The 54667-nt window shown below is 71.0% G+C and carries 57 protein-coding genes (2 of these 57 running past the window's edge); 32 read left to right on the top strand and 25 right to left on the bottom strand.

Annotated elements, in window-relative coordinates:
* The 8 genes in view from EP26_RS11805 to cysG are tightly spaced (at most 55 nt apart) and all read left to right on the top strand, a layout consistent with a single transcriptional unit that may run on beyond the window.
* Positions 1–889 carry the 3' portion of a CmpA/NrtA family ABC transporter substrate-binding protein gene (locus EP26_RS11805; RefSeq protein WP_043338733.1) on the top strand. The gene continues 377 nt to the left of window position 1, outside the view, so only the last 889 of its 1266 coding nucleotides appear in the window; its start codon lies off the left edge, out of view; it ends in the stop codon at positions 887–889.
* A 3-nt stretch (positions 890–892) separates the two neighbouring features.
* Positions 893–1762, top strand: a complete 870-nt coding sequence (ntrB, locus tag EP26_RS11800) for a nitrate ABC transporter permease (RefSeq protein WP_043338732.1) — start codon at positions 893–895, stop codon at positions 1760–1762.
* 14 nt (positions 1763–1776) lie between these two features.
* Entirely contained in the window at positions 1777–2571 is a 795-nt protein-coding gene (locus EP26_RS11795) for an ABC transporter ATP-binding protein (protein ID WP_043338731.1), read from the top strand.
* Between the two features lie 11 nt (positions 2572–2582).
* Positions 2583–3782 (top strand): NAD(P)/FAD-dependent oxidoreductase, encoded by a 1200-nt coding sequence (locus EP26_RS11790; RefSeq protein WP_052389077.1) that lies wholly within the window; start codon positions 2583–2585, stop codon positions 3780–3782.
* On the top strand, positions 3782–5506 hold the full coding sequence (locus EP26_RS11785) for a NirA family protein (protein WP_043338730.1): 1725 nt from the start codon (positions 3782–3784) through the stop codon (positions 5504–5506). The genes EP26_RS11790 and EP26_RS11785 overlap by 1 nt, the downstream gene beginning before the upstream one ends.
* Positions 5503–7008 carry a sulfite reductase subunit alpha gene (locus EP26_RS11780; protein WP_043338729.1) on the top strand — a complete coding sequence of 502 codons (1506 nt, stop codon included), beginning with the start codon at positions 5503–5505 and terminating at the stop codon, positions 7006–7008. The genes EP26_RS11785 and EP26_RS11780 overlap by 4 nt, the downstream gene beginning before the upstream one ends.
* Before the next feature lie 55 nt (positions 7009–7063).
* A complete protein-coding gene (locus tag EP26_RS11775) occupies positions 7064–9727 on the top strand; it encodes a nitrate reductase (RefSeq protein ID WP_043338728.1) in 2664 nt (887 codons plus the stop codon).
* Positions 9727–11037 (top strand): siroheme synthase CysG, encoded by a 1311-nt coding sequence (gene cysG / locus EP26_RS11770; protein ID WP_043338727.1) that lies wholly within the window; start codon positions 9727–9729, stop codon positions 11035–11037. The genes EP26_RS11775 and cysG overlap by 1 nt, the downstream gene beginning before the upstream one ends.
* A gap of 69 nt (positions 11038–11106) precedes the next feature.
* Here the strand turns inward: cysG and EP26_RS11765 are convergent, their stop codons facing one another.
* Positions 11107–11787, bottom strand: coding sequence for a YopT-type cysteine protease domain-containing protein (locus EP26_RS11765; RefSeq protein ID WP_084112473.1), 681 nt, complete (start codon positions 11785–11787; stop codon positions 11107–11109).
* Positions 11788–11929: 142 nt separating this feature from the next.
* Positions 11930–12679, bottom strand: a complete 750-nt coding sequence (gene cnbZ, locus EP26_RS11760) for a 2-amino-5-chloromuconate deaminase CnbZ (protein WP_043338725.1) — start codon at positions 12677–12679, stop codon at positions 11930–11932.
* A 61-nt stretch (positions 12680–12740) separates the two neighbouring features.
* On the opposite strand from cnbZ, the gene atzD reads away from it, so the two are divergent.
* The gene (atzD, locus tag EP26_RS11755; RefSeq protein WP_043338724.1) at positions 12741–13832 is read left to right on the top strand and encodes a cyanuric acid amidohydrolase; all 1092 of its coding nucleotides are present in this window, start codon (positions 12741–12743) and stop codon (positions 13830–13832) included.
* A 66-nt stretch (positions 13833–13898) separates the two neighbouring features.
* Here atzD and EP26_RS38110 read toward each other — a convergent pair whose 3' ends face one another.
* The 5 genes from EP26_RS38110 to EP26_RS11730 form a co-directional block, all read right to left on the bottom strand.
* On the bottom strand, positions 13899–14921 hold the full coding sequence (locus EP26_RS38110; protein WP_211259424.1) for a hypothetical protein: 1023 nt from the start codon (positions 14919–14921) through the stop codon (positions 13899–13901).
* Positions 14922–14950: 29 nt separating this feature from the next.
* The gene (locus EP26_RS36765) at positions 14951–15367 is read right to left on the bottom strand and encodes a hypothetical protein (RefSeq protein ID WP_043338723.1); all 417 of its coding nucleotides are present in this window, start codon (positions 15365–15367) and stop codon (positions 14951–14953) included.
* Between the two features lie 108 nt (positions 15368–15475).
* Complete coding sequence (gene ypfJ / locus EP26_RS11740; protein WP_043338722.1) at positions 15476–16348, bottom strand: KPN_02809 family neutral zinc metallopeptidase; 873 nt, start codon at positions 16346–16348, stop codon at positions 15476–15478.
* 63 nt (positions 16349–16411) lie between these two features.
* The gene (locus tag EP26_RS11735; protein WP_043338720.1) at positions 16412–17635 is read right to left on the bottom strand and encodes a CaiB/BaiF CoA transferase family protein; all 1224 of its coding nucleotides are present in this window, start codon (positions 17633–17635) and stop codon (positions 16412–16414) included.
* Complete coding sequence (locus tag EP26_RS11730; protein WP_043338719.1) at positions 17632–18600, bottom strand: tripartite tricarboxylate transporter substrate-binding protein; 969 nt, start codon at positions 18598–18600, stop codon at positions 17632–17634. Before EP26_RS11730 ends, EP26_RS11735 begins: the two co-directional genes overlap by 4 nt.
* 106 nt (positions 18601–18706) lie before the next feature.
* Between EP26_RS11730 and EP26_RS11725 the strand changes: the two genes are divergently transcribed.
* The 3 genes from EP26_RS11725 to EP26_RS11715 are packed head-to-tail and all read left to right on the top strand — an operon-like array spanning position 18707 to position 23390.
* Positions 18707–20347: a hydantoinase B/oxoprolinase family protein gene (locus EP26_RS11725; protein ID WP_043338718.1), complete on the top strand. Its 1641-nt coding sequence runs from the start codon at positions 18707–18709 to the stop codon at positions 20345–20347.
* A 2-nt stretch (positions 20348–20349) separates the two neighbouring features.
* Complete coding sequence (locus EP26_RS11720) at positions 20350–22434, top strand: hydantoinase/oxoprolinase family protein (RefSeq protein ID WP_043338717.1); 2085 nt, start codon at positions 20350–20352, stop codon at positions 22432–22434.
* Positions 22434–23390 carry a Bug family tripartite tricarboxylate transporter substrate binding protein gene (locus EP26_RS11715; RefSeq protein ID WP_043338716.1) on the top strand — a complete coding sequence of 319 codons (957 nt, stop codon included), beginning with the start codon at positions 22434–22436 and terminating at the stop codon, positions 23388–23390. The genes EP26_RS11720 and EP26_RS11715 overlap by 1 nt, the downstream gene beginning before the upstream one ends.
* A gap of 23 nt (positions 23391–23413) precedes the next feature.
* On the opposite strand, the gene dksA is transcribed toward EP26_RS11715, so the two are convergent.
* Complete coding sequence (gene dksA / locus EP26_RS11710) at positions 23414–23827, bottom strand: RNA polymerase-binding protein DksA (RefSeq protein ID WP_211259425.1); 414 nt, start codon at positions 23825–23827, stop codon at positions 23414–23416.
* Between the two features lie 137 nt (positions 23828–23964).
* Positions 23965–24387, bottom strand: coding sequence for a flagellar assembly protein FliX (locus EP26_RS11705; RefSeq protein ID WP_043338714.1), 423 nt, complete (start codon positions 24385–24387; stop codon positions 23965–23967).
* Positions 24388–24516: 129 nt separating this feature from the next.
* Here EP26_RS11705 and EP26_RS11700 point away from each other — a divergent pair, with 129 nt between their 5' ends.
* The 3 genes from EP26_RS11700 to EP26_RS11690 are packed head-to-tail and all read left to right on the top strand — an operon-like array spanning position 24517 to position 26326.
* Positions 24517–25644: a flagellar basal body P-ring protein FlgI gene (locus tag EP26_RS11700; protein ID WP_052389075.1), complete on the top strand. Its 1128-nt coding sequence runs from the start codon at positions 24517–24519 to the stop codon at positions 25642–25644.
* Entirely contained in the window at positions 25644–25928 is a 285-nt protein-coding gene (locus tag EP26_RS11695; protein ID WP_052389074.1) for a rod-binding protein, read from the top strand. The genes EP26_RS11700 and EP26_RS11695 overlap by 1 nt, the downstream gene beginning before the upstream one ends.
* Positions 25925–26326: a hypothetical protein gene (locus EP26_RS11690; RefSeq protein ID WP_043338712.1), complete on the top strand. Its 402-nt coding sequence runs from the start codon at positions 25925–25927 to the stop codon at positions 26324–26326. The genes EP26_RS11695 and EP26_RS11690 overlap by 4 nt, the downstream gene beginning before the upstream one ends.
* Positions 26327–26442: 116 nt before the next feature.
* Here the strand turns inward: EP26_RS11690 and EP26_RS11685 are convergent, their stop codons facing one another.
* The 5 genes from EP26_RS11685 to EP26_RS11665 all read right to left on the bottom strand — a co-directional run bounded on the left by EP26_RS11685 (position 26443) and on the right by EP26_RS11665 (position 29499).
* Positions 26443–26874 (bottom strand): phasin family protein, encoded by a 432-nt coding sequence (locus tag EP26_RS11685; RefSeq protein ID WP_043338711.1) that lies wholly within the window; start codon positions 26872–26874, stop codon positions 26443–26445.
* Between the two features lie 59 nt (positions 26875–26933).
* Complete coding sequence (locus tag EP26_RS11680) at positions 26934–27599, bottom strand: TetR family transcriptional regulator (RefSeq protein ID WP_245624373.1); 666 nt, start codon at positions 27597–27599, stop codon at positions 26934–26936.
* A complete protein-coding gene (proC, locus tag EP26_RS11675; RefSeq protein WP_043338710.1) occupies positions 27592–28407 on the bottom strand; it encodes a pyrroline-5-carboxylate reductase in 816 nt (271 codons plus the stop codon). The genes EP26_RS11680 and proC overlap by 8 nt, the downstream gene beginning before the upstream one ends.
* Before the next feature lie 35 nt (positions 28408–28442).
* The gene (locus EP26_RS11670; protein ID WP_043338709.1) at positions 28443–28946 is read right to left on the bottom strand and encodes a type III secretion system chaperone family protein; all 504 of its coding nucleotides are present in this window, start codon (positions 28944–28946) and stop codon (positions 28443–28445) included.
* Positions 28947–29100: 154 nt separating this feature from the next.
* Complete coding sequence (locus EP26_RS11665; RefSeq protein WP_052389072.1) at positions 29101–29499, bottom strand: accessory factor UbiK family protein; 399 nt, start codon at positions 29497–29499, stop codon at positions 29101–29103.
* A gap of 95 nt (positions 29500–29594) precedes the next feature.
* Here EP26_RS11665 and rfaD point away from each other — a divergent pair, with 95 nt between their 5' ends.
* From rfaD to EP26_RS11640, 5 genes are read left to right on the top strand one after another with little or no spacing between them, the layout of a single operon-like run.
* The gene (gene rfaD, locus EP26_RS11660) at positions 29595–30575 is read left to right on the top strand and encodes an ADP-glyceromanno-heptose 6-epimerase (protein ID WP_043338707.1); all 981 of its coding nucleotides are present in this window, start codon (positions 29595–29597) and stop codon (positions 30573–30575) included.
* Positions 30575–31381 carry a prolipoprotein diacylglyceryl transferase gene (lgt, locus tag EP26_RS11655; protein ID WP_043338706.1) on the top strand — a complete coding sequence of 269 codons (807 nt, stop codon included), beginning with the start codon at positions 30575–30577 and terminating at the stop codon, positions 31379–31381. The genes rfaD and lgt overlap by 1 nt, the downstream gene beginning before the upstream one ends.
* A gap of 26 nt (positions 31382–31407) precedes the next feature.
* A complete protein-coding gene (locus tag EP26_RS11650) occupies positions 31408–32376 on the top strand; it encodes a class I SAM-dependent methyltransferase (protein ID WP_052389071.1) in 969 nt (322 codons plus the stop codon).
* The gene (pgeF, locus tag EP26_RS11645) at positions 32373–33158 is read left to right on the top strand and encodes a peptidoglycan editing factor PgeF (protein WP_043338703.1); all 786 of its coding nucleotides are present in this window, start codon (positions 32373–32375) and stop codon (positions 33156–33158) included. The genes EP26_RS11650 and pgeF overlap by 4 nt, the downstream gene beginning before the upstream one ends.
* Positions 33159–33216: 58 nt before the next feature.
* Complete coding sequence (locus EP26_RS11640; RefSeq protein WP_043338702.1) at positions 33217–34134, top strand: hypothetical protein; 918 nt, start codon at positions 33217–33219, stop codon at positions 34132–34134.
* 4 nt (positions 34135–34138) lie between these two features.
* On the opposite strand, the gene EP26_RS11635 is transcribed toward EP26_RS11640, so the two are convergent.
* Both EP26_RS11635 and EP26_RS11630 read right to left on the bottom strand, forming a co-directional pair.
* Positions 34139–34810 carry a flagellar hook assembly protein FlgD gene (locus EP26_RS11635; RefSeq protein ID WP_052389070.1) on the bottom strand — a complete coding sequence of 224 codons (672 nt, stop codon included), beginning with the start codon at positions 34808–34810 and terminating at the stop codon, positions 34139–34141.
* Positions 34811–34823: 13 nt separating this feature from the next.
* Positions 34824–36410: a flagellar hook-length control protein FliK gene (locus EP26_RS11630; protein ID WP_043338701.1), complete on the bottom strand. Its 1587-nt coding sequence runs from the start codon at positions 36408–36410 to the stop codon at positions 34824–34826.
* Positions 36411–36662: 252 nt separating this feature from the next.
* Here EP26_RS11630 and flgE point away from each other — a divergent pair, with 252 nt between their 5' ends.
* The 4 genes from flgE (at position 36663) to EP26_RS11610 (ending at position 41142) form a co-directional block, all read left to right on the top strand.
* On the top strand, positions 36663–37964 hold the full coding sequence (gene flgE, locus EP26_RS11625; protein WP_043338700.1) for a flagellar hook protein FlgE: 1302 nt from the start codon (positions 36663–36665) through the stop codon (positions 37962–37964).
* Between the two features lie 16 nt (positions 37965–37980).
* Positions 37981–39507, top strand: a complete 1527-nt coding sequence (locus tag EP26_RS11620; protein ID WP_043338699.1) for a flagellar hook-associated protein FlgK — start codon at positions 37981–37983, stop codon at positions 39505–39507.
* Between the two features lie 14 nt (positions 39508–39521).
* On the top strand, positions 39522–40589 hold the full coding sequence (locus tag EP26_RS11615) for a flagellin (protein ID WP_043338697.1): 1068 nt from the start codon (positions 39522–39524) through the stop codon (positions 40587–40589).
* An 85-nt stretch (positions 40590–40674) separates the two neighbouring features.
* Positions 40675–41142 carry a flagellar biosynthesis repressor FlbT gene (locus EP26_RS11610; RefSeq protein ID WP_084112471.1) on the top strand — a complete coding sequence of 156 codons (468 nt, stop codon included), beginning with the start codon at positions 40675–40677 and terminating at the stop codon, positions 41140–41142.
* A 75-nt stretch (positions 41143–41217) separates the two neighbouring features.
* On the opposite strand, the gene EP26_RS34785 is transcribed toward EP26_RS11610, so the two are convergent.
* Positions 41218–41538, bottom strand: coding sequence for a hypothetical protein (locus tag EP26_RS34785; protein ID WP_169747387.1), 321 nt, complete (start codon positions 41536–41538; stop codon positions 41218–41220).
* A 195-nt stretch (positions 41539–41733) separates the two neighbouring features.
* On the opposite strand from EP26_RS34785, the gene EP26_RS11605 reads away from it, so the two are divergent.
* Positions 41734–42783 (top strand): AbrB family transcriptional regulator, encoded by a 1050-nt coding sequence (locus EP26_RS11605; RefSeq protein ID WP_157033499.1) that lies wholly within the window; start codon positions 41734–41736, stop codon positions 42781–42783.
* 64 nt (positions 42784–42847) lie between these two features.
* Here EP26_RS11605 and EP26_RS11600 read toward each other — a convergent pair whose 3' ends face one another.
* On the bottom strand, positions 42848–43498 hold the full coding sequence (locus EP26_RS11600) for a tyrosine-protein phosphatase (RefSeq protein WP_043338694.1): 651 nt from the start codon (positions 43496–43498) through the stop codon (positions 42848–42850).
* 106 nt (positions 43499–43604) lie between these two features.
* On the opposite strand from EP26_RS11600, the gene EP26_RS11595 reads away from it, so the two are divergent.
* Entirely contained in the window at positions 43605–43808 is a 204-nt protein-coding gene (locus EP26_RS11595; RefSeq protein WP_043338764.1) for a hypothetical protein, read from the top strand.
* An 18-nt stretch (positions 43809–43826) separates the two neighbouring features.
* On the opposite strand, the gene EP26_RS11590 is transcribed toward EP26_RS11595, so the two are convergent.
* The gene (locus EP26_RS11590; RefSeq protein ID WP_043338692.1) at positions 43827–44804 is read right to left on the bottom strand and encodes a Bug family tripartite tricarboxylate transporter substrate binding protein; all 978 of its coding nucleotides are present in this window, start codon (positions 44802–44804) and stop codon (positions 43827–43829) included.
* A 71-nt stretch (positions 44805–44875) separates the two neighbouring features.
* On the opposite strand from EP26_RS11590, the gene EP26_RS11585 reads away from it, so the two are divergent.
* Positions 44876–46441 carry a cation:proton antiporter gene (locus tag EP26_RS11585; protein WP_052389069.1) on the top strand — a complete coding sequence of 522 codons (1566 nt, stop codon included), beginning with the start codon at positions 44876–44878 and terminating at the stop codon, positions 46439–46441.
* On the opposite strand, the gene EP26_RS11580 is transcribed toward EP26_RS11585, so the two are convergent.
* Complete coding sequence (locus tag EP26_RS11580) at positions 46411–47391, bottom strand: NADPH:quinone reductase (RefSeq protein WP_043338691.1); 981 nt, start codon at positions 47389–47391, stop codon at positions 46411–46413. The genes EP26_RS11585 and EP26_RS11580 overlap by 31 nt on opposite strands.
* A 64-nt stretch (positions 47392–47455) precedes the next feature.
* Positions 47456–48358, bottom strand: coding sequence for an oxygen-dependent coproporphyrinogen oxidase (gene hemF / locus EP26_RS11575; protein ID WP_043338689.1), 903 nt, complete (start codon positions 48356–48358; stop codon positions 47456–47458).
* Between the two features lie 221 nt (positions 48359–48579).
* Between hemF and petA the strand changes: the two genes are divergently transcribed.
* From petA to EP26_RS11560, 3 genes are read left to right on the top strand one after another with little or no spacing between them, the layout of a single operon-like run.
* Positions 48580–49128 (top strand): ubiquinol-cytochrome c reductase iron-sulfur subunit, encoded by a 549-nt coding sequence (petA, locus tag EP26_RS11570; protein WP_043338687.1) that lies wholly within the window; start codon positions 48580–48582, stop codon positions 49126–49128.
* Positions 49129–49139: 11 nt separating this feature from the next.
* Positions 49140–50411 carry a cytochrome b gene (locus EP26_RS11565; protein WP_043338686.1) on the top strand — a complete coding sequence of 424 codons (1272 nt, stop codon included), beginning with the start codon at positions 49140–49142 and terminating at the stop codon, positions 50409–50411.
* A gap of 1 nt (position 50412) precedes the next feature.
* Entirely contained in the window at positions 50413–51186 is a 774-nt protein-coding gene (locus EP26_RS11560) for a cytochrome c1 (protein ID WP_043338685.1), read from the top strand.
* 54 nt (positions 51187–51240) lie between these two features.
* Here the strand turns inward: EP26_RS11560 and EP26_RS11555 are convergent, their stop codons facing one another.
* Complete coding sequence (locus tag EP26_RS11555; RefSeq protein WP_157033498.1) at positions 51241–51411, bottom strand: hypothetical protein; 171 nt, start codon at positions 51409–51411, stop codon at positions 51241–51243.
* A gap of 90 nt (positions 51412–51501) precedes the next feature.
* On the opposite strand from EP26_RS11555, the gene EP26_RS11550 reads away from it, so the two are divergent.
* Together EP26_RS11550 and EP26_RS11545 are read left to right on the top strand one after the other, a co-directional pair.
* Positions 51502–52389 carry an S-methyl-5'-thioadenosine phosphorylase gene (locus EP26_RS11550; protein WP_157033497.1) on the top strand — a complete coding sequence of 296 codons (888 nt, stop codon included), beginning with the start codon at positions 51502–51504 and terminating at the stop codon, positions 52387–52389.
* Positions 52390–52524: 135 nt separating this feature from the next.
* Positions 52525–53259 (top strand): Crp/Fnr family transcriptional regulator, encoded by a 735-nt coding sequence (locus EP26_RS11545; RefSeq protein WP_169747386.1) that lies wholly within the window; start codon positions 52525–52527, stop codon positions 53257–53259.
* Positions 53260–53263: 4 nt separating this feature from the next.
* On the opposite strand, the gene EP26_RS11540 is transcribed toward EP26_RS11545, so the two are convergent.
* The 3 genes in view from EP26_RS11540 to EP26_RS11535 are tightly spaced (each overlapping or abutting the next) and all read right to left on the bottom strand, a layout consistent with a single transcriptional unit that may run on beyond the window.
* A complete protein-coding gene (locus tag EP26_RS11540; RefSeq protein ID WP_043338681.1) occupies positions 53264–53446 on the bottom strand; it encodes a hypothetical protein in 183 nt (60 codons plus the stop codon).
* A complete protein-coding gene (gene ccoS / locus EP26_RS33025; RefSeq protein ID WP_084112469.1) occupies positions 53443–53607 on the bottom strand; it encodes a cbb3-type cytochrome oxidase assembly protein CcoS in 165 nt (54 codons plus the stop codon). Before ccoS ends, EP26_RS11540 begins: the two co-directional genes overlap by 4 nt.
* On the bottom strand, positions 53595–54667 hold the end of the coding sequence (locus EP26_RS11535; RefSeq protein ID WP_043338680.1) for a heavy metal translocating P-type ATPase. Its footprint extends 1264 nt past the window's final position; 1073 of the gene's 2337 nt are visible here — the last part of the coding sequence; its start codon lies beyond the right edge, outside the window; its stop codon occupies positions 53595–53597. Before EP26_RS11535 ends, ccoS begins: the two co-directional genes overlap by 13 nt.

The following is a 54667-nucleotide window of genomic DNA, read 5'->3' as shown; positions in this document are numbered from 1 at the left end:
GCTGAACACCAACGGCCAGGCGCTGTCCGTTGGCGAGAAGCACAAGGCGCTGAAGCCCACCATCGACGCCAGCAGCCTCAAGCGCGCCCTGACGCAGGAGAGCAAGGTCGCCATGACCTTCCGCGGCGGCACCCACGACCTCTGGATCCGCTACTGGCTCGCCGCCGGCGGCATAGACCCGGACCGCGACGTCCAGACCATCGTCGTCCCGCCGCCGCAGATGGTCGCCAACATGAAGGTCGGTACCATGGACGCCTTCTGCGTCGGCGAGCCCTGGAACGACCAGCTCGTCAACCAGAAGATCGGCTTCACCGCCGCCGTCACCGGCGAACTCTGGCGCGACCACCCGGAGAAGTCCCTCGGCCTCCGCGCCGACTGGGTGGAGAAGCACCCGAACGCCGCGACGGCGCTCACCGCCGCCGTCATCGAGGCCCAGCGCTGGTGCGACGAGGCCGCGAACAAGGCGGAGATGTGCGCCATCATCGGCCGCCGCGCCTGGTTCAACGTGCCGGTCACCGACATCCTCAACCGCAGCCTCGGCAACATCGACTACGGCGACGGCCGCAAGGTCGAGGGCTCGCCGCTGCTGATGAAGTTCTGGCGCGACCACGCCAGCTACCCCTTCCCCAGCCACGACCTCTGGTTCCTCACCGAGGACATCCGCTGGGGCGTCCTCCCCGAGAGCACCGACACCAAGGCGCTCATCGCCCAGGTCAACCGCGAGGGCCTCTGGCGCGCAGCCGCCGAGCGCGCCGGCGTCCCCGCCGCGGAGATGCCCACCGGCACCAGCCGCGGCCGCGAGACCTTCTTCGACGGCAAGGTCTTCGACCCGGAGAACCCCGCCGCCTACCTCGCCTCCCTCTCCATCAAGAAACTCGCCGGAGCCTGAGCGATGACCATGTTGGCCCGCAAGCCGGCGGTCACCGCCCCGGCCGCCCTCTCGGCACCGGCGAGCTTCGCCGCCCTGCCGCGCGCATCGCGCCTCCGCCCCATCCTGGCGCAGGTGATCCCGCCGTTGCTGGTGGTGCTCGCCCTCGTCGCCCTGTGGGAGTTCGCCACCAGCGGCCCCGGCGCCACGCTGCCGCCGCCGAGCAAGGTCTGGGCCGATGCGCGCGACCTCATCACCGACCCCTTCTTCGACAACGGCGGCCTCGATAAGGGCCTCTTCTGGCACCTGCTGGCGAGCCTGCAACGCGTCGCCCTCGGCTTCGCCCTCGCCGCCCTCGCCGGCATCCTGGTCGGGCTGCTGATCGGCACCTCGGACTTCGCCATGCGCGGCCTCGACCCGATCTTCCAGGTGCTCCGCACCGTCCCGCCGCTCGCCTGGCTGCCTCTCTCGCTCGCCGCCTTCCGCGAGGCGCAGCCCTCGGCGATCTTCGTGATCTTCATCACCTCGATCTGGCCGATCATCATCAACACCGCAGTCGGCGTGAGGAATGTCCCGCAGGACTACCGCAACGTCGCCGCCGTCATCCGCCTGCGCGGCCCCGCCTTCTTCTGGAAGATCGTGCTGCCGGCCGCCGCCCCCTACATCTTCACCGGCCTGAAGATCGGCATCGGCCTTAGCTGGCTGGCGATCATCGCCGCCGAGATGCTGATCGGCGGCGTCGGCATCGGCTTCTTCATCTGGGATGCCTGGAACAGCTCCAATCTCTCCGACCTCATCGTGGCCCTCACCTATGTCGGCCTGGTCGGCTTCGCGCTCGACCGCATCGTGGCCCTCGCCGGCCGCTTCGCCACCCGCGGCACCTCCGCGAGCTAAGGGGAGAACGCCAGATGGACCGCTTCCTCGACATCTCCCAGCTCTCCGTCGCCTTCCCCAAGGCGCCCATCCCCGTCCTCCGCGAGATCGACCTGCAGATCGCCCGCGGCGAGTATGTCTCCGTCATCGGCCACAGCGGCTGCGGGAAGAGCACGCTGCTGAACGTCATCGCCGGCCTCCTCCCCGCGACGGCGGGCGGCGTGGTGCTGGAAGGCCGCGAGATTGAGGGCCCCGGCCCCGACCGCGCCGTCGTCTTCCAGAACCACAGCCTGCTGCCCTGGCTCACCTGCTACGAGAACGTCAGGCTCGCCGCGGACCAGACCCTGTCGAAGACGATGTCCCGCGCCGAACGCCACGCCTGGGTGCTGGAGAACCTGGCGCTCGTCCGCATGACCCACGCCAAGGACAAGCGCCCCTCCGAAATCTCGGGCGGGATGAAGCAGCGCATCGGCATCGCCCGTGCCCTGTCAATGAAGCCCAAGGTTCTGCTGCTCGACGAGCCCTTCGGCGCCCTCGACGCCCTGACCCGCGCCCACCTCCAGGACCAGGTGATGGAGATCCACGCCAGCCACGGCACCACCGTGGTGATGATCACCCATGACGTCGACGAAGCCGTGCTGCTCTCCGACCGCATCGTCATGCTGACCAACGGCCCCAACGCCCGCATCGGCGAAATCCTTGAGGTCGACCTCCCCCGCCCCCGCGACCGCCTCGCTTTGGCGGCCGACCCGCGCTTCGTCGCCGCGCGAACGGCGGTGCTGGAATTCCTCCACGCCCGCCACGCCAACCCTGCGCTCGCCGCCGCCTGAGGCCCAGCACCATGCGCATCCTCGTCATCGGCGCGGGCCCGGCCGGCACGCGCTGCGCCGTCCGCCTCGCCGAGCGCCTGCCCGCCGCCCGCGTCACCCTCGCCGGCGCCGAAGCCGCGCTGCCCTACGACCGCGTCGCCCTGTCGAAGCTGCTGGCAGGTGATGCGACCATCGAATCCCTCATCACCCACCCCCTCCCGGTGCTGCGTTCGCTCGGCATCCACTATCGCCCCGCCACCCCCATCGCCGCCCTCGACCGCGCCGCGGGCGTGGCGGTGACGGCGCGCGGCGAACGCCTCCCCTACGACCGCCTGGTGCTCGCCACCGGCTCCACCGCCATCCGCTTGCCCCTCCCCGGCGCGACGCTGCCCGGCGTCGTCCTCTACCGCGACATGGACGATGTCCGCGCCATGCTCCACGCCGCCCGCTCCGGCGGCCGCGCGGTCGTCATCGGCGGCGGCCTCCTCGGCCTGGAGGCCGCCGTCGGCCTCGCCGCCCGCGGCCTGCGCGTGACCGTCGTCCACGCCGTCGGCTGGCCCATGGAACGCCAGCTCGACCCTGCCGCCGGCGCCCTCCTGACCAGCCGCCTCGGCACCCGCGGCATCCGCTTCGCCATGCCCGCCAGCACCACGGCGATCGAAGGCGAGGACCGCGCCCGCGCCGTCCTCCTCGCCGATGGCACCCGCATCCCGGCGGAGCTGGTGGTGATGGCCGTCGGCATCCGCCCCAACATCGCCCTCGCCCGCGAATCCGGCCTCCCCTGCGCCCGCGCCATCACGGTGGACGATGCCATGCGCACCGCCGACCCCGCCATCTTCGCCATCGGCGAATGCGCCGAGCATGCGGGCCGCTGCATCGGTCTCGTCGCTCCCGCCTTGGAGCAGGCCGAGGTCGCCGCCCGCGCCATCGCCGGCGAGGCCGCCGCCTGGGCCCCACGCGCCGACGCTGCCGCGCTGAAGGTCTCCGGCACCGCCGTCTGGTCCGCCGGCGACATCGCCGATGCCGAAGCCGAATGCATCACCCTCCGCGACGAGGCGGAGGAACGCTACCGCCGCCTCCTGCTACGCGACGGAAGGCTTATCGGCGCCGTCCTCTACGGCGACACGGCCGATGCCGGCTTCTACCTCGATCTCATCACCACCCGCCGCAGCGTGGCGGGGTTCCGGTCGGCTCTCGCCCTGGGTCCGGCCTTCGTGCGGGAGGCAGCCTGATGCCCGACACCGGTTTCAGCCCCGAGCAGCAAGAGTACCTGAAAGGCTTCATGGCCGGCGTCGAGGCCCGCCGCGGCAGCCTCGCCCCCGCAAGCGAAGGCAACGCCCCCGCCGATGCACTGCGCGCCGCCCAGGACCGCACACTGGCCGCCGGCGGCAAGCTCGTCCTGCAGGAGCAGGCCAAGCGCGAGCGCCACCCCCTCGACCGCTGGGACGAACTCACCGCCCGCGCCGCCGCGGGCCGCTTCCCGAAGCCGATCGAGGACTTCATCGGCCGCTACCACGGCCTCTTCTACGTGGGCCCCGCACAGGACGCCTTTATGTGCCGCCTCCGCATCCCCGGCGGCATCCTGAATGCGTGGCAACTCCGCGGCATCGCCGACATCGCCGAGGACTGCGCCAACGGCCATGCCGACATCACCACCCGCGCCAACCTGCAATACCGCGAGATTCCGGCCGCCAAGGGCCGCGAGGTGGTGATGCGCCTCGGCGATATCGGCCTGCTGCCGCGCGGCACCGGCGCCGACAACATCCGCAACGTCACCGCATCGCCGACGGCCGGCATCGACCTGGCCGAGCTGATCGACACCCGCCCCCTGGTCCGCGCGCTGCACCACCACATCCTGGCGACGCGCGACCTCTTCGCCCTGCCGCGCAAGTTCAATATCTCGCTCAGCGGCGGCGGCGCCGTCGAGGTGCTGCAAGAGACCAACGACATCGCCCTCACCGCCATCGAGACGGCGGAGGGCATCCGCTTCCGCCTGAACCTCGGCGGCATCACCGGCCATCGCGACTTCGCCCGCGCCACCGGCGTCGCCATCGCACCCGAGGATGTGGTGTCCGTCTGCGACGCCATCCTCCGCGTCTTCATCGCCGAAGGCTGCCGCACCGACCGCACCAAGGCCCGCCTCAAATACGTCCTCGACCGCATGGGCGTGGAGAGCTTCCTCCTCGCCGTCGAGGACCGCCTCGGCAAGCCCCTCCCCCGCCTCGCCGCCACGACGCCGCCGGGCGCGCCCGCGAAGCACGGCCATATCGGCATCCACGCCCAGAAGCAGCCCGGCCTCTCCTATATCGGCGTGACGACGACGCTCGGCCGCCTCACCACTGCCCAGCTCCGTGGCCTCGCCGACCTCGCCGAGCGGCATGGCAGCGGCACCATCCGCCTGACCGTCTGGCAGAACCTGCTGATCTCCGACATCCCCGAGGCAAGCATTCCCGCCATCCGGTCCGGCCTCGCGCAACTCGGCCTCGGCTGGGAGGCGAGCGCCCTGCGCGGCGGCCTCGTCGCCTGCACCGGCGCCGCCGGCTGCAAATTCGCAGCATCCGACACCAAGCGCCACGCCGCCGAACTCGCCGACTTCCTCGACGCCCGCATCGCCATCGACCAGCCGATCAACATCCACCTGACCGGCTGCCACCACTCCTGCGCCCAGCACTACATCGCCGATATCGGCCTGATCGGCGCCAAGGTCGAGCGCGGCGAGGACATGGTCGAAGGCTACGACCTCCACATTGGCGGCGGCGCCGGCCCCGAGCAGAAGATCGGCCGCCTGGTCCGCAAATCCGTCGCCCATGACGAGCTTGGCCCCATCGTCCTCGCTCTGCTGCAAGCCTGGCAGCGCGACCGCGCCGGGGCCGAGAGCTTCCATCTCTGGTCCGCCAGCCAATCCGACGAGACCCTGGCCGCCCTCGCCGCGGCCCGGGTGCTGGAGGACGCATGAACGCCATCTCCCCCGTCCCGCTGATCCCCGAATCGGCCCCCTTCACCCCCGCCCAGCGCGCCTGGCTGAACGGCTTCCTCGCCGGCCTCTACGGCGGCTCCGAGGGCGCCCCGCTCAACGCCTCCCCCGCCCCCGCGCAGGAGGTAGAGGACTTCCCCTGGCACGACCCCGCCCTCGACCTCGCCGAGCGCCTGGCTCTGGCCGAAGGCAAGCCGAAGCCCCGCCGCCTGATGGCCGCCATGGCCCAGCTCGATTGCGGCCAATGCGGCTACATCTGCCAGACCTACGCCGAGGCCCTGGCCAGCGGCGCCGAAACCTCCGCCTCCCTTTGCGTCCCCGGCGGCAAGCCGACCGCGAAGGCGCTGAAGTCCCTCCTCGCCGAAGCCGCCCCCCTCGCCACTCCCGCCCCGGCCCCCAAGCCCACCGCCCCCATCGGCGAGCCCGTCCGCTTCCTCGCCGCCACTCGCCTCACCGGCCCCGCCTCGGCCAAGGATGTCCGCCACATCGTCCTCGACCTCGCCGGCACCGGCCTCGCCTACCAGCCCGGCGACAGCCTAGGCCTCGCCGCCGAGAACGACCCTGCCCTGGTCGATGCGGTGATGGCCGCCCTCGGCGCCGACCCCTCCCTCCGCCCCGTCCTCCTGCGGGAGAAGGACATCGCCCGCCCCCTCGACCGCACCACCGACCTTCTCGCCGGCGCCGCGAAGGACCCACGCGAAGCCGCAATGCTCCGCAAGCTTTCCGACGGCGACGACGATGCCGAGCCGAAGGACGCCGACCTCCTCGACCTCCTCCAGGCCTTTCCCTCCGCCCGTCCGCCCCTGGCCGACCTCATCGCCTCCCTCCCGGCGCTGAAGCCCCGCCTCTACTCCATCGCCTCCTCACCCCTCGCCGCCCCCGGCAAGGTCGAACTCTGCATCGGCGTCGTGCAGGCCGAGCGCCGCGGCCGCCGGCGCGACGGCATCGCCTCCTGCCACCTCGCCTTCCGCGCCACGCCGGCACAGCCCCTCCGCGCCTACATCCACCCCAGCCCCTTCCGCCTGCCCGATAACCCGGAGACGCCCGTCATCATGATCGGCCCGGGCACCGGCATCGCCCCCTTCCGCGCCTTCCTCCAGCACCGCGCGGCCACCGGCGCGCGCGGCCGTAACTGGCTCTTCTTCGGCGACCAGCGCAGCGCGACCGACTTCCTCTTCCGCCCCGAGATCGAGGCCTGGCGCGAGGACGGCCTGCTCACCGCCCTCTCGCTGGCCTGGTCCCGCGACGGCGTGCAGAAGGTCTATGTCCAAGACCGCATGCGCGAGGACGCAGCCGATCTCTGGCGCTGGCTGCAGGACGGCGCGCACATCTATGTCTGCGGCGACGCCTCCCGCATGGCGAAGGACGTGGATGCCGCCCTCCGCCAGATCGCCATGCGGCAGGGCGGGATGAATGCCGACCAGGCCCGGGACTGGATCGTCGCGCTGGCCCGCCAGCACCGCTACCAGCGCGACGTGTACTAGCTCCGCCGCCAGCCGCTCACGCCCCAGCCAGCCCGCTCCCGACAGGCGCACCCCCATGGCCGACACACGGACCACCTGCCCCTATTGCGGCGTTGGCTGCGGCATCCTCGCCGGCGCCGACGGCACCCTGCGCGGCGACCCCCAGCATCCTGCCAATCGCGGCCGCCTTTGCAGCAAGGGCACTGCGCTCGGCGAGACCCTCGACCAGCCCGGCCGCCTCCTCCACCCCGAGGTCGACGGCAAGCGCGCGAGCTGGGACGTGGCCCTCGACGCCGTGGCGGAAGGCTTCCGCCACGCGCTGGCGGAGCACGGCCCGGCGGGCACCGCCCTCTACGTCAGCGGCCAGCTCCTCACTGAGGACTACTACGCCGCCAACAAGCTGGCGAAAGGCTTCCTCGGCACCGGCAACATCGACAGTAATTCCCGCCTCTGCATGGCCTCCGCCGTCGCCGGCCACCGCCGCGCCTTCGGCGAGGACCTCGTCCCTGGCCTCTACGAGGACCTCGAGCTCGCCGACCTCGTGGTGCTCGTCGGCAGCAACCTCGCCTGGTGCCACCCCATCCTCTTCCAGCGCGTCCAGGCCGCTCGCGCCGCCCGCCCGGCGATGCGCCTCGTCGTCATCGACCCCCGCCGCACCGCCTCCTGCGAGGGCGCCGACCTCCACCTCCCCATCGCCCCCGGCCGCGACGTCGCCCTGTTCAACACCCTGCTCCGCCACCTCCACGGCCTCGGCTTCCGCAGCGATGCCCAGGGCCTCGCCGAGACCCTGGCGCAGGCCGACGGCGACACCAGCCTCGACCCCACCCTCCTCGCCACCTTCCTCGATTGGTTCGCCGCGACGCCCCGCACCGTCACCCTCTTCAGCCAGGGCGCCAACCAATCCTCCGCCGGGACGGACAAGGCCAACGCCATCATCAACTGCCACCTGCTGGCGGGCCGCATCGGCCAGCCCGGCGCCGGCCCCTTCAGCATCACCGGGCAGCCGAACGCCATGGGCGGCCGCGAGGTGGGCGCGCTCGCCAACACCCTCGCCGGCCATCTCGACTGGTCCATCCCCGCCGAGACCGCCGCACTGCGCGACTACTGGCAGGCCCCCAACCTCGCCGCCGGCCCCGGCCTCAAGGCGATCGACCTCTTCCGCGCGGCGGGCGAAGGCCGCATCGGCGCCCTTTGGGTGATGGCCACCAACCCCGCCATCTCCCTTCCCGACGCCGCCCGCGTCCGCGATGCCCTCCGCCGTCTCCCCTGCCTCGTCGTCTCCGATTGCACCCGCGAGAGCGATACGATGGACCTCGCCCGCATCCGCCTCCCCGCCCTCGGCTGGGGCGAGAAGGACGGCACGGTGACGAACAGCGAGCGCGTCATCAGCCGCCAGCGCGCCTTCCGCCCCGCCCCCGGCGAGGCCCGCCCGGACTGGTGGGCCATCGCCCAGGTCGCCGCCCGCCTCGGCTGGTCCGACGCCTTCGCCTGGACCTCCCCGGCCGGGATCTTCCGCGAGCACGCCGCCCTGACCGCCCTCGCCCGCCCCGCCCCACGCGCCTTCGACCTCACCGGCCTGGCGGACCTCACCGACGCCGAATACGCCGCCTTCCCTCCCACCCGCTGGCCCGTCGCCCGTCGCGGCGAACAGGGTGCCCGCCTCACCCCCGCTGCCCGCTTCATCCCCACCCCCTACCGCCCCCCCGCGAACGCCACCTCCGCGCCCTACCCCCTCGCCCTGCTGACCGGCCGCCTCCGCGACCAGTGGCACAGCATGACCCGCACCGGCCCCGTCCCCCGCCTCATGGCCCACACCCCCGAGCCCACCGCCGCCATCCACCCCGCCGACGCGTCAGGCATGGCCGATGGCAGCCTTGCCCGCATCGAAAGCCCCTGGGGCGAGGCCACCCTCCGCCTCCGCCACGACTCGGGGATGGCCCGCGGCACCGTCTTCGTGCCGATGCACTGGACTGCCCGCTTCGCCCCGGCGGCCCGCATCAACGCCTCGGTCAACCCGGCGGTGGACCCGGTCAGCGGCCAGCCCGAGCTGAAGCACACCCCCATCCGCCTCGCCCCCGCGCCGATGGCCTGGCACGGCTTCCTCCTCGCCCGCCGCAGCCTCGGCGCCGAGCTGGCGGACTGGACCGCCCTCATCCCCGCCGCCCCCGGCCTGTTCCGCCACGAACTCGCCGGCACCGCTCCCGCCGCCGAGGTCTTCGCCCGCCTCCGCCAACTCGTCCTGCACCAGCCGGACGAGCGCCAGGCCAATGCAGGCCTCCCCGAGCCGCCGATCCAGCCCCCAACCATCGCCGCTCGGGACGATGGCAGTCAGGCCGCTACCCCCACCGCCGCCTGGGTCCTGCTGGAAGACCCCGCCGCCGGCCTCTACCGTGCCGCCCTCCTCCGCGAGGGCCGCCTCCTCGCCGCCCTCTTCCTCGCCCCCGACCCGACCTTGCTGCCGCCCCGCGACTGGCTCCTCTCCCTCTTCGCCGAAGCCGCCATCGGCAGCGCCGCCCGCCGCGCCCTGCTCGCCGGCGCCCCATCCGACGGCCCCGCCCCCTCGCCCACCATCTGCGTCTGCCACGGCATCGCCGCATCCAGTATCTGCGCAGCCATCGCCCGTGGTGCTAACACCCTCGCCCTGGTCGGCGAGGCAACGCGGGCCGGCACGGGCTGCGGCTCCTGCCGCCCGGAAATCGCCGCCTTCCTGACCAAACGACCGGTGCCGGAACCCGCCTGATGCAGCATTTCCCCGTCTTCCTCGACCTCCAGGCCCGGCCGGTGCTGGTCCTCGGCAGCGGCGAGGTAGCGGAACGCAAGGCCGAGCCCCTCCGCGCCGCCGGCGCCGAGATCCGCTTCGCCACCCGTTTCGAAGACCACCTGCTGGATGGCTGCCCGCTGGCCATCGGCGCCGACGCCCCGGAGGCCGAGCTGCAGGCTCTCGCCGCCGCCTGCCGCGCGCGGGGGATCCCAGTGAACGTGGTCGACCGCCCCGCCCTCTGCACAGCCCTGATGCCGGCCATCATCGACCGGGACCCGGTCACCATCGCCGTCTCGACCGGTGGCGCCGCCCCCGTCCTCGCCCGCATGGTCCGCCAGCGGATCGAGGCCGTCCTGCCCCCCACCCTCGGCCGCATCGCCGCCCTCGCCGAGCGTTTCAAATCCGCCGTCCGCGCCCGCCTGCCCGACCTCGGCGCCCGCCGCCGCTTCCTCGAGGCGGCGCTGGCCGGCCCCCCCGCCGAACTGGCCCTCGCCGGCCGCGACCCGGAGGCCGACGCCGCCTTCGCCACCGCCCTCGACGCCGCCGACACCCGACCCCGCGGCATGGTCCACCTGGTCGGCGCCGGCCCCGGCGCCGCCGACCTGCTGACGCTCCGCGCGCTCCGCCTCCTTGGCGAGGCCGATGTCATCGTCCACGACCGCCTCGGCACGGAAGCGGTGCTGGAGATGGCCCGCCGCGATGCCGAGCGCATCTTCGTCGGCAAGGCGCGGGCCAATCACTGCATGAAGCAGGAGGACATTAACACGCTGCTGGTTCGCCTCGCCCGCGAGGGCAAGCGCGTGGTGCGCCTCAAGGGTGGCGACCCGCTGATCTTCGGCCGCGGCGGCGAGGAAGCCGAGGCGTTGGCGGAAGCCGGCATCCCCTGCGAGGTCGTTCCCGGCGTCACCGCGGCCCTCGCCTGCGCCGCCGGCGCCGGCATCCCGCTGACGCATCGCGACGCCGCCCGCGCCGTCACCTTCGTCACCGGCCACCGGCGCGACGGCGGCGTCGATGTCCGCGGCCTGGTCCAGCCCGGCCACACCCTGGCGATCTACATGGGCATCAGTACCCTGACCCCGCTGCGCGACGCCCTGGTCGCCGAGGGCATGTCGCCCTCCATGCCCGCGGCCGTCATCGAGCGCGGCGGCACGCCGCAGCAGCGCGTCCTCCACGGCACGCTGCAAAGCATCGCCGCCGAGGCGCCGGGCTGGGTCACCGGCGGCCCCGCCTTGCTGCTGGTCGGCGAGGCCGTCGCCCGCGGCTGCCGCGGCTGGCTCGCCGCCGCCTGAACCGCTTGCATTCCCGGCACCGGCAGGCTATAGGACTACTAGCCTAAGTCCTGCCGTGCCAAGCCCGCTTTAGCCGCCGAACCGGGCCCGGAGGCCGCTCACGCTGGAGCCCGAATACAGCGCCACCTTGGTCACGATCGTCGCGTTCAGGTAGCGCGCCCGGTAGCCGGACACGGTGAGGAAGTCCTGGTACCAAGCCGTGAACCGGTCCTTGGACGCGAAGGCGAAGTGCCCGAAATTGGCGTCGAAATACCGGAAGGTCTTCGGCTCGACCTGGATGGCCGCGAGGTGCCCGCCACCGTCGCGCTTGTACTGGATCATGTAGCAGCCCTCTTCAGCCCCCACCTTCGGCACGACCTGCAGGGCCGACGGGATACCGAAGAAGGTCGTCGGCGCCTGTCGCTCGAGCCCGAGTTCCTGGAGCACGTTGTTGTACCCGTTGGCGTCCTTGGTCAGGTTGTGCAACCGGGTGATGCGCCAGTCCTCCTTCTCGGCGAAGCGAGTCTTGACGTCGTAGGGCAGGTCCTGCCCGCGCAGGCGCAGCCCGATCCACTTGAAGCCGAGCGCCGCGCAATAGCCGTTCCGCACCGCGCCCCAGGGGCCGATATCCTTGTAGTTGTAGTCCGCGTCCCCCTGTTGATAGGCATAGACGAGTTCACCCATCGCCCAGGCATCCTTGGCGATTGCTTTCATGACGGCCATGGCTGTCCCGTCTCCTCCCAATGCAGGCGCGTCGAGCCGCGCCCGCATCGAGGATAACCAAACCAAAAGTTGATTATCCACAGGAGTCGATCGCCCGAGCCCGCGCGATGGCCCTCAACCTCTAAAAGTCTCAAGCCACCGCACTGAAGCGAGCGGGATCAAGAACTTGGCCGCCCGAAGCTTTAGGAATTTAGATCACCCGCTCCAGCGGCAGCCCGCGGCAATCCATCTCGTATTCCAGGTCCACCACCGGCGGCCGGCAATGCTGCCAGGTGACGCCATGCCTGGCCGCCCCGCGCCGCACCAGTTCGTCGCCGAGAAAGGGATGGATGTCATGCACCGTGTAGACCTGCACCCCCGTCGTAGCCGCCCAGCCGGCATCGAGCGCCGCCATCCGCCGCTCCATCTCGCCCAGCACATACTCGGCCTTGGCCCGGATGCCCTCCGGCGACAGGTCCCGGTAGGCGACCGTGCTCTCCGCATAGGTCACCTTCCCCTCCATGCTCTCGCCGCTGCCCGCGACGACGAAGCTCGGCCCCGCCCCCGCATCCGGCAGCGCATAGCTGAAGGCATGGAAGCACGGCTCCGCCGGCGGCGCGATCTCCGGGCAGACATTGCTGCGCGCCACGGGGTTCCGCCCCTCCGCCAGCACGTCCCACTCGCCGAGCACCTTTGCATAGCCCTCGTTGAACCGCCGGAAACCGTCATCGGTGAAGGGCGCCGGCGACCGCAACTCGCAGGCGCAGAACGCCGTCAGCGGCAGCCCCGCCGAGCGCAGGAACTCGGCGATCTGCGCGAAGCCCGCGGCCAGCGGCACCGGATCGGCGAAGCGCACCCGCTCCAGCCGCCAGCCCGGCAGCGCCGCGACGCCGCCCGAATACTGGAACACCGCCGGGATGAAGCGGTAGCCGCGCCCGTCGAGCGCAATGGTGCCATACATGCGGAACCCTCCTTCGCCCCGCCATGGTGCCACTGAAACCCTCTTCCGGAAGCCCCCGCCGATGCCGAAGCCCCGCCGCGCCGCCCTCCACCGCGTCCCGATGCGCCACCCTGGCGACACCGCGGCGATCGAGCAACTCATCGCCGCCGGCACGCTCGACCCAGCAGGCATCGTGGCCATCCTCGGCAAGACCGAGGGCAATGGCTGCGTCAACGACTTCACCCGCGCCTATGCCGTGCAATCCCTCACGCTGCTGCTGACGCGCCAACTCGGCGCCGAAGCCGCCGCCCGCGTCGCCCTCGTCATGTCCGGCGGCACGGAGGGCGGCCTCTCCCCGCATTTCCTCATCCTCACGGTGGCGGCGGCCGACACACCCAACCCGCAGGGCGCCCTGGCCATCGGCACCGCCTTCACCCGCGACCTCGCCCCGGAGGAGATCGGCCGCCCCGCCCAGGCCGAAGCCGTCGCCGCCGCGGTGCGCGAGGCGATGGCGGAGGCCGGCATCGCCGAGCCCCACTACGTCCAGGTGAAATGCCCGCTGCTGACGACGGAGCGCATCGCCGCCGCACGCGCCCCCGTGGCGACTGAGGACACCTATGCCTCGATGGGCCTCTCCCGCGGCGCCTCCGCCCTCGGCGTGGCCCTGGCCCTCGGCGAGGTCGACGCCATCGCCCCCAACGAGATCGGCCGGAACTTGGAGAAGCACTCCGCCGTCGCCAGCGCCTCCGCCGGCGTCGAGCTGGAGCGCTGCGAGATCATCGTCCTCGGCAACAGCCCTGACTGGAGCGGCGACCTCGCCATCGCCCATGCGGTGATGCGGGATGCCATCGACCTGCCGGCCGTGCACCGCGCCCTCCGCCTCGCCGGCCTGCCGACGGAAGATGGCCAGCTCGCCCCCTCCGCCGCCGACCGCCTCGTCGCCGTGCTGGCGAAGGCGGAGCCTTCATCGGACGGCCGCATCCGCGGCCAGCGTCACATCATGTGGGACGACAGCGACATCAACGCCACGCGCCATGCCCGCGCAGTGGTGGGCGGCGTCATCGCCGGCGCCGTCGGCCGCACCGACATCTTCGTCAGCGGCGGCGCCGAGCACCAGGGCCCGGACGGCGGCGGGCCCGTCGCGGTCATCGCGCGACGGGCCCCACTCGCTTAGGGCGATGTCCGTTCACCTTGGCTCACGGACACCGCTCCACCTACTCCCGCCGAATGGGAGCTTGCTCTAGATAGCCGGATCGGGGTTCCGGTTCGGGTTGGTCTCGTTCTCGGGATGGGCACCGCTCACATTGGTGCCCGCCACCTTGTCGAAACCGCGCGAGACCTGCGTGCCCGGCGGATTGCCCGGCGTACCGTCAGGCGCGCTGGTGCCGCCCATGCCGGTGCCGGTGCCCGCGCCACGGCTGGTCTCGTTCTGCGGCCGCGCGCCGCTGACATTGGTGCCAGCGACATCGTCGAAGCCGCGCGACGCCTGCGTGCCCGGCGGATTGCCCGGCGTGCCATCGGGGCTGCCGATCGCCGCATCCGTCCGCGTGCCGGCGCCGGTGCGAGTGCCCATCTGCCCCGCAGCCGTCGTGGTGCCGATGCCCGTCGCCGCGCCGAGGCCGGTCGTGGGGCTGGTCATCCCGGCAGTCGCCGTCGACCGCGCCGGCATCGTGTCATCCGCCGCGCGCGGCGCGCTGTCATGCCGCACCCAGCCGCTCTCGTCCCAGCGGCCGCTGCTGGCATCGAGGTCCTGCGCATTGTGCCGCGCCAGGATCGCGTCGATCTCATGCGCGCGGCTGTCATCGGCCCGCACGGTGACGAGGTTGCTGCCGCGCCGCACGCCCTCGGCATAGACCGCGGCCTGCTCCTCGCCGAGCCCCGCCTGGGTCAGCGCGCCGAGCAGCCCGCCTGCCGCCGCGCCGACGCCGGCGCCGGTCAGCGCCGCCACCAGCCAACCAGCCGCGACGATCGGGCCGAGCCCCGGGATCGCCAGCGCGCCGATGCCGGCAAGCAGCCCCGCGCCGCCGCCGACCAGCGTGCCGAGCGTCGCACCCGTCCCCGCGCCGGTGCTGGCGCCGGTATGGCCCGGGCCGTTGTCGGCGACATCGGTGGTGCTGGTGGTCGGCGTCGTCGTGCCGCCCTCGGCGCCGCGGGCAACGAGGCTGATGTCGTCATGCGGGAAGCCAGCGGCCTCGAGGTCGCGCACGGCCGCGGCCGCGTCGGAGTAGTTGTCGAAAAGACGCGCGATGGTGCGTGTCGCCATGATGAAGTCTCCTGTTCCGTTCGAAAGGTTCAGCGCGTCGTCACATTGCCCTGGAAGTCGAGCGAGACGCTGACCTGTTGTCCGTTGCGCGTCGCGCGGGCCCGCCAGATGCCCTGGTCGTCCTTCTGGAGGTCATCGACGCCGCTGAAGCCGGCAGCCTCGATCCGGCTGCGCGCCTGGCCCTCGGTGAAGCTGTTGGCACCGGCCGCCGGCGCGTTCGCGGTGGTGCGGGTGCCGTTATCCATGGTGACCGCCGGCGGCGTGCTTTCGCTGCGCGCGCTCGGCGCATTGGTGCCGCTGCGGTCGGGCTCGGTCCGGGGCGCGGTGGCGGTCCCGGGCGCCGTGGCGGCCCCAGGTGCGGTCCCGGGCGCGGTGGCGGTCTGGGCGAAAGCCGGCAGGGCCGAGATGGTGCCGAGCAGCGCCAGGCTGAGGATCGTCTTTCGCATCTTCGTGTTCCCGTGTTGTGGCGATGGCCCGCTTGCAGCGCGCCATTGGTCCACTAACGGACATCGCACCGTTCCGTTCGTTGCAGGTACAGCCGTAAGCGCTTCGGATCAGGGTCGTCCCGCAAACGTGTCACAGGCACGGGGATCGCCCGCCTCCAGCCCGCGGCGGAACCACTGCACCCGCTGCGCCGAGCTGCCATGGGTGAAGCTCTCCGGCACCACCACGCCGCGCGAGCGCCGTTGCAGCCGGTCGTCACCCACAGCGGCGGCGGCGTTCAACCCCTCCTCGATATCGCCCTGCTCGAGCACCTGGCGCATCTGCTGCGTGCGGTTCGCCCAGACGCCGGCGAAGCAATCCGCCTGCAGCTCGACGCGCACCTGCAGCGCGTTGGACTCCGCCTCTCCCATCCCGCGCCGCTCCGCATCGACGCGGCGCAGCACGCCGATCTGGTTCTGCACATGGTGGCCGACTTCATGCGCGATGACATAGGCGCGGGCGAAGTCGCCCGGCGCGCCCAGCCGCCGCTCCATCTCGCGGAAGAACGCGGTGTCGAGATACACCTTCTGGTCGAGCGGACAGTAGAAGGGCCCCGTCGCCGTCTGCGCCGTGCCACAGCCGCTCTGCGTCGTGCCACTGAACAGCACGAGGTTGGGCGGCTGGTAGGTGTTGCCGCCGCGGCGGAAGGCCTCTGTCCAGACATCCTCCGTCGTCGCCAGCACCTGCGCGACGAAGCGGCGCTGCCCATCATCCGCAACCTCCGACGGACCGCTGCCCTCCTGCCGCGCGACCGGCGCATCCGGCTGACCGCCGCCGCCGCCCGAGAGGATCACCGACGGATCGACGCCGAAGAACAGCGCCACCAGCACCAGCGCGATGGTCCCGAGCCCGCCGCCTGCCACGCCGATAGGGAGTCCGCCACGACCGCCGCCGCCACGCCGGTCCTCGATATTGCCGCTTTCCCTCTCGTCGCCGAGCCGCATGACCAGGGTCTCCCGCTACGCCGGCACAACAGCCGGAGGTGCGGATGGTTCCGGGTCCGGCTGTTACCCCTCGCGCAGCACGCCCTCGCCGCGCAGCCGCGCAACCTCCCCGGCGCCGAGGACCGGCCCGAGCACCGCCTCGTTATGTTCGCCGAGCCGGGGTGCCGGCCGCGCCAAGATGCCGGGCGTCGCCGAGAGCCGTGGCACCATGCCATGCATCGGCAGCCAGCCCTCGGGCATCTCCTCGTCCGGCACGGCGATAACGGCCTCGCGCTCGATCACGTAAGGGTCGCCGGCCAGCATCTCCGCATCCATGATCGGGCCGATGGTGACGCCCGCCGCGTCGAAATGCGCCAGCGCCTCCGCCAGGCTCCGCTCGGCGATATAGGCCCCGATGATGGCATCCAGCTCCTCGCCGTGCCGCACCCGGTCGGCATTGCTGCGGAAGCGCGGGTCGTCGATCAGCTCTGGCCTGCCGATGCTGCGCAGCAGCTTCTCCGTCATCCCCTGCGTCGAGGCCGAGAGGCAGACCCAGCCGCCATCCTTCGTCTGGTAGGCATTGCGCGGCACCGCATTGGTGCTGCGGCTGCCGGTGCGCGGCTTCAGCTCGCGGGTGAGCTGCCAGTTGGCGTGCTGCGGCTCCATCATCACATGGATCGGGTCGAAGAGCGTCAGGTCGATCGCCTGCCCCTGCCCGGTCGCCTCCGCATGGCGGAGCGCGATCATCGCGGTCGCCGCGCCGTAGAGGCCCGCATAGCCATCGGCCATGTACATCGGCGGCAGCACTGGCTCGCGGTCGGCGAAACCGTTGACGGCGGCGAAGCCGGCATAGCCCTCGACCAGCGTGCCGAAGCCCGGCTTGTGCCGGTAGGGCCCGTCCTGCCCCCAGCCGCTGATCCGGACGATGACAAGGCGCGGATTGATCGCCAGCAGCACCTCCGGCGCCAGGCCCATCGCTTCCAGCACGCCGGGGCGGAAGCTCTCGACCAGCATCGCCGCATTGGCCACGAGGCGCTTCACCACCTCGATCGCCCGCGGGTCGCGCAGCGCCAGGCAGACCGAGAGCTTGTTGCGGCTCAGCGTCTTCCAGGTGGTGGAGACACCCTTGATGCGCCAGGCGCGCAGCGTGTCGCCCTCCGGCGGTTCCAGCTTCACCACCTCGGCGCCATGGTCGGCCAGCACCTTGGTCAACACATTCCCGGCGACGAGGCGCGAGAGGTCGAGCACCCGCAGCCCGTGCAGCGCACCCGTCGCGGTGGGGTCGAATTCGTGGCGGTGCCGCGTCATTCGGCGCGGATCTCCGCGATGCGCGCCACCTCGCGCCAGCGCGCGAGATCGGCATGCAGGATGGCAGGAAACTCCTCCGGCCCGACCGGCGAGGGTGTCGCCCCTTCGGCGGCATAGATGCGGGCGAGGTTGGCATCGCCGAGCGCTCCATTCGCCGCCGCATGGACGGCAGCGCGGATCTCGGCCGGTAGGCCGCGCGGCGCCAGCAGCCCCCACCAGATGGCGGCCTCGTAGTCGATGCCGGACTCGCGCACGGTTGGCACCGGCGGCACCTCCGGCGGCAGCCCGCCACCCCGCGCCGTCGCGGCGATGACGCGCACCCGCCCCTCGCGGATGGCGGCATTCGCGCTGGCGACCGTCGTGATCATCACCGGGATCGTCCCCGCGACGAGATCCGTCACCGCCGGCGCGGTGCCGCGATAGGGGACGTGGTTCATGCGGATGCCGGCGCGCTGGCAGAAATACTCGGAGATGAAGTGGTTGATCCCGCCGGCACCGGAGGTGGCGTAGTCGAGCCCGCCCGGCTTCGCCTTCGCCAGCGCCACCAATTCGGCGACGCTGCGCACCGGGACCGCCGGATTGACCATGATGAAGAAGGGCGCGCGCGCCAGCAGCGCCACCGCATCGAAGCTCGCCTCGGCATCCCAGCCCGGCTTCTGCAGGATCGCCGTAGTTGGGAAGGATGAGGATGTGACCATCAGCGTATAGCCATCGGCCGGCGCCTGCGCGACCTGGCCGGCGCCGATCGCGCCCCCCGCGCCGCCGCGGTTCTCGACAACGAAGGGCTGACCGAGCCGCGCCTGCAGCCTCTCCGCCAGCGGCCGTGCGACGACATCGTTGGAGCCGCCCGGCGGGAAGGGCACCACCACCCGCACCGGCCGGTTCGGCCAGGCCGGCTGCGCCCGCGCCACGGCAGGCGCCGCGAGCAAGGCAGCGATCAAGGGACGCCGGGCGATGGGGCGCATGGATTTCCTCCGTGCCGCGAGCCTCCCCGGCATGGCCGGCGCTGTCAATCTTGCGGCCTCCCGCTCGTGCCGCCTAGGCTCCCCGGGGACCGCAGGGGATGCAGGCATGGCCGAGGACGAAGGCTTCGATCCGATCACCCTCGAAATCCTCTGGAGCCGGCTGATCTCCATCGCCGACGAGGCGGCGGCGGCGCTACTGCGCACCGCTTTCTCCACCATCGTCCGCGAGTCGAACGACTTCGCCTGCGTGCTGATGGACCGCAACGGCGACAGCATCAGCGAGAATACCGGCGGAATTGCCAGCTTCTCCTGCATCCTGCCGAAGACCACGAAGCACTTCCTGCAACGCTTCCCGGCGGAGGACTGGCGGCCGGGCGATTGCGTCGTCACCAACGATCCCTGGCTGGCGACCGGCCACCTGCCGGACATCACCGCCGTCACGCCCATCTTCCATCGCGGCGCGCTGGTCGGCTTCGCCGGCTCCATCGCCCACAGCCCGGATGTCGGCGGCAGCCTGTGGTCGGCCGATTGCCGCGAGGTCTATGAGGAGGGCGTGCGCATCCCGCCGATGCGCCTGCTGCGCGAGGGCGTGCGCAACGAGGCGCTGCTGGAGCTCTTCCTAGCCAATGTCCGGGTGCCGAAGCAGGTGCTTGGCGACCTCGAGGCGCAGATCACCGCGAACGAGGTCTGCGCCGCCCGCCTCGCCGAATTCCTCGAGGATGCGAAGCTCGACGGCCTGCAATCCCTCGGCCGTGCGCTGCATGCCCGCGCCGACCGTGCCATGCGGCAGGCGATCGCCGCGCTGCCGGACGGAAGCTGGTCCGCCAGCATCGAGGCCGACGGCTTCGACGAGCATGTGACGACCATCGCCTGCACCGTGACAGTGGAGGGCGAGCGCATGGTGATCGACTTCGCCGGCAGCAGCCCGCAGGTCGATCGCGGCATCAATTGCGTGATGAACTACACCCATGCCTATGCCGTCTATCCGGTGAAATGCGCGCTCGACCCCTTCACCCCGCGCAACGAGGGCAGCTACCGCGCCATCGAGGTGCGGGCGCCGGAGGGCAGCATCCTCAACCCGCGCTTCCCGGCCCCGGTCAGCGCGCGGCAGCTCACCGGTCATCTGCTGGCGGGCGCCATCTACAAGGCGATGAGCGATGTCATCCCGCGCCAGGTCATCGCCGAATGTGGCGGGGCGCCGACCATGCGGGCGCTCTTCTCCGGCCTCGACCGGGCGGGCGACCGGTTCAGCCAGGTGCTCTTCGCCTCCGGCGGCATGGGTGCCTGCCCGCATCGCGACGGGCTGCCGACCACCGCCTTCCCGACCAATGCCGGCGCTGGTAGCATCGAGGCCTTCGAGAGCGTCGCGCCCCTCGTCGTCTGGGCCAAGCAGCTCCGCCCCGATAGCGGCGGGCCCGGCCAGTATCGCGGCGGCCTCGGTCAGGAGGCGGTGATCGAGGTGCGCTCGCCGGGGCCGCTCCGCCTCTCCCTGCTCTCGGACCGGCGCGACCATCCGGCGGAGGGGCTGCTCGGCGGCGCGCCGGGCGCGGCGGCCGAGATCGTGATGAGCGACGGCACCCGGCCGCATCCGAAGTCGCGTACCACCATCGCGCCCGGCATGCGGCTCGTCATGCGCTATGCCGGCGGCGGTGGCTACGGCCCTCCCGCCGAGCGCGACCCGGCGGCGCTGGCCGCCGACCTGCGCGACGGCTACGTCACCGACCCCAGCCCCTACGGGGAACGCTGAGCATGGCCCGGCTCGGCGTCGATGTCGGCGGAACCTTCACCGATCTCGTCCTGCACGACCCGCTGCGCGACACGGTCCATACCGGCAAGCTGCTGACCACACCGGACGACCCCTCCCGCGCCATCATCGAGGGCACGCAGCGCATCCTGCGCGAGGCGGGGCTCGCCCCGCGCGACCTCACCAGCATCGTCCATGGCACGACGCTGGTGACGAACACCGTCATCGAGCGCACCGGCGCCCGGGTCGGGCTGCTGACCACGGCGGGCTTCCGCGATTCCATCGAGATCGGGCGGGAGATCCGCTACGACCTCTACGACCTCTTCCTGGAGGCGCCGCCGACGCTGGTGCCGCGCCACCTCCGCCGCGAAATTCCCGGCCGGCTCGACGCATCGGGCGAGGAGTTGCTGCCGCTCGACGAGATCGCCGTGGCGCGCGAGGTGACCGACCTGGTGGAGGGCGGGCGGATCGAGGCGCTGGCCATCGGCTTCCTGCACAGCTACCGCGACGCCCGGCACGAGCGCCGCGCCGGCGAGATCGTCCGCAAGCTCTACCCGCGCCTCGCGCTCACCCTCTCGGCCGAGGTCGCGCCCGAGATCCGCGAATACGAACGCACCTCCACCGCCTGCGCCAATGCCTATGTCCAGCCCCGCATGCGCCGCTACCTCGACAAGCTGGAGGCCGATCTCACCGGCATCGGCTTCACCGGGCGGCTCTATGTGATGCTCTCCGGCGGCGGCATCGCCGCGGTGCGCGAGGCGAAGGAGTTCCCGATCCGCCTGATCGAGAGCGGCCCCGCCGCCGGCGCCATGGCCGCCGCCTTCTTCGCCCGCCTCGCCGGGCTCGACCGCGTCGTCAGCTACGACATGGGCGGCACCACGGCGAAGATGTGCCTCGTCGAGGATGGGGCACCGGACCACAAATTCGACTTCGAGGCCGGACGCGTGCGCCGCTTCGTCAAGGGCAGCGGCCTGCCGCTCAAGGTCTCGGTTGTCGACATGATCGAGATCGGCGCCGGCGGCGGCTCCATCGCCCGCATCGAGCAGGGCTCCGGACTGATGAAGGTCGGCCCGCGCAGCGCCGGCGCCGTCCCCGGCCCGGTCTGCTACGGCCGCGGCGGGACGGAGCCCTGCGTGACGGATGCCGACCTGCTGCTCGGCCGGCTCGACCCAGGCTACTTCCTCGGTGGGGAGATGGCGCTCGACCCGGACCGCGTGCGCCGCGCATTCGCCGAGGGCGTGGCCGAGGCGCTGCACCTGCCCCCCGTCGAGGCGGCGCTCGGCGTGCAGCGCATCGTCGACGAGACCATGGCGGCGGCGACGCGCATGCATCTCGCCGAGAAGGGGCGCGATCCGCGCGGCTATACGCTGATCGCCTTCGGCGGCGCCGGGCCGGTGCATGCCTGGAACCTGGCGCGGCTGCTGAAGATCGGGCGAGTCCTGGTGCCGCTCGGCGCCGGCGTCGCCTCGGCGCTGGGCTTCCTCGTCGCGCCGCCCGCAACCGACATGGTCCGCAGCCATGTCGGAAGGCTGGAGCGGCTCGATTGGAATGTCGTCAACGGTCTCATCGCCGGCATGGCCGAGGAAGGTCGCGCCCTGCTCGCCGAGGCGGGAGCGGACCCGGCCGCCATCGAACTTACACCGACTGCCGATATGCGCCATGTCGGCCAGGGCTTCGAGATCGCCGTGCCGCTGCCTTCGGTCGCGCTCGGCGAGGCCGATCTGCCCGCCATCCGCCGCGCCTTCTTCGACAGCTACCGCACCCGCTTCGGCCGGGTGGTGGAGGACCAGCCTATCGAGGCGCTGTCCTGGCGACTGGCCTGCGCCGCACCGGGCCAGGACATTCGCATCCGCGCCCCGGAAGGCGCTGCGCAGGCGGGCGACCGGCCGGTGCCGCGCGGCGAGCGGCCCGTCACCTTCGAGGTCCATGGCGCCCTGCCCTGCCCGGTCTATGACCGCTACGCCCTCCGCCCAGACATGTCCTTCGACGGGCCGGCGCTGGTGGAGGAGCGGGAATCCACCTGCGTGATCGGCCCGGGGACGCGCATCTCGGTCGATGCGCAACTCAACCTGCTGCTGGAGCTCGGCTGATGCGCCGCCGCACGCTGCTCGCCGGCCTCGCCCTGCCCGCCATCGCGCGAGCGCAGGGCGCTTATCCCGACCGGCCGGTGACGATCGTCAACCCGTGGCCGGCGGGCGGTTCCTCGGACAGCGTGGCGCGCATCCTGGCGCAGCGGATGTCAGCCGATCTCGGCCAGCCCTTCGTCGTCGAGAACCGGCCCGGCGCGACGGGGACGCTCGGCCACAACTACGTCGCCCGCGCCCGGCCGGATGGGGCGACGCTGCTGGTCGGCACCAACAGCACCTATGCCATCGCGCCGCACCTCGCGGCGCTGCCCTACGACAATGCCACGGCCTTCACCGGTGTCTCGCTGCTTGCCAGCAGCCCGCAGATCCTCTGCTTGCACCCTTCGGTCCCGGCGCAGGACCTCACTGGGTTCCTGGCCCTGGCGCGGGCGAAGCCGGACGGGTTCAGCTTCGGCACCTCGGGCATCGGCGGCACTAGCCATCTGGCTACGGAGATGCTCATGGCCATGGCCGGAGTCTCCATGCTGCACGTCCCCTATCGTGGCGGTGGACCCTCGGCGCAGGCGCTGCTGGCAGGGGAGACGCAAGTGACCTTCATCGACCTCATCACCGCCCTGCCCTTCATGGCGAGCGGGCAGGCGCGGCCGATCGGCACCTCGACGGCGCGGCGCGCGGCGTTGGCACCGGAGGTGCCCACCATCGCCGAGGCCGGCCTGCCGGGTTTCGAGAGTTCGACGGATTTCGCCATGCTGGCCCCGGCCGGAACACCGGAACCGGTCATCCGCGTCCTAGCCTCGGCCAGCGCCGCGGCGCTGCGGGCGCCCGAGGTGGCGACGAAGCTGGAGGCGGCGGGCATCGCCATCCTCGCCGAAGGGCCGGTGGAATGGCCCGGCTATTTCAGCCGCGAAGTCGGCAAATGGGGTGACATCATCAAGGCGCGCAACATCCGCGCGCCCTGACCCCGCTCCCGCGGGCGCCGGCGTCAGTCGTCGCGGTGGACCCGCTCCATCCGCTCGTGGCGCTCCTGCGCCTCGATGGAGAGCGTCGCGATCGGCCGGGCCTCGAGGCGGCGGAGGCCGATGGGCTCCCCAGTTTCCTCGCAATAGCCGTAGGTGCCGTTCTCGATCCGCTCCAGCGCCTGGTCGATCTTGGAGATCAGCTTGCGGGCACGGTCGCGGGTGCGGAGTTCGAGGGCGCGGTCGGTCTCGACGCTGGCGCGATCCGTAAGGTCGGCCTCCGAGATGCCGCCGGCGGAGAGGCTTGCCAGGGTGTCCCCGGCTTCACGCAACAGGTCCAACCGCCAGCGCCGCAGCTTTTGACGGAAATACTCCTGTTGCCGGGAGTTCATGAACTCTTCGTCGTCCGTAGGACGGTAATCGGGCGGGAGGGTGATCAGCATTTTCTGGACGGCCCCATTCCGCTTGGGAGCCCGGGCACGCCGCCCTGGCCCCATGACGCGGCCGGACCATACAGGCGGGCCTGTACGAAAGCCAAGGGGTTGCGATACCGCAAATTGCTGGCAAAGCGTGGTTTTCACGCAAAGGCCATAGATCCATCCAGGCTGCGGCGCATCAATTCCACCTGTGCGCGCAGAACCACGCCCTGCACCACCTCTCTCAATACGGGGTCGGCACCCTCCTCCCCCGACTCCACCAACCGCTGCAGCCGGACGGGGTCGACCCGGCTGCCGCCGAGCATATCGCATTGCAACGCGGTCAGTTCCGCGAGGATGTCGCTGGCTCGGCGCTGCGCCGCCTCGCTCCGCTCCGCCACGCTGCCATGCTCCTGCAAGGCGAACAGTCCGAGGCCAGCCAGGGCGATGCCGCCCGCGGCGGCGGCCTCCCTGGCCGCTTCGCCGCCGTCGGCCACGATCCGGAACCCGCCCGCTCCGCCGCGAGCCTTGCCGCGCGCCGGACCGGCCATGCCGATGCCGCCCAGCCTGCCGATCCCCTGCATTTCGAACCCCCTTTTGCCCATCGTCCGGCAAGGCCGGGCCCCTGCCCGGCAAGCCTTGCCGGCCTTACCCCCGCGGCGCCTGGCATAGTGGTTGCGACGCCCGGGGCGGTGTGACCGACGGGGTGCAGCATGGCCAAAAAAGCTTTCGCAAGGGCGAAGATCGCATGTGCCGCCGTGCTGGCCCTGGCCTTTCTCCTGGCCGGGCCGGCCGCGGCGCAATCCGTCCGCATCAAGGACATCGCCGATGTCGAGGGGGTGCGGGACAATCAGCTGGTCGGCTACGGCCTAGTCGTCGGCCTCGCCGGCACCGGCGACCGGCTGCGGACGGCCATCTTCACCCGGCAGTCGCTGATCGGCATGCTGGAGCGGCTCGGGGTCAATACCCGCGACAACGAGGCGCGGCTCGACACCCGCAACGTCGCCGCCGTGATGGTGACGGCCAACCTGCCGGCCTTCGCCCGGCCTGGCAGCCGGATCGACATCGCCGTCTCGGCGCTCGGCGACGCGACCAACCTCCAGGGCGGCACGCTGGTGGTGACGCCGCTGCTCGGCGCCGACGGCGAGGTCTATGCGGTGGCGCAGGGCGCCGTCGCCACCGGGGCGGTCGCGGCGCGGGGGGCCGCCAGCAGCATCCAGCGCGGCGTGCCGACCAGCGCGCGCATCGCCTCCGGTGCCATCGTCGAGCGGGAGATTTCCTACAGCCTCGCCGGCCGGCCCAATATCCGCCTCTCGCTCCGCAACCCAGACATGACGATGGCCCGACGCATCGCCGCCGCCATCAACCAGTCGACCGGCAGCACCTCGGCTGTCGCGACCGATCCGCGCACCGTGGCGCTGGCGATGGTCGGGCGGGACCCGGTCGGCTTCCTCGCCCAGATCGAGCAGCTCCGCGTCGAGCCGGACCAGGTGGCGCGGGTCATCATCGAGGAGGCCTCGGGCACCATCGTCATGGGGGCGAATGTCCGGGTCTCGACAGTCGCCATCGCCCAGGGGAACCTCACCATCCGCATCACCGAGACGCCGCAGGTGGCGAAGCCCAATCCCCTCGCCGGGGGCGAGACGGTGGTGGTGCCGCGGACCAATATCGAGGTGGACGACCAGGCGCAGCGCCGCGTCGGGCTGTTGTCGTGCGGCGTCTCCTTGCAGGAGCTGGTGCGAGGGCTGAACGCGCTCGGCGTCGGGCCGCGCGACCTGATCTCCATTCTGCAGTCGGTGAAGGCGGCCGGCGCCCTCCAGGCCGAGATGGAGCTGCGCTGATGAACGCCGTCTCGCTGCAATCGGCGCCGCCGGCGCTTCGCCGCGCCGCCCAGGCCTTCGAGGCCCAGGCGCTTGGCCAGCTGCTGCAACCGATCTTCGCCACCCTGCCGGAGAGCCGCTTCGGCGGCGGCGCGGCGGAGGCGCAGTGGCAGCCCATGCTGGTCGACGAGATGGCCAAGGCGGCCAGCCGCTCCGGACACGGGATGGGCCTCGGCGATGCAGTGCTCAGGGAAATGCTGCGCTGGCAGGCTGCCGGCGCCCAGACGGAGAACCAAGACCGATGATGGATGCCCTGCTCACTGCCGGCCAACGCCTGGCCGAGGCGCTGCGCGCCGAGAACGAGGCGCTGGCGGCGCTCGACCTGCCGCGTGCGGCCGGCCTCGCCACTGCAAAGATGCAGGCGGCGGATGCCTTCGCCGCCGCCTTCGCCACCACGCGGAAGCTCGGCGTGCGGGTGGAGGGGGCGCAACGCGCCAACGCCTCCGACCTCACCGCGCGGCTGCAACAGCTCGGCGAGGAAAACCGGCGGCTGCTGGAGCGCGCCATCGGCATCCAGTCGCGGGTGATCGAGACCATCGCCGGGGCGGCGCTGCCGCGCAGCGGCTCCGGCGCCTATGGGGCGGCCGGACGGCTGGCGGCGGCGCGGCAGGCGCCGGCCATCGCCATGGCGACGAGAGCCTGACAGCGTCTTTCCGGTGTCCTTGCGCGGCTAGGCCGCGCAAGGCCGTGCGAGGCTTTGGGCGCCGAGCCACCGTCCGGGGTCCCCACCAAGCCGCGCAGCGACCTGATGGGGAGTTCTCAGCCCTTCTTGGCGACGAGCGTCTTCACCTCGTCCATCGCCTCGGTGAAGCGCGTGTTGAGCAGGGCCAGCGCCTCGGTGTTCGACTTCTGGATGAGGTCGGCCACCTCGCGCATGTTGGTGACGGCCTTCTCGTAGGCGCTCTTAAGCAGCTCGGTTTGGCGGGCGGCCTTGGCCTGGGGGCTCTCCTGGGAGGAGATGGCCTTCACCGCCTCGGTCATCTCCGACATGGCGGATTGAAGGATTTCCATGTGGCGCCGGGCCACCGCCTGGGCGCCTTCGAGCGCGACGCGGTTGGCGGCGGAGAGCGCCTCCAAGTTGCGGCGCTGTGCGGCGGCAAGCGCCTCCATATCCGGCATGCCGGGCAGGCGGAACTCCGTCAGCATGCGCATGATGTCGGTTTCCGGCTTAAAGCCCATCGGGTCTGCCATGCGATCCTCCTCCACCCTGTTTTGTCGTCCCCGACCCTAGGCCCGACGCTGAGGGCCGGTCAAAGCATCGAGGCGTCCGGTTCGCCGGTGGTATCCCCCGGCTCCAGACGCAACGCGCGAGCGACCTGTTCGGCACGGTCGAGCGCCCGGTCGAGCGCCGCCATGGTGGCGCCGAGATCGGCGGTGTCGTCCCTCGCCCAGGCGCGGAGCGTCGCCAGCCAGACCGCGGTCAGCCCCTTGGCCCGGGCGAGGCCGGCCAGCCCGCCGGAGCCGAGCCCCGCCGCCTCCAGCATCCAGGCCATGGAGCCAGGCAGGGCGGCGAGCAGGGCGAGGGCGAGCAGCGGGTCGCGCTTCAGCTCGTCGAGGAAGCGGAGGATGCCGGCGCGGTGCGGCTGCAGCGCATCGATCCGCCGCATGATGACGTCGAAGATGCGGTCGCGGGGCGTGTTGTCGTCTGGCGCCTCCGGCACGATGCCTTCCAGCACCGCCTGGTCGACCAGGCGGCCATGCAGCAGCAGCAGGTGGTGCGGCGTCGGGCAGCGCCGCCGAATTTCGGCCGGGGCGACGCCCGAGGCGGCGGCGACCCGCCGCATCGAGAGCCCCGCCCAGCCATGCGCGGCGACCACCTGCCAGAGGCCGGCGACCAGCCGGGCCTCGATATCCTGCATCTCGCTCATGGCGCTGAGTGTGGGGACGCCGGTGGCGGAAGGATAGGGGTCAACCACCCAGTTCGCGTGAACGCTCGGTGGCGGCGGCGATGGCGCGGGACATCAGCGCCGGCCAGGCCTCGCTCGCCATCAGCACGGCGAGCGCCCGCTCGGTGGTGCCCTTGGGGCTGGTGACGTTCTTGCGGAGCTGGGCGCTGTCCTCGGCACTCGCGGCCAGCAGAGCGCCGGAGCCGGCGACCGTCGCGCGGGCCATACGCCGAGCGAGGTCGGGCGGCAGGCCCTGCTCGATGGCAGCCGCCTCCATCAGCTCGGCGAGGAGGAAGACATAGGCCGGGCCGCCGCCGGAGACGGCGGTGACAGGATCGATCAGCCCCTCCTCCTCCACCCAGGCGGTTTCGCCGATGGAGGAGAGCAGCCGGTCGGCCAGCGCCCGCTGCGAGGCATCGACGCCGGGGCCGGGAAAGGCGACGGTGAAGCCCTGGCGGACGGCGGCCGGGGTGTTCGGCATGGCGCGGACGATGCGCGCGCCCTCGCCGAGCAGGGCCCGCATGCCGCCGGTGCTGCGCCCGGCCATGATGGAGATGAACAGCGTCTCCGGCCCGGCCAGCGACGCGAAGGCCGGCAGGGTCGCCTGCGCCTCCTGCGGCTTGATCGCCAGCACCGCGGCGCCAGGGCGGAAGCCGGCGGGGATGGCGGCTGGGCTGTCCACCACCGTCACCCGCCCGGCGAAGGCCGCGGCGGCGGGCGCGTGCGGCTCCACCACCACCGCATCGGTGAGACCGTTCTCCAGCCAGCCGGCCAGCATGGCCCCACCCATCTTCCCGCAGCCGACCAGCAGCAGCGGGGGCAGCGCTTCGGCGCTCATGGCATCCCTCCCCAGGCGAATCCGGGGAGAGGCTGTCAGGCCTCGCCGACGCAGTCCAGCATGGCGGCCTGGAGCGCCTCGGCCGGGCTCTTCCCGCCCCAGAGGACGAATTGGAAGGCCGGGAAGAAGCGCTCGCACTCGGTCAGCGCGATGTCGACCATGTCCTCCAGGCTCTCGGCGCTCGCCCCAGGGGCGCCGCGCAGCAGGACGGAGTGGCGGAAGACCGGCACCCCTTCCTCGGACTCGATGCCGAAATGCCCGATCCAAAGCTTCTCATTGGCTAGCGCCAGCAGCTCGAAGAGCTTGCCACGGGCCTCCGGCGGCACCTTCATGTCGAAGGCGCAGGAGAAGCCCATGGCGCTGATCTCCCCCGACCAGGAGAAGTAGAGGCCGTAATCGCACCACTTGCCCGGCGCCTCGGCCGCCATCTCGCCATCCGAACGGCGCTCGAAGGCCCATTCGTTGGCGGCGACGATCTGTTCGAGGACATCGAGGGGGTTGGTCGCATGCTCGCGCTCGAGGGCCAGCAAGCCTGACATCGCGCACCTCCTCACTGGTCTAAGGCATTCCCGCCCACCCGACATCTTGGGTGAATCGGCCGGGCGGGACCACCAGGGCTAGGATACCCAGGCGCCAAACGCGACTGCAAGCCCGACGGTTGCGCGAGCGTTGCGGCTGCAGCCCAAGATGACGTCAGCCGCCGCCGATGGGCGGGGGGTTCTTCATCGTGCCGCTGATCGGCGGCGGCTCGCCCGGGGCACTGGGCGGGGTCTCGGTATTGGGCATCGCCTCCGCCGAGGCGGTGCCGCCAGCCGGCGCCGCGGCCTCGCCGAGCCGGGCCTCGAGGGCAGCGACGCGCGCCTCCAGCGCCTCCTGCGCCTCGCGGGCGCGGCGGGCGAGCTCCATCGCCGCATCCAGTTCCTCGCGCTTCACCAGCTCCAGCCGCTGGACCATCTGGTCCACCTGGCTGCGCACCGCGGCCTCCACCTCGCCCCGCACCCCGGCCAGGGCCGAGAAGGCGCCGCCCGCCACCCCGGCGAGGTCATCGAACACGCTGCCGCGCTTCCGGCCGCCGCTACCCGTATCACCCATGGAACCGCTCCTCTTCACAGCCTGCGTCGCCGCGGCCTATACCCCCCGCCGCCCGGTGCTACCATGCAGTGCGCCGGCCTTTGGGGGTCGTGGAGATGTATCTCGTCACCGGCGGGGCCGGTTTCATCGGCTCCAACCTCGTCGCCGCGCTCTGTGACCGCGGCGCGGAGGTGATGGTGGCCGACCGGCTGCGCTCCGGCGAGAAATGGCGGAACCTGGCGAAGCACCCGATTGCCGGCATCCTGCCGCCGGAGGAGCTGGAACGCTTCCTGGCCGCGGCGCCGCCGCTCCGGGCCGTGCTGCATCTCGGCGCCATAAGTGCGACGACGGCGACTGATGGCGACCTGGTGGCGGCGACCAACCTCACCCTCTCCCTCCGGCTCTGGGAGTTCTGCGCCGAGCGGGGCATCCCCTTCATCTATGCGTCCTCCGCCGCGACCTATGGCGATGGCTTGCTCGGCTTCGACGACGATGCCTCGCCCGAGGCGCTGGCACGGCTTCGCCCGCTCAACCTCTATGGCTGGTCGAAGCTGGCCTTCGACCGGCGCGTAGCCGACCTGCTGCGCCGCAGCCGCCCGGCGCCGCCGCAATGGGCGGGGCTGCGCTTCTTCAACGTCTATGGGCCGAACGAGGCGCATAAGGGGCGTATGGCGAGCGTCCTCTTCCACAAATTCCAGCAGGTGATACGAGGCGAGGCGGCGACGCTCTTCCACTCCGACCGCGCAGGCATCGCCGATGGCGAGCAGCGGCGCGACTTCGTCCATGTCGACGATTGCGTCGCGGTGATGCTCTGGCTGCTCGACAACCCCGGCGTTTCGGGCTTGTTCAACCTCGGCTCCGGCCGGGCGAGGACCTTCCGCGACCTTGTAGGGGCGATGTATGCGGCGCTCGGGCGCGCCCGGGATATCCGCTATGTCGACATGCCTGAGGACCTCCGCGGCAAGTACCAGTATTTCACCGAGGCGCCGCTGGACCGGCTGCGCGCGGCGGGCTTCAACGCCCAGATGACATCGCTGGAGGAAGGGGTACGCCGCACCGTGCAGGATTTCCTCACCCAGCCGGACCCGTATCGCTGATGCTCCTCGCCATCCCCTTCCCGGTCATCGACCCGGTGCTGGTCCAGATCGGGCCGCTCGCCATCCGCTGGTATGCGCTGGCCTATATCGCGGGCATCCTCGGCGGCTGGTGGTTGGCGCGGCGACTGGTGGCGCTGAAGCCCGAGGTGGCGACACGGCAGCAGATCGATGATTTCGTCACTTGGACGACGCTCGGCATCATCATCGGCGGGCGGCTCGGCTATGTGCTGTTCTACCGACCCGGGCACTACCTCTCGAATCCGCTCGACATTCTCAAGGTTTGGGAAGGGGGGATGAGCTTCCATGGCGGGGCGCTCGGGGTGATCGTCGCCATTTTCCTCTTCTGCCGGCAGGAAAAGCTCGATGCGCTGGCCTTCGGCGACCGGGTGACGGCGGTGGTGCCGATCGGCCTTTGCCTAGGCAGGCTCGCGAACTTCATCAACAGCGAGCTCTGGGGGAGGGTGACGGACGTGCCCTGGGCGATGGTCTTCCCGACCGGCGGGCCGGAGCCGCGGCACCCCAGTCAGCTCTATCAGGCCGGGATGGAGGGCGTGCTGCTCTTCATCCTGTTGCAGGTGCTGGTGCATAACCCGGCGATCCGGGCGCGGCGGGGCTTCGTCGCCGGGGCCTTCCTCGCCGGCTATGGCGTGGCGCGCTTCATCGGCGAGTTCTTCCGCCAGCCGGATGCCTTCCTTGGCTTCCTCTTTGCAGGCGCCACGATGGGGCAGCTGCTCTCGGTGCCGATGATCCTGGTCGGCGCCTGGTTGATGCTGCGCGCCAAGCCTCGGCAGGAGGCGGTGGCCTGAGCGCGCCCGAACGTCTCGACCGGTTCATGGCGCGGGCCGCAGCGGCTTATTATGCCGGGCGCGACCCCTTTGGCCGTGGGGGCGATTTCACCACGGCGCCCGAGATCTCGCAGGCCTTCGGCGAATGCCTCGGCCTCTGGGCGGCCGTTACCTGGCAGATGATGGGCGCGCCGGCGCCGGTGCGGCTGGTGGAGCTCGGGCCGGGGCGCGGGACGCTGATGGCGGATGCGCTGCGGGCCGTGGCGGAGGTGATGCCGGCCTTCCGGGCGGCGGCAGAGGTTCATCTCGTCGAGACGTCGCCGGCGCTGCGGGCGGCACAGGCGGCGCGGCTGCCGGGTGCGGCCTGGCATGAGCGGGTCGAGGTGGTGCCGGCGGGGCCGGCCATCGTCATTGCCAACGAGTTCTTCGACGCGCTGCCGATCCGGCAATTCATCCGACGCGAGGATGGGTGGCGGGAGCGCTTCGTCGCGGCGGGCGGCTTCGTCGAGCAGGCGGTCGAGGAAACTCCTGCCCTCCCCGATACGGCGCCCGAGGGGGCAGTGTTCGAGGTTTCCGAGGCCGGACTCGCTATCGCCCACCAGCTCGGCGGACGGCTGCGCGAGCAGGGCGGCGCGGCGCTGGTGCTGGATTACGGTCCGGGCGAGCCGGGCTTCGGCGACAGCCTTCAGGCCATGGCCGGGCATGGGAGGGCCGATCCGCTGGCCGAGCCGGGCAGCGTCGACATCACCGCCCATGTCCCCTTCCCCGCCCTCGCCGCGGCGGCGCGGGAGGCAGGCGCCGCCACGCATGGGCCGCTGCCGATGGGGCTCTTCCTCCAGCGGCTCGGGCTGATGAGCCGGGCGGCGATCCTTGCCCGTTCCAACCTCCGCCAGGCCGGGCTGATCCTCTCAGGCGCAGAGCGGCTGGTGGCGCCTGAAGGGATGGGGCGGCTGTTCAAGGCGCTCTGCCTGTGTCATCCGGGGCTCGCCATTCCTCCGGGCTTCGAACCAGCATGAGTTCCGCCGAGTATATCGACGCCCCCGCGCTCGCCGTGGTCACCGGCCTGCGCCATGGCTTCTTCACCCGTCGTGGCGGGGTGTCGGAGGGGCCCTGGGCGGCGCTCAACTGCTCGCTCTCCGGTCAGGACGACCGCGAGCGGGTGCGGGAGAACCGGCGCCGCGCGGCCGATGCGCTCGGCCTGCCCGCCGCGGCGCTGCATGGCCTGAATCAGGTGCATGGCATCGCCGTTGCCGAGGTCGATCAGGCCGGCTGGCGCGAGGGCGAGGGGCCGCGTGCCGATGCCATGGTGACGCGGCGGCCGGGTATCGCGCTCGGCATCGTCACCGCGGATTGCGCGCCGGTGCTCTTCGCCGAGCCGGAGGCGGGCGTGATCGGCGCCGCCCATGCCGGCTGGCGCGGGGCGGTGGACGGGGTGATCGAGGCGACGATCGAGGCCATGGAGCGGCTCGGCGCCCGGCGGGCGCGGATGCTGGCAGCTATCGGCCCCTGCATCGGCCAGGCGAGCTACGAGGTCGGGCCCGACCTACGCGAGGCCGTGCTGGCGCGGGATCCGGCGGATGCCCGACATTTCGGCCCTGGCCAGCGGGAGGATCGCTGGCAATTCGACCTTGCCGGCTACTGTGCCGCCCGGCTCCGCGCCGCCGGCCTGGCGATGGTGGAGACGGCCGATACCGACACGCTGGCGAACGAGGAGAGATTCTTCAGTCATCGCCGACGCACCCTGGCGGGAGGCGGGCCGATCGGGCACCAGCTCTCCGCCATCAGCATCACAGTCTGAGCCATGCCCTATATGGTCCAGTTCTTCGTCCTCACGCTGCTCACCATCATGGTCGCCTGTGCGCTTCTCTAGGCTGCTGCTCATCCTTCCGCTGCTGCTCGGCGCCTGCGGCGACCTGCCGCAGCCCTTCCGCGGTCGGCCAGGCGCCGAGGCGCAGCGGCTGGCCGTGCCGCTCGCCATCCGCCTCGCCGTGCCGCCGCCGACCGAGGCGCTGCTGACCGACGATGGAGCGAAGGGCCTGGCCGGCAAGATGGCCGAGGCGCTGCAGGCGCAGGACATCCCGGCCGTCGCCACGCCCTCGCCGCTGCCGCTCGATTGGCGCGTCGATATCCTCGCCGAGCGCCAGGGCCAGATGGTGCTGCCGCGCTTCCGCCTGGTCGATGCCGATGGGAAGGTGCAGGCGGCAAGCCAGGGCAACCCGGTGCCGCTCACCCGCTGGGCGGAGCCGACGCCGGAGCTCTTCACCGAACTCGTCACGCAGGCGGCGCCCGACCTCACCCGGCTGCTGCTTCAGGTGGAGGCGGCGCGGAAGTCGACCGATCCGCAATCCATCGCCGCCGGGCCGCCGCGCATCCGCTTCATGGGGGTGAAGGGCGCGACGGGCGATGGCAACCAGGCGCTGGCGGCGCGGATGCGCGAATTCCTCGGCAATGAGGGCTTCGTCGTGCAGGACGCGGCGGATGGCGCGGCCTATGGGCTGGAGGGCGATGTCGTCCTCGCGCAGGGCGGCACGCCGGCGCAACAGCGGGTCGAGATCCAGTGGATCGTCAGCCGGCGCGACGGCGAGGAGCTCGGCCGCGTCGTGCAGATCAACGAGGTGCCGACGGGGCGGCTGCGCGGCCTCTGGGGCGATATCGCCTATGCCGCGGCGGAACAGGCGGCGCCCGGCGTGCGCACCGTCGTCGCCAATGCGCTGAGCGCGCCGCCATCGAGCATCGGCGAACCGGCTGCCGCCTCGCCGCCGCCCGCGCGCTGACCGGCTACTGGTTGGCGATGCCGCGCATCGCATCGAAGCCGACCGAGAGCGCGCCGAGCTGGAGCTGGAGGTCGCCGCCGGAGGGACGCTTCGCCGCCGTCGCGGTGCCGACCACGGTCGCGGCGATGGCCTGCGCTGCGCCCTGCGCATCGAGCCCGGCGACGGCGAAGCCATAGGCGCCGTCGGGCAGGCGCTGACCGGCGGCGGTCCTGCCGTCCCATCGCCAGTCCTGCGCGGTGGTGCCGAGCTTCACCGTGTCCTGGCGCAGGATGCGGCCGCTGGAATCCAGCACCCGGACCACTGCCTGCTGCGCCGTGCCGGCGGCCGGCAGGCGCACCGTCGCGCTGCCGTCCTGCAGGCTGAGCTTGTCGCTGTCCACCTCCACCCGCTCGCCGATCAGCGGCGCCGCGGCGGTAAGTTGGGCGCTCTGCTGTAGGCCGATCAGCTTCGACAGGTTGGTGTTCACGGCGATCTGCTGCTCGACGCCGGCGAAGGCGACGAGCTGGTTCGTCATCTCGTTGGTATCCATCGCCTTGGTCGGGTCCTGGTTCTTCAGCTGCGTCGTCAGCAGCGTGAGGAAGGTGTTGAAGTCACCGGCGAGGCCGGTTGGGCTCCTGGTGCCGGCGGGGGTGGTGCCGCCGCTCGTGGCGGTGGTGCCCTGGATGCTTCCGCTCATCGGTGATGCTCCGTCAGACTGCGATATCGAGAAGGGAAAGAGCGTTCAGCGTGGCCTGGGCAGGGCCGGTCACGGCGAGCGAGGCCTGGCCGGAGTGGCCGCCCCCTGGGCTCCCCCCTTGGCCGCTGCCCTGTTGCTGCGGGCGCTGTTCCTGCGGCTGCCCGCCATTGCCGCTCGAGAGGCCGAATTGCGTCCCCCCGCTGGCGACCACGATGCCGGCCTGGGCGAGGGTGCGGTCGAGCTCCCGCGCATCGCGTTGCAGCAGGGCGAGGGTTTCCGGCCGTTCGGCGAGAACATGGACCGAGGCGGCCTCGCCCTCGGCGCCGCGCTCAATGCGGATCTCGACCCGGCCGAGGCTCTCCGGCTCGAGCGCCACGGTGAGGCGCGGTGCCTGGCCCTGGCCCATGGCGAGGGCGATCGTCACCTGCGCCACCTGCCGGGCGGGCGGCGGCAGCGGTGCGGAGGGGGCGGCGCTGGCCGTGGCGACCGGGGCGGCGCTGTCGGGTGCCGCGGGGGTCAAGGATGAGGGGCTGAGCCCGGAAGGCATGGCCTGCAGCGGATCGGGCGGGGCGGGTTGCGCCTTTGCCGGCTCGGCGGGTCGCTGCGGCATGAGAGGGGCAAGAATCAGTGCCGGGCTGATCCGCTCGGGCATGGGCGAAGGCTGGCCCGAGGCGGCCGCGGCCGCCGTGTCCTGGTCCTTGGCGGTCGCCTGGTCCCTGGCGGTGGCCTGGCCGATGCCGGCGGCAACGGCCATCGGCCGCTCGCGGGAGGCCTGCTGCGGCTTCAACAGGTCCCGCGATACAGCCTGAGCCGGCTCGGAGGTCACTGACGACGCAGGCCGTGGGGCGGCCACGGGGAGCGTCTGCGGTAGGGCGGGGCTCGTTTGCGCAGGCGCTGCGGCGAGCATGGCCATGGTGGCCTGCGGGCCGTGCTGCATACCGGCCTTGGACGCCGGCTGCGGCTCTGAAGCAATGGCGCCGGGCAGTCCGACAGCGAGGGCTTTGGCCGAGCCCTGTGCCTCCTCGGCTGGCGCGGTCGCCGGCGAGGATTTGGAGTCGGCGGCGAGGCTCTCCCCGGTCGTCCCTGGTCCGCCGGCCGGGACGGTGGTGACCGCCTGCGTTGCCGAAGCCTGTTCCGAAGGCCCCGGCATGGTCGGCGGCGGTGGCGGGATGGGCAGCGGCACCGTAGCTGCCGGGATCGCCAGCGGAATTTCCTGCGTCGCGTGGTCGGCTGGAGCTTCGGGCTGATCCAACTCGTGGGAATCGGTCCCTGCCGGCGTCCCAGGCAGGCCGAGGTCGGACAGGCCAGGCTCGGATGTTGGCAAGGGCACCTGCGCCGCCGGCAGGACAGGGTCTTGGACAGGCGGCAGCGGTACGTCCTCGGCGAATGGGATCGCGGTCGCTGGAAGGCCGGTCGGCGCCGGCAACTCGCCGAGGAGACTTACGGACATGCCGGGGGCGGCTGCCTTGGCCGGGTCCTCGCCGGCGCGCAGCAGCAGCGCGGCGAAATCCTCGGCGCCGGCGTCCGGCGGCTTGGCGGCACCGGCAGCGGAGGGCGATGGCGTCGCCGTCAGCGATGGCAGGAGGGCGGTGGGGTCCATAGCGGTCCGGTCCAGCGGCGAGCCTCCGGTGCGAAGCCCGGGTCGAGCCCGTGGTGCGAAGCCCGGGCCAGGCTTCTGGCACGCCGCAGCGGCAAGCTCCGCCGCCTGCCCGGCAAAGCCTGCCCAGCAGGCGGCAGGACCGGCAGGCCTGGCCCGCCCCGGCGCTGGCACGCCGCCTGCGATAGCCGACGCGACGAAGGCCGAGCCCCGCCCACAGCGCGGTGCCGGTCCCCGGACGACGGAGGCCCGACCATGTCCCTATTCGGCTCGCTCACCGCCGCCATCAGCGGCCTGACTTCGCAAAGCCGTTCGCTCGGCAACATCTCCGACAACATCGCCAACAGCCAGACCGTCGGCTACAAGCGGGTCGACACCAACTTCATTTCCTACATCACCTCGTCGAGCCAGACGAATAACCTGCCTGGCGCGACGATCGCCATGCCCTCCTATACCAACACGATACAGGGTACGATTGAGCAGTCCGAGGACCCGCTCGCCATGGCGATTGGGGGGCAGGGCTTCTTCAGCGTGGCGCAGGCAAAAGGCACGGTGAACGGCCAGCCAATCTTCGACGAGCGGCAATTCTTCAGTCGCGCCGGCGATTTCACGCGTGATTCGGATGGCTACCTCACCAACAGCTCCGGCTACTACCTGAAGGGATGGCCGGTCGATGCCAGCGGCAACCCGGACCGCACCAGCATCGAGCCGATCCGGGTGAACCAGCAGGTCTTCAACCCGATCGCCACCAAGCAGATCGACTTCTCGGCCAACCTGCCGGCCAACATTCCCGCGACGCCCATTACCACCCAGGCGCAGCTCTACGATACGCTCGGCAAGCTCCATACGGTGAACCTCACCTTCACCCCCTCACTCACCAACAACTGGTCGCTTCGGGTCGACGTGCCGGACGACATCAACGGGGTGACCCGCGGCACGGTCGACCTGCAATTCGGCAACAGCGCCACGCCCGCGGCGCCAGACGGCACCATCGGCGGCATCACCTCGACCGACCCGACGATCACCCTGCCTACAACGAATGCCCCAGGCGATCCGGCCGCCTTCAGCTTCAGCGCGGATTTCGGCCAGGGGCCGCAGACCGTCTCGCTCTCGCTCGGGCAGTTCGGCAAGGCGCTCGGCCTTACCCAGTACTCGGCGGAATTCAGCGTGCGCAACCTGACGCAGGATGGCGTGCCGCTCGGCGCCTTCTCCTCGCTCAGCATGCGCACCAACGGCGATGTCGCTGTGAACTACGACAATGGGCAAAGCCGCGTCATCGCGCGCGTGCCGCTCGTTGCCTTCAACGACCCGGACAAGCTGCAGCGCCTCGACGGGCAGGCCTTCATGCGCACGCCGGAATCGGGCGAGGCGCGGGTGACGGATGCTGCCTCCAACGGCGTCGGCAAACTCGTGGTCGGTTCGATCGAGCGCTCGAATGTCGACATCGCCAGCGAGTTCAGCAAGCTGATCGTGGCCCAGCGGGCCTATACGGCCAATACCAAGGTCGTCACCGCGACGGACGAATTGCTGCAGGACACCATCAACATGCGGCGCTGAGGCAGGAGGCTGAGCGATGAGCCTCGACCTTGCCCTCGGCATCGCACGCAGCGGTCTCGCTGCGGTCCAGCGCGGCCTGGCGCAGGCTTCGCAGAATGTCGCCAATGCGCAGACGCCGGGTTATGTGCGGAAGACGGTCGAGCAGCAATCGCTGGTCGTCGCCGACATGCCGGCGGGGCTGCGCAGCGGCGACACGCAGCGGGCGGTCGACCTCGCTTTGCTTGGCCGGCTCGACCAGAGCCGCGGCACGCTCGCCGCCGCCACGGTGCGCGAGGACCTGTTGACCGGCATCGAGCAGGTACATGGTGCGACGGGGGATGGGGCGACGCTCGGCGATGCGGTGGCGGCGCTCTCCACAGCGTTCACCGCGCTACACGAAGCCCCGGCCGATGCCGGGCAGCAACGGGCGGCGCTGGCCGCGGCGGGCACCGTGGCCAACCGGCTGAACGATGTCTCGGCGGCGATCGGCGCGGCACGCCAGCAGGCGCAGGACGGCATCGTCACCGAGGTCGCCGCGGCCAATGCGGCACTCCAGCAGATCGCCAGCCTCACCGTCCAGATCAAGTCCGGCACCGGCGGGGACCAGGCCGGGCTCGAGGACCAGCGCGACCGGGCAATCGCCGCCCTCTCCGAGAGCATGGAAATCCAGGCCGTCCGCAAGCCGGATGGCGACCTGCTGCTCATCGCCCGCGGCGGGCTGGTGTTGCCGCTCGACCCGAGCCGGACCCTGCTGGCGACGGCGCCCGCCTCGGTCGCGCCGGACGCCTTCCATGGCGGCAGCGGCACGCTGCCGGGGATCACGCTGAACGGCGTCGACGTCACCGGCCAGATCGCCGGCGGCCGGCTCGGCGAATATGTGGCGATGCGCGACCGGACCCTGCCACGCTACCAAGCGGAGACGGACCTCGTAGCCGTCAACCTTGCCAGCCGCTTCGATCAGCAGGGGCTGACGCTCTTCACCGATGCGGACGGCAGCTCGGTGCCCGATGGCGCCGTGCCCTACGCCGGCAGCACCCAGGTCGGCTTCGCCGGGCGCATCCGGCTTGGCAGCGCGGCCTCGGCCGATCCGAGCCTGCTTCGTGACGGTACCCATGCGGTGACGCCGAGCGCGACCGGGCCGGACGGCTTCGTGCCCAACCCGCCCGGCGGGCCGGCGGGCTTCACCATCATGATCGATCGGGCGCTGAATTACAGCCTCGGCGGCGAGGCCTCGAAGGGTAATCCCTGGCCGACCATCGCCAGCGCAGGGCTCGGGCCGGACGGGACACTGGTCTCGCCCTTCATGCCGGCGGCGAGGATCGCCGATTACGCCAGCAGCGTCACCACGGCGCAGCTCAGCGACCGCGCCGCGGCGACCGAGGCGAAGACCCAGGCGGCTGGCCTGCAAGGCGCCCTCAACAGCCGCTTCATCGCCGGCTCGGGCGTCGATGTCGATGCCGAGATGGCAGGGATGGTGACGCTGCAGAACGCCTACGCGGCCAATGCCAAGGTGATCAGCACCTTGCAGGCCATGTGGGATTCGCTGCTCGGCGTCATGCGCTGAGCGAGGAGGTAAGGATGCCGGGACTCGATATCATCGGGCGGCTCGACAGCGACACGGCAGTGCTGCGGGCGCGCCTGCTGACGCTGACGCGTCAGCAGGCGACGGGCCTGAAGAGCGAGCAGCCCGCTGATCTCGGCGCGCAGCTGCCGCGGGCACTCTCGCTGCGGGCGGAAATCTCCCGGCGCGACACCTATGGCACGCTGATCGGCCAGGCGCTGTCGCGCACAGAGGCCACGCAGCAGGCGCTCGGCCGCCTCGCGGACATCGCCAGGAAATTCGGTTCCACCGTCGCGGTGAAGCTGGACGCCAACAACCCCGATGTGCTGCCGCTCTACGCCAGCCAGGCGCGGCAGGCGCTGGTCGAGGTCGGGCAGCTTCTGAACGCGCAGCAGGGCGGCGAGTACCTGTTCGGCGGCAGCGACTTCTCCAACCCGCCGGTGCCGGACCCGGACGGGCTGCCGACCAGCGGCATGGCGACGCAGATTGCCGCCACCATCGGCACGCTCGGCGGCGGCAACGTGGCGACGGTCGCGGCGGCGACCAGAGCGGCCGCGCTCGACGACAGCGCGGGCACCACCCCCTTCTCCGACTTCGTCAGCGACGCCACGCGCGGCGGCGGCGAGCCGCGGCGGAGCGTGGTCTCCGCTGATGGCACGGCGACACCGGTCGGCCTCTTCGCCAACCGCAATGCGGCGGCAACCTCGATGGGGGAGACGACCGGATCCTGGGCGCGCGACCTGCTGCGGGGGCTGGCGAGCATCGCCGCCCTCACCCCGGCGCAGGCCGCGTCGCATGATGATTTCAAGGCGCTGGCGGATACCATCCGCAACGGCCTGCAAAGCGCATCGAACGCGCTCGCCGACGAGCAGGGCGCGCTTGGCCAGACCGAGCAGCAGCTCACCGACATGCAGACCCGCCACAGCCAGATGCACGACTCCCTGAAGGCGCAGCTCGCCGATATCGAGGAGGTGGACATGGCGGAGGTGTTGACCCGAATGCAGGCGACCAAGACCGCGCTCGAGGCCAGTTACAACGCGATCGGCACGATCGGTTCGCTCAGCCTCGTGAACTATCTGCGGTGATTGGTAAGCCGGGTTTCAGTCCGCGTTAAGCGACGTATGCGACGATCCGCCAACTCTCCGCAATGCGGAGCCGAAAGGAACAAGAATGTCCACGCTGGTGCTCGAATTGCGGCAAGGCGACATGATGGTCGTCAATGGTGCGCCGATCCGCTTCCGCAACCGCACGCGGATCGAGCTGGCGGCGAAGGCGCGCTTCCTATTCGGCAAGCAGATCATGCCGCCGGAAGCCGCGACGACGCCGGCACGCCGCATCTACTTTGCCCTGCAGACGGCCTATATCGGCACGGATAAGGAACGGGCGGACGGCTTGCAGGCGGCGCGCAGGCTGATCGGCGATTTCCAGCAGGCGACCACTTCGGCGCTCGCGCGGGAGATGCTGCGCCAGGCGTTGACGCTCGCCGAATCCGATGACTGCTACCAGGCCCTGAAGCTGGCGCGGCGGGTGATGCGGCACGAGGAGGAGGTGCTCGGCCTCGCGCCGGTCGCCACCACGCGGTCTCCTGGCCGGGCGGAGTCCGAGGGGAGGACGACGCTGACGTTGGGAGCCGGCTAGAACGGCCTTCCTGCGCATCGGCTCACGACGCCCGCTCAAGCCTGTCGTTCGGCCGAGTGGCTATGTCCGCTCAGGTCAACCATCTGGCCGGAGCATGCTTTGGCCTTGCGCCGGTGTCCGCTCAGACGCCTGTTGCGGCACGGCGGCATGGTGCGGCTCCGGGCTGGATTGTGATGGCGAAACCGCTGCTGGTGCCGACTGCTGTGGCTGGTAATCCTGCGTGCCGCGGCGCTGGGCGGAGCGATAGGCGTCCAGTTCCCGCTCCGTCGGCAAAGTTGCGGCGACGGCACCGGAGCGGTCGCGGAATTCCATCACCACGATACCGAGCGAGGGATCAATCCGCATGTTCGGATTGGGGCGCGCGGTCAGCAAGGGGTCCGGCGCGGCGGTCGGCACGCTTCTCGCGGGGCGGACATAGCTGGAGTCCGTGCCTCGGCTGGCGATTGGGGGAATGGTGCTCGGCGGGATCATGGCAGCTGATGTGCGAAATACCGCAACGCAGGTAAATCAGGCGTTAAGAAGCATCGCAAAAAGACGCCTTCGCCGCGGCCGGTTTGACCTGTACCAGGGCCTGGGCGAACCTCACCTGCCTTGGCCCAACTCCCTCCCCAGCTTCGCACCCAGTTCGTCACCTGCGCCGGCGCGGCGCTTGGGGGTGGAGCGATGTACCTGCTGCATGTCCCGCTCGCCTGGATGATCGGGGCGATGGTGGCGACTGCGGCGCTGGCCTGGAGCGGGCCGGTCGCGGTGCCGGGCTGGGCGCGGCCGGCGGGGCTTGTCTTCCTCGGGCTCGGGCTCGGCATCACCTTTTCCGGCCCGGTGCTGGCGGCAGTGATGGGCGCCCTGCCGGTGATGCTGCTCGGCGGGGTGCTGGCGATCCTTTCCGGGCTGGTCGTGGCGCGGCTCTTCACCCGGCTGGCGGGGACGGACCGGCAGACCGGCTTCTTCTGTGCGGTGCCCGGCGGCGTCATCGTCATGGCGGTGCTGGCGCAGGAGGCGAAGGCCTCCGTCCCCACCGTCACCCTGGCGCAGACCATGCGTGTGCTGGTCGTGGTGCTGACCTTCCCGCCGCTGCTCGGCTGGCTGGCGCCGCATGGCGACTTCGCCGACTTCACCGCCGCGCAGGCCGCGACCTGGTGGCCAGGGCTGATCGGCATGGCAGCGGCCGGGCTGGTGCTGGCTTGGCCGTTGCAGCGGATCGGCATGGCAAATCCCTGGATGCTCGGGCCCTGTGCGCTGGGCATTGCGCTGGCGGCGAGCGGGCATTTGCCCTCCGGCGTGCCGGTGCCGTTGATCGATGCCGCGCAGGTGGCGTTGGGCGCCTCGCTGGGGACGCGGCTGACGCGGAGCTTCCTCATGGCCTCGCACCGGCTGGCGATCGCGGCGGTGATCTCGGCCGCAGCGCTGTCGTTGCTGCTGACCTCGTTTGCGATCGGCATCGGTGCGGCGGCCGGCTTGCCCTATGCGGCGATGATTCTGGGTATGGCGCCGGGCGGCATGCCCGAGATGGCGCTGACGGCGAAGGCGCTGGAGCTCGGCGTGCCGCTGGTGCTCGGCTTTCACCTGACGCGGACAGTGCTGTGCAACCTACTGGTCGGGCGCATCCACCGGCTGGCGATGCGCTTCGGGCTGCTCGGCTGAGCTGGAACGGTAGTTGCTCCGGCTTTGGTTCCGGCGGGCGAATACCCTTTGAGACGAGCCGGGCTTACTCCCGACGGAGGATGCCGTCGACCAGCCGGTCGGCCCAGGCGCGGGACTGGAAGGCCTCGCGCAGCGCCGCCTCGGAATAGTCGTCGCGCAGCCAGTCGAGGAAGGGCTTGCCCTCCCCCGCATGGGCCGCGGCATAGGCGAGGAAGAAGGCGTCGAGGATGCCGGTGCGGCTCTGCCGGACATGGCCATGCCGGAGGGAAAGCTGGGCCAGCGCCTCCTGCGGCGGACGGCCCTGCAGCAGCAGCCAAAGCCCGGCAGCGAGGCCGGTGCGGTCGGCGCCCGACTTGCAATGCATCAGCGCCGGCTCCTGCATGGTACGGAAGATTTCGGCCAGGCGGAGAATTCGGTCCTTGTGCGGAGCGCCGCGGCTCTCGAAAGGAGCGTCGATATGCACGAGGCCGAGTTCCGCCGCCGCCACCCGGCCGAGGCGGTCGGAACCGCAGCCTGTGCGCTCGCCGCGAAGGTTGATCACCGTGCGCAGGCCGAAGCGGCGGGCGGCTGCGGCGAGCTGCCAAGGCAGCGGGTGGTTCGAGCGATAGAGCCGGCCGGGCTCCACTACCCCCCAGTTCCGCCAACCGAGGCGCAGCAAGGCATGGTCCACGAACAGGCTGTTGAGCCAGAGCGGGGCGGTGCTGGGAGCAGGCATGCCCCGGGTATGCTTTGCGGCGCGGCGGATTACCAGGGGCGGGCGGCGGAACGCCCCGCGCCGAGGCGGCGTTGTGGGGCATCACACGCTGACAATGGGGGACACCATGTCATCCAAGGCCCATCTGCCGCCGGTCCCGCCGGCCAACCGCAGCCCGCATGGCCCGGGGGCCCAGAGCCCCGAGGGCGATATGGCCGCCCAGCAAGCCGAGGCCACGAAGTCCAGCCGCGACCGCAACCTTGGCGAACAAGGTCGCCAGGGCGATATCAAGCAGAACACCACCCACCAGGGCTACCAGCAGGACCGGTAGCCCCGGCGAGGCATTGCCTCAATCCATCCGGGCGCCGGAGATGCGGACCATCTCCTTGAGCATCGGCCGCTGGCTGGCGGCATGCTTCACCGCATCCTCCGGCGTGCTCCAGACGCAGCGGGCGCCGGTCTGCTCGAAGCGCCGCTGCATGGCGGGGTCCTCCGCCACCTCCTTCATCGCGGCATTCACCCGCTCGACGATCGGCCGCGGCATCCCCGCCGGGCCGACCCAGGCGCACCAGGAGGTGACGGTGAAGTCGGGGATGCCGGCCTCGCCCATGGTCGGAATGTTGGGCAGCGAGGGCCAGCGCTGCGGGCTGGTCACGGCGAAGGCCTTCATCCGGCCCTCCTGGATCACCGGGATGTAGCTGGCGAGGTTGTCGATGGCGAAGGTCAGGTCGCCTGCCAGCATGGCCGGGATGATCTGTGCCGCGCCGCGAAAGGGGACGTGCTGGCCGTCAATTTTCTGCCGGTCGCAGAACATGCTGCCGCAGAGATGCGCCGTTGTGCCGACGCCCGGGCTGCCGAAGGAGACGCCGTTCGGCCGGCTGCGGGCCCATTCGACGAATTCGCGAGCGTTGTTGGCGGGACAGAATTGTGCCGGCGCCACCAGCACGTTCGGCAGCTCCCAATGCATGGAGATGACCGAGAAGTCCTTCTCCGGGTCGAAGGGCAGCCGCGAGTAGAGGAATTGCGCGATCGAGAGGTTGGCGATGGTCGCCGGGCCCTGAGTATAGCCGTCCGGCGCGGATTTCGCGATGGCCTCCATGCCGATGTTGCCGCCGGCGCCGGGGCGGTTCTCCAGCACGTAATTCTGGCCGAGCTTCTGGCTAAGTTGCTCGCAGACCAGGCGGGCCAGCACATCGGTCGAGCCGCCGGGCGGCCAGGGGATGATGGCGCGGATCGGCCGGTTCGGCCAATCGCCGAGGGGTTGGGCCAGAGCGGGCACGGCGAGCAGGCTCGGTGCGCCCGCGATCAGGGCGCGGCGGCGGATCATGGTGGTTCTCTCCCGGATTCGGTTTCGCCAGGGCAAGATGACCGGAGAGCCATCGCGGGGAAAGGTGCCGCATGCTGATCTTCGAGACGGTCATTCTCCTGCTGCTGGCGGGCGCGCTGCTGGCGATGCTGGCGAAGCGGCTGCGGGCCCCTTATCCGGCCCTGCTGGCGCTTGCCGGGACCGGCGGCGCGCTGCTGCCGGGATTGCCCCAGGTGACGCTCGACCCGGAGTTGGCCCTTGCCCTCTTCGTTGCGCCGACCCTGCTGGATGCGGCCTATGACGCCTCGCCGCGTGATTTGAAAGCCAATTGGCGGCCGGTCGGCGGCCTAGTGGTGGTCTGCGTGCTCTGCACCGCCTTCGCCGTCGCCTGGGTGGCGCGGCTGATCGAGCCGGGCCTGCCCTGGGCCGCGGCGATCGCGCTCGGGGCTATCGTGGCGCCGCCGGATGCCTCGGCCGCAGCGGCGGTACTGCGGCAGCTGCGGCCACCGCACCGGGTCCTGGTCATCCTCGAGGGTGAGAGCCTGCTGAACGATGCAACGGCGCTGCTGCTGTTCCGCGTCGCCGTCGGGGCGGCGATGGGCGGGGCGATAAGCGGTTGGCAGGTGGTGCCGATGCTGCTGCTGACCTGCGGCGGCGGGGCGCTGTTCGGCATCGCCGCCGCCTGGGTCTGGGTCAGGCTGTCGACACACCGGGAGGATCTCGCGGTCGCCGTGCTCGTGCAGTTCCTGGGCACCTTCGCGGTCTGGCTGCTGGCGGAGCGGCTCGGCCTCTCGGCCATCATCACCATGGTGGCCTATGCGATGACGATCGCCCGGCTGGTGCCGTCGCGGATCGACGGCCGTGAGCGGATGGCCAGCTATGCGGTCTGGGAGGTGGCGGTCTTCGTCCTCAATATACTGGCCTTCATCCTGATCGGATTGCAGTTGCGCGGCATCCTCGACCGGCTGGGCGGGTTGCAGTGGCGCGATGTCAGCTTCGCTGCGGCGGCCTGCGCCGTCGTCATCCTCATGCGCTTCGCCTGGGTGATGGGCTATGTCATCGTCGCCCGCCTAGGCAAACGGACCGAAGGGTCGCCGAGCATCGCGGGCGGCATCGTCATATCCTGGTGCGGCATGCGCGGGATCGTCACACTGGCCGCGGCGCTGGCCTTGCCGGAGGGCTTCCCCTACCGCGACCTGATCTTGCTGACCGCCTTTGCTGTGGCGCTGGTGACACTGGTGCTGCAGGGGCTCAGCCTGCGCTGGCTGCTGGAGCGGCTCGGCCTGCCGGATGACGGTGGGGTGGAGCGGGAGGTGGCGCTGGCCCGGCAGGCGACGGCCCGGGCGGCGCTCGAGGTGCTGCACGCGGCGCCCCGGGGCCGGGCGGCGGAGGTGCTGGAGAGGGAATACCTCGCCCGGCTGCGGCCGATGGAGGGTGGTGGCGAGGATCTCTCCGGCCTGCAGCGCCAGGCGGTGGCGGCACAGCGGCGGGTGCTGGCGGAGCTGCGCTCGCATGGCACGATCGGCGACGACGCCTTCCATGTGATCGAGGAGGAGATCGACCTCCTCGATCTCACGGCCGATCCGCGCATCCGGGACCTGACGGCGCCTGCCGATCGCCCGCCTACTCAGCAATCTAGCACGAGGTTGCCGATATAGGCGCCCGTCTCGACCGCATCCTGCGCCGCGGCGCAATCGGCGAGCGGGGCATGGGCGGCGACGGCATGGCGGATCAGGCCGCGCTCCAGCCAGGGGGTCAGCGCCCCGAGGGCGGTGGCTCGCTGGACCGGGCTCAACTCGTAGACGATGAAGAAGCGCAGCGCGATGCCCTTCATGATGGCGGCGCCGAAATTGACCGAGGCCTCAGCGCCGTTCGCGCCATAGACGGCACAGACTCCGCCTGGGGCCATGAGGCGCGGCAGCAGCGGGGCGTTGCCGGTCACGTCGACTTCCACCACCCGGTCCACCCCAGCACCGCCGGTGAGCGCGAGGACACGGTCGGCGGCATCCTCGCTGCGGTAGTTCACCGCGTGGTCGGCACCGGCGGCCATGGCATGGGCGGCCTTGGCCTCGCCGCTGACGGTGGCGATGACCTGGGCGGCACCGAGCAGCCGGGCGAATTGGATGGCGTAATGCCCGACCGAGCCGGCCCCACCGGTGACCAGCACCCGCTGGCCGGTGACCCCGCCATCGGTCAGCACGGCGTGGAGGGCGGTCAGCGCCGGGATGCCAAGGCAGGCGCCCTCGGCGAAGCCGGTGTGCTCCGGCAGGGGCACCGCCTGTTCCGACGGCAGCGCGATGTACTCCGCCGCGGTGCCGAAGGGGCGCTTCCATTGCCCGTTCCAGATCCAGACGCGCTGGCCGATGCGCTGGCGCGGCACGCCCTCTCCCACCGCCTCGATGTGGCCTGCGCCGTCGCTATGGGGGATGACGCGGGGGAAGGCCATCGGCCGGCCGCGGCCGCTGCGGCTCTTCCAGTCGGAGGGGTTGACGCCGGAGGTGGCGAGGCGGACCAGCACCTCGCCCGGGCCGGGGCTCGGGGTCGGCAGCTCACCATAGGTGAGGACCTCGCCGGCCGGGCCTTGCCGATCGTACCAGACTGCGCGCATCGGGCGTCTCCTGAAGCTTTGGCGCCAGCCTGGACCGAAGGCCCCTACCCCCGCAATGCGCCGCTCAGGGCCATTTCGCTTCCGGCGGCAGGGACATCAGGATCGCCTCCACATTGCCGCCGGTCTTCAGGCCGAACAGCGTACCCCGATCGTGAAGGAGGTTGAATTCCACGTAGCGGCCCCGGCGGATGAGCTGGTGCTCGCGCTCGGCCTCCGTCCAGGGCTCGTGCATCCGGTGGCGGATGATGGCCGGGTAGCTCTCGAGGAAGGCGAGGCCGACATCCTTGACGAATTCGAAGTCCCGGTCCGCTCCCTGGCCTGGGGTCCGGTCGCCCAGCCAGTCGAAAAAGATGCCGCCGAGCCCGCGCGCCTCGCCCCGGTGGGGCAGCCAGAAATACTCGTCGCACCAGGCCTTGAAGCGTGGGTAGTAGGCCGGATCGTGGCGGTCGCAGGCGGCCCGGTAGGCGGCGTGGAAGCGGGCGGCGTCCTCCTGCGATTCGGGAGCATCGAGCGCCATCGGCGTGAGGTCGCCCCCGCCGCCGAACCAGGCGCGGGAGGTGGAAAGGAAGCGGGTGTTCATATGCGCCGCCGGCACGCGCGGGCTGCGCAGATGGGCGACCAGCGAGATGCCGGTCGCGAAGAAGCGCGGGTCCTCCTCGGCGCCCGGTATCTGCTTGCGGAATTCCGGGGAGAACTCGCCATGGACGGTCGAGCAGTTCACCCCGACCTTCTCGAAGACCCGGCCCTTCATCACCGACATCACCCCGCCGCCGCCGCCCTCCCGCGTCCAGGCGACGCGCTCGAAGCGACCGGGGGGCATTCCGGCATGCGGGCCGGTGTCGCATTCCTCCTCGATCAACTCAAATGCGGCGCAGATCCGGTCGCGGAGGCTCTCGAACCAGAGGCGGGCGGGCTCGGCCAGGCGATGCGCGGCGGGGTCCTGGCCGGGGGGCGTAGTCTCGGTCACCGATTTCCTCTCCTTGGCGCCGGCGGGGCGAAACAATAGCCGGGTGATTGCCCGCCCGGCGGATTGCCACCCTGCATAGCGTACCTTTATATGCGGCGCAGCGCGTCAGGAGGCACGATCCATGCTTGGCGGATCCTGTCCAACCCGGCCGCAGCAATCGCATTCGGCCCTCCCCTCCCACCCCGGGAGCAGGCGTGGGCCGCGATCAGGGACGATGAGGCATGGCCGATAGCATGGCGCAACCGGCGCCGCAGGATGGCGAAACCCGCCGGGATTTCCTGCAACTCGTGGCGGGTTCCTTCGCGGCGGTCGGCGTCGGCGCGATCGCCTGGCCATTCATCAGCTCGATGAACCCGGCGCGTGACACGCTGGCGGTCTCCACCACCGACATCGACCTGAAGCCGATCGCCGCCGGCTCCGCCATCACGGTGGTCTGGCGCGGCAAGCCGGTCTTCGTGCGCAACCGCACCGAGGAGGAGGTCAAGGCGGCCCGCAGCGTGCCGCTCTCCGAGCTGCAAGACCCACAGCCGGACCAGGCACGGGTCAAGAAGGATCAGTGGCTGGTCGTGATCGGCATCTGCACCCATCTGGGGTGCATCCCACTCGGGCAGAAACCCACCGACCAGCGCGGGCCCTTCGGCGGCTGGTTCTGCCCCTGCCACGGCAGCGCCTACGACACCTCGGGCCGCATCCGGCAGGGGCCGGCGCCGACCAACCTTGCCGTCCCGTCTTACGCCTTCACCTCCGATACACAGATCCGGATCGGCTGAGGAGCCCACCCATGGCCATTGGCCTTCATAAGAGCGAGTTCAAGAACCCGGTCATCCGCTGGGTCGATGCCCGCCTTCCTGTTTTCACCATGGTGCAAAAGGAGTACGGGACGTTCCCCACGCCCCGTAACTTCAACTACTTCTGGAATTTCGGCGCGTTGGCTCTGGTCAACCTGCTGATCATGATGGCCACCGGCATTTTCCTGGCGATGAACTACACCGCCCATACCGGTCTGGCCTTCGACAGCGTCGAGCGCATCATGCGCGACGTGAATTACGGCTGGCTGCTACGCTACGCGCACGCCAACGGCGCCAGCATGTTCTTCATCGTGGTCTACATCCACATTTTCCGGAACCTGTACTACGGATCCTACAAGGCGCCGCGCGAGCTGCTCTTCATGCTTGGGGTGGTCATCTTCCTGCTGATGATGGCGACGGCCTTCATGGGCTACGTGCTGCCCTGGGGCCAGATGTCCTTCTGGGGCGCGACGGTCATCACCAACCTGTTCAGCGCCATCCCGTTCGTCGGCGAAAGCATCGTGACCTGGCTCTGGGGCGGCTTCAGCGTCGACAACCCGACGCTCAACCGCTTCTACAGCCTGCACTACCTGATGCCGTTCCTGATCCTCGGCGTCGTCTTCCTGCATGTGGCGACGCTGCACATCACCGGCTCCAACAACCCGCTCGGGATCGACCCTAAGGGGCCGCAGGACACGGTGCCGTTCCACCCCTACTACACGGCGAAGGACAGCGTCGGCCTCGTCGTCTACTTCATCGTCTTCGCGGTCCTGGTGTTCTTCTTCCCGAACGTGCTGGGCCATGCGGACAACTACATCCCGGCCAACCCGCTGGTGACGCCGCCGCATATCGTGCCGGAATGGTACTTCCTGCCCTTCTACGCGATCCTGCGTGCGGTGCCCGACAAGCTCGGCGGCGTGGTGCTGATGTTCGGCTCCATCGCCATCCTCTTCGTGCTGCCTTGGCTGGATACCTCTCCGGTACGTTCCATGCGGTTCCGCCCGCTGGCGCGGCCCTTCTTCATCGTTTGGTGCGTCGCCTTCCTGGTGCTGCTCTATGTCGGCGGCAAGCCGCCGGAGGAGCCCTTCGTCACCATCGCCCGGGTCTGCACAGCCTACTATTTCCTGTACTTCCTGGTGATCCTGCCGCTGCTCGGGCGGCTGGAGCGGCCGCTCCCGCTGCCGGAGAGCATCGCCCGCCCGGTGCTGCGCGGCGGTGGGCCGTTGCCCGCCGGCGCCATGAGCAAGCCGATGGAGAAGGCCTGACATGCCCGCTTTCCGTAGCCTCCGGGCGCTGGTCCTTGGCCTCGGCCTGATGGCGGGGGCAACGCCCGCCCTTGCCGCCGGCGAAGGAGTCAGCCTGCCGGACACTCGCTTTTCTTTCGACGGGCTGTTCGGGCATTTCGACCGCGCCTCGGCGCAGCGCGGCTTCCAGGTCTACAAGGAAGTCTGCTCGGGCTGCCATTCGATGCACCTGCTTTCCTACCGCAACCTGCGGCAGCTCGGCCTCTCTGAGGCCGAGGTGGCGGGCATCGCGGCGACAGTCCAGGTTATGGACGGGCCGAATGACGAGGGCCAGATGGTGGAGCGGCCCGGCCGCGCCTCCGACCGGTTCAAGAGCCCCTTCCCCAATGAGCAGGCGGCGCGGGCGGCCAATAACGGCGCCTATCCGCCCGATCTCTCGGTCATTACCAAGGCACGCGAGGGCGGGGCGGACTATATCCACGCCCTGCTGATGGGCTATGGCGACCCGCCGGCCGGCATGCAGATCGCCGACGGCATGCATTACAATAAGTACTTCGCTGGCCACCAGATCGCCATGCCGGCGCCGATCAGCTCGGACGGGCAGGTCGAGTATCATGACGGTACGCGGGCGACGGTCGACCAGATGGTGACCGATGTGACGCAGTTCCTGACCTGGGCGGCGGAGCCGGAGCTCGAGGAGCGAAAGGCGATGGGGGTGAAGATCATTATCTTCCTCACCATCCTCGGCGGCCTCGCCTATGCGGTGAAGCGCAAGGTCTGGCGCGACGTGCACTGAGGCCGGCCGCGCCGGAGATACTGGAAGGGCCGCCCTCGGGCGGCCCTTCGCAATTCAGCGGGCCGGTGTCACGGCGAGGTCGGGCGGCGGCAGGGCGGTGCCGCGCTCGATGTGGCTGCTTTCCATCGGGGTCGTCTTTGGGCTGCAGGCGCCGAGCAGGAGCAGAAGGCAGGCGAGGCGGGCGGTCATGGGTGCTACTCCGATCGGCATGATGCGGGGCAGCATGAACCGGCTTCCGCCGCCCGGCCATCGCCGACGGTTGATCCCGCCGCCGCCCTGGCTCAAAAGCCGCTCCACCTTCCGGAGATGCATCCCATGCCCGACATGATCGAACCCGTCATCGGCCTCATCGGCGGCTCCGGCCTCTATGACATCGATGGACTGGAGGAGCGCGAGTGGCGCCGGGTGGAGACGCCCTGGGGCGAGCCTTCGGATGAGTTGCTCTTCGGCCGGCTCGCCGGGGTGCGCTGCGTCTTCCTGCCACGCCATGGGCGGGGGCACCCGACGCCGCCCTCGGCGCTGAACTACCGGGCAAATATTGACGCGCTGAAGCGGTCAGGCGTCACCGAAATCCTCTCCCTCTCCGCCGTCGGCTCGCTGCGGGAAGATTTGCCGCCCGGGCATTTCGTCATCGTCGACCAGTTCATTGACCGCACCTTCGCGCGGGAGAAAAGCTTCTTCGGCACCGGCTGCGTGGCGCATGTCTCGGTGGCGCATCCGGTCTGCCCACGGCTCGGCGATGCGGTGGAAGGCGCGGCGCGGGGCCTTGGCCTGCCGGTCACACGCGGCGGGACCTATCTCGTCATGGAGGGGCCGCAATTCAGCACCAAGGCGGAAAGCGAGCTCTACCGGTCCTGGGGGTGCAGCGTCATCGGCATGACCAACATGCCGGAGGCGAAGCTCGCCCGCGAGGCGGAGCTCTGCTACGCCACAGTCGCCATGGTCACGGATTTCGACTGCTGGCACCCGGACCACGACCATGTCACGGTCGACCAGGTCGTGAAGGTCCTCTTCGGCAATGCCGACAAGGCGCGGGCGCTGGTGAAGGCGGTGGTGCCGAAGCTCGGCATGCCGCGAGGCCCCTGCCCCGCTGGGTGCGACCGGGCGCTCGATCATGCGTTGATCACTGCGCCTGAAAAGCGCGACCCTGCCATGCTGGCGAAGCTGGATGCGGTAGCCGGGCGGGTGCTGCGGGCAGCCTGACGCAACAGGGCGCTGTAAGGGTCTGGGGGTGGGACCGCGGGGCTGTCCCGTCCCCAGATGAGCCGCTCACGAAACCGTGCTTGCATCCTGCAAGGCGAGCGCTCAGATTTGCATCTGGAACCCGGGAGAAGTCCATTGGGCCCTTCAGCCCCCCTAAGCGTGCGGCAGAACCTTGCCGCCCTGTGCGGGAGCTGTGCCGGCTCCTTCCGTGGCCTTTGCCACGGTCTGGAGGAGCAGGATCAGCACGTCCTCTCCGATGCCTCGTCCCTTATCCGCTTGCCGGCGCGCGGTGCCGTCTTCCGGGAGGGTGACCGGGCGAATGCCGTCTTCACCCTGGTCGATGGCGCGGCCAAATTACTGCGGACATTGCCGGATGGGCGGCAGCAGATCATCGGCTTCCGCTTCCCCGGCGACTTGATCGGCTACACCGCCCGCGACCGCTACCCCTGCGATGCCGAACTGGTGTGCAATGCGACCGTCTGCCGCATCGACCGCGGCAAGCTGGAGGCGATGAGCCGCGGCTGCTCCGGCATCAGCCATCGCCTGCTCGAACTCTGCGCCGAGGATCTGGCGACGGCGCAGGAGCAGCTTGCCGCCATGGCGCAGCGCAGCTCGGAGGGACGGGTGGCCGCCTTCCTGCTCATGCTGCGCGATGCCGCCCGCCGCAACGGCGCCTCCGGCACCGAGCTGGCCCTGCCGATGACACGGGCCGATATCGGCGATTACCTCGGTCTGACGATCGAGAGCGTCAGCCGCGTCTTCGCCGGCTTCCGCCGCGCCGGGCTGCTGCAGGAGCCCATGCGCGGCACGGTCCGGCTGCTCGACATGCCGGAGATCGAGTCGCTGGCGAGTGGCGGAAGCGCGCACTGACGGTTCAGTGCGTCGCGTCGTGCTCGTCGAAATGCCGTTTGACGCAGCCGAGCGCGAAGAGCGTCCCGAAGCCGAAGAGGCCGAGGCCGAAGGTCTGCAGGTAGTCATGCGCCGCCGCGGCGGCGAAGAGGCCGACCACGGCGATCAGCCCGGAGAGGATGAGGAAGAAGACGCGGCTCGGGATCATCGGGGTTGCCTTTCGGTGGGCTTGGTGTCGTCGAAGAGGATGCGGGCGCCGGCGCCATCGAGATCCTCGTATTGGCCGCTGCGCAGCGCCCAGAGGAAGCCGAGGAGGCCGAGCAGCCCGAGCGCCAGGGCGACGGGAACGAGGGCAATCAGGGCATCCATCGGCCGAGCCTTTCCGCGCGCAATGCATTGAGGATCACGACGAGAGAGGAGCTGGCCATCACCGCCGCCGCGCCGAGCGGCGTCACCAGTCCAGCAACCGCCGCCGGCACCGCCACCAGGTTGTAGGCGAGGCTGAAGGCGATGTTCTGCCGTGCCAATGCCTGGGCCCGGCGGGCGGCGCGGAGCGCCTCCGGCAGGGCGAGCAGCGCCTCGCCGCGCAGCGCGAGGTCGGCCGCGACCTGAGCCAAGTCCTGCGCCCCGGGGGCGGCGACTGCGGCATGGGCCAGGGCCAGGGCCCCGGCATCGTTGATGCCGTCACCGACCATCAGCGGATGTCGGCCGGCAGCGCGCAGCTCGGCGATTCGGGCCCGCTTGGCCTCGGGGATGACCCCGCCCTCCCAGACCTCGATGCCGAGTTCCGCCGCGACGCGGGCGACCGCGGCGGGCGCATCGCCCGACAGAATCTCCACCGGCAGGCCGAGGCTGCGCAGCGCCTCGACCGCGGCCCGAGCATCCGGCCGCAGGGCATCGGCGAAGCGGAAGGCAACAGGCTCCGAGCCGCCCTCGGTGAACCAAAGCACCGGCGTGTCGCCCTTCGCCGCCACGCCGCAGAAGCGGGCGCTGCCGAGGCGGGCGGCGCCGGCAGCCATGCCCTGGCCGGGATGCTCCACCGCATCGCGGCGCAGCGGCGCCTCGGGGCAGGCGGCGAGCAGGGCGCGGGCCAGCGGGTGCCGGCTGCCGCGGGCGAGGCCGGCGGCGGCGCGCAGATCCTGCGGCGTCCAGTCGCCGGGCAGCAGGCACGGCGTGCCGCAGGTCAGGGTGCCTGTCTTGTCGAGCACCACATGGTCGATGCCAGCCAGCCGCTCTAGCGCGGTCGGCGAGGTCACCAGCACGCCGCGTCGGAACAGCGCCCCCACCGTCACCACCTGCACCGCCGGCACCGCGATGGCGAGGCCGCAGGGGCAGGTGACGATCAACGCCGCGACCGCCGGCACCAGCGCCGCCTGCCAGCCAAGCCCGGCGCCGAGCCACCAGCCGAGGAAGGTGCCAGCCGCGATGA

Origin of the sequence: Belnapia moabensis DSM 16746, from assembly GCF_000745835.1 — a bacterium.
In the GTDB taxonomy this organism is placed as follows: Bacteria; Pseudomonadota; Alphaproteobacteria; order Acetobacterales; family Acetobacteraceae; genus Belnapia; species Belnapia moabensis.
This window is presented reverse-complemented; position numbering and strand designations above follow the sequence as displayed.

What these genes read in the sequence shown, in the direction of transcription:
- EP26_RS11705 (WP_043338714.1), bottom strand. Translation starts at nt 24,387, where the DNA reads ATGCAGGGGATCGGCAGGCTGGGCGGCATCGGCATGGCCGGTCCGGCG.
- EP26_RS11785 (WP_043338730.1), top strand. Translation starts at nt 3,782, where the DNA reads ATGCCCGACACCGGTTTCAGCCCCGAGCAGCAAGAGTACCTGAAAGGC.
- ypfJ (WP_043338722.1), bottom strand. Translation starts at nt 16,348, where the DNA reads ATGCGGCTCGGCGACGAGAGGGAAAGCGGCAATATCGAGGACCGGCGT.
- EP26_RS11595 (WP_043338764.1), top strand. Translation starts at nt 43,605, where the DNA reads ATGTCATCCAAGGCCCATCTGCCGCCGGTCCCGCCGGCCAACCGCAGC.
- EP26_RS11615 (WP_043338697.1), top strand. Translation starts at nt 39,522, where the DNA reads ATGCCGGGACTCGATATCATCGGGCGGCTCGACAGCGACACGGCAGTG.
- EP26_RS11610 (WP_084112471.1), top strand. Translation starts at nt 40,675, where the DNA reads ATGTCCACGCTGGTGCTCGAATTGCGGCAAGGCGACATGATGGTCGTC.
- cnbZ (WP_043338725.1), bottom strand. Translation starts at nt 12,679, where the DNA reads ATGTATGGCACCATTGCGCTCGACGGGCGCGGCTACCGCTTCATCCCG.
- EP26_RS11665 (WP_052389072.1), bottom strand. Translation starts at nt 29,499, where the DNA reads ATGGGTGATACGGGTAGCGGCGGCCGGAAGCGCGGCAGCGTGTTCGAT.
- EP26_RS36765 (WP_043338723.1), bottom strand. Translation starts at nt 15,367, where the DNA reads ATGCGAAAGACGATCCTCAGCCTGGCGCTGCTCGGCACCATCTCGGCC.
- EP26_RS11620 (WP_043338699.1), top strand. Translation starts at nt 37,981, where the DNA reads ATGAGCCTCGACCTTGCCCTCGGCATCGCACGCAGCGGTCTCGCTGCG.
- EP26_RS11560 (WP_043338685.1), top strand. Translation starts at nt 50,413, where the DNA reads ATGCCCGCTTTCCGTAGCCTCCGGGCGCTGGTCCTTGGCCTCGGCCTG.
- EP26_RS11775 (WP_043338728.1), top strand. Translation starts at nt 7,064, where the DNA reads ATGGCCGACACACGGACCACCTGCCCCTATTGCGGCGTTGGCTGCGGC.
- EP26_RS11765 (WP_084112473.1), bottom strand. Translation starts at nt 11,787, where the DNA reads ATGCGGGCGCGGCTCGACGCGCCTGCATTGGGAGGAGACGGGACAGCC.
- flgE (WP_043338700.1), top strand. Translation starts at nt 36,663, where the DNA reads ATGTCCCTATTCGGCTCGCTCACCGCCGCCATCAGCGGCCTGACTTCG.
- rfaD (WP_043338707.1), top strand. Translation starts at nt 29,595, where the DNA reads ATGTATCTCGTCACCGGCGGGGCCGGTTTCATCGGCTCCAACCTCGTC.
- EP26_RS11540 (WP_043338681.1), bottom strand. Translation starts at nt 53,446, where the DNA reads ATGATCCCGAGCCGCGTCTTCTTCCTCATCCTCTCCGGGCTGATCGCC.
- atzD (WP_043338724.1), top strand. Translation starts at nt 12,741, where the DNA reads ATGCCGAAGCCCCGCCGCGCCGCCCTCCACCGCGTCCCGATGCGCCAC.
- EP26_RS11630 (WP_043338701.1), bottom strand. Translation starts at nt 36,410, where the DNA reads ATGGACCCCACCGCCCTCCTGCCATCGCTGACGGCGACGCCATCGCCC.
- EP26_RS11700 (WP_052389075.1), top strand. Translation starts at nt 24,517, where the DNA reads ATGGCCAAAAAAGCTTTCGCAAGGGCGAAGATCGCATGTGCCGCCGTG.
- EP26_RS11780 (WP_043338729.1), top strand. Translation starts at nt 5,503, where the DNA reads ATGAACGCCATCTCCCCCGTCCCGCTGATCCCCGAATCGGCCCCCTTC.
- EP26_RS11650 (WP_052389071.1), top strand. Translation starts at nt 31,408, where the DNA reads ATGGCGCGGGCCGCAGCGGCTTATTATGCCGGGCGCGACCCCTTTGGC.
- proC (WP_043338710.1), bottom strand. Translation starts at nt 28,407, where the DNA reads ATGAGCGCCGAAGCGCTGCCCCCGCTGCTGCTGGTCGGCTGCGGGAAG.
- EP26_RS11585 (WP_052389069.1), top strand. Translation starts at nt 44,876, where the DNA reads ATGCTGATCTTCGAGACGGTCATTCTCCTGCTGCTGGCGGGCGCGCTG.
- EP26_RS11670 (WP_043338709.1), bottom strand. Translation starts at nt 28,946, where the DNA reads ATGTCAGGCTTGCTGGCCCTCGAGCGCGAGCATGCGACCAACCCCCTC.
- EP26_RS11565 (WP_043338686.1), top strand. Translation starts at nt 49,140, where the DNA reads ATGGCCATTGGCCTTCATAAGAGCGAGTTCAAGAACCCGGTCATCCGC.
- ntrB (WP_043338732.1), top strand. Translation starts at nt 893, where the DNA reads ATGACCATGTTGGCCCGCAAGCCGGCGGTCACCGCCCCGGCCGCCCTC.
- EP26_RS11580 (WP_043338691.1), bottom strand. Translation starts at nt 47,391, where the DNA reads ATGCGCGCAGTCTGGTACGATCGGCAAGGCCCGGCCGGCGAGGTCCTC.
- EP26_RS11715 (WP_043338716.1), top strand. Translation starts at nt 22,434, where the DNA reads ATGCGCCGCCGCACGCTGCTCGCCGGCCTCGCCCTGCCCGCCATCGCG.
- pgeF (WP_043338703.1), top strand. Translation starts at nt 32,373, where the DNA reads ATGAGTTCCGCCGAGTATATCGACGCCCCCGCGCTCGCCGTGGTCACC.
- EP26_RS11735 (WP_043338720.1), bottom strand. Translation starts at nt 17,635, where the DNA reads ATGACGCGGCACCGCCACGAATTCGACCCCACCGCGACGGGTGCGCTG.
- EP26_RS11635 (WP_052389070.1), bottom strand. Translation starts at nt 34,810, where the DNA reads ATGAGCGGAAGCATCCAGGGCACCACCGCCACGAGCGGCGGCACCACC.
- EP26_RS11590 (WP_043338692.1), bottom strand. Translation starts at nt 44,804, where the DNA reads ATGATCCGCCGCCGCGCCCTGATCGCGGGCGCACCGAGCCTGCTCGCC.
- EP26_RS11725 (WP_043338718.1), top strand. Translation starts at nt 18,707, where the DNA reads ATGGCCGAGGACGAAGGCTTCGATCCGATCACCCTCGAAATCCTCTGG.
- EP26_RS11790 (WP_052389077.1), top strand. Translation starts at nt 2,583, where the DNA reads ATGCGCATCCTCGTCATCGGCGCGGGCCCGGCCGGCACGCGCTGCGCC.
- lgt (WP_043338706.1), top strand. Translation starts at nt 30,575, where the DNA reads ATGCTCCTCGCCATCCCCTTCCCGGTCATCGACCCGGTGCTGGTCCAG.
- EP26_RS11720 (WP_043338717.1), top strand. Translation starts at nt 20,350, where the DNA reads ATGGCCCGGCTCGGCGTCGATGTCGGCGGAACCTTCACCGATCTCGTC.
- EP26_RS11730 (WP_043338719.1), bottom strand. Translation starts at nt 18,600, where the DNA reads ATGCGCCCCATCGCCCGGCGTCCCTTGATCGCTGCCTTGCTCGCGGCG.
- EP26_RS38110 (WP_211259424.1), bottom strand. Translation starts at nt 14,921, where the DNA reads ATGGCGACACGCACCATCGCGCGTCTTTTCGACAACTACTCCGACGCG.
- EP26_RS11600 (WP_043338694.1), bottom strand. Translation starts at nt 43,498, where the DNA reads ATGCCTGCTCCCAGCACCGCCCCGCTCTGGCTCAACAGCCTGTTCGTG.
- EP26_RS11685 (WP_043338711.1), bottom strand. Translation starts at nt 26,874, where the DNA reads ATGGCAGACCCGATGGGCTTTAAGCCGGAAACCGACATCATGCGCATG.
- EP26_RS11695 (WP_052389074.1), top strand. Translation starts at nt 25,644, where the DNA reads ATGAACGCCGTCTCGCTGCAATCGGCGCCGCCGGCGCTTCGCCGCGCC.
- ccoS (WP_084112469.1), bottom strand. Translation starts at nt 53,607, where the DNA reads ATGGATGCCCTGATTGCCCTCGTTCCCGTCGCCCTGGCGCTCGGGCTG.
- cysG (WP_043338727.1), top strand. Translation starts at nt 9,727, where the DNA reads ATGCAGCATTTCCCCGTCTTCCTCGACCTCCAGGCCCGGCCGGTGCTG.
- EP26_RS11550 (WP_157033497.1), top strand. Translation starts at nt 51,502, where the DNA reads ATGCCCGACATGATCGAACCCGTCATCGGCCTCATCGGCGGCTCCGGC.
- EP26_RS11555 (WP_157033498.1), bottom strand. Translation starts at nt 51,411, where the DNA reads ATGCTGCCCCGCATCATGCCGATCGGAGTAGCACCCATGACCGCCCGC.
- EP26_RS11795 (WP_043338731.1), top strand. Translation starts at nt 1,777, where the DNA reads ATGGACCGCTTCCTCGACATCTCCCAGCTCTCCGTCGCCTTCCCCAAG.
- EP26_RS11690 (WP_043338712.1), top strand. Translation starts at nt 25,925, where the DNA reads ATGATGGATGCCCTGCTCACTGCCGGCCAACGCCTGGCCGAGGCGCTG.
- petA (WP_043338687.1), top strand. Translation starts at nt 48,580, where the DNA reads ATGGCCGATAGCATGGCGCAACCGGCGCCGCAGGATGGCGAAACCCGC.